The organism is Ktedonobacteraceae bacterium (assembly GCA_035653615.1).
GTDB lineage: Bacteria > Chloroflexota > Ktedonobacteria > Ktedonobacterales > Ktedonobacteraceae > DASRBN01.
In genome coordinates this window covers 57,672-115,342 of the sequence record DASRBN010000038.1, presented here as the reverse complement: position 1 = coordinate 115,342, position 57,671 = coordinate 57,672, and the positions used below count along the sequence as shown (strand labels likewise).

Sequence of the window (57,671 nt, the reverse complement as noted above, 5' to 3'; positions counted from 1 at the left end):
TGGCGATATCCCGGCTCCTTCGCAAATCCTGGCCGGTGGTTTCCACGTGAGAATCCTGGATGGTTGATAGAATGGGCGGATCGTCCTGGGAATCTGGAGCATCGCTTGCCTCAATATCTTTGACAAAAGATGGGGGGGACGTGGAAGGAGGCATTATTGTTGATTGAAAGGTTGCGGGATGCGCAATCCATTGGTAAAGCAGCGCGGCAGCGTGGGCACAGGGGGAAGCTTGCCGGCCACATGTGCAGGTGGCAATCCATGAATGATCATCGCGCACCTCGACCTCGACACTGTAGCGCCCTGGAGCGTTTTGCGCATCTGCTTCTTTCACCTGTGTGGCGCCATTTGTGTGTAATACTGCCTGCTCAGGAGACATATCCGGCACATCAACGATACCGAAGACCCTGGCGTCCTGGCGCTTCGTCGAATGGACGGCGCCAATACGGCAGTATTCCTGTCCCAACGAAGCGACCGTCAACCCGGCCATGCTAACGATATCTGTCTCCCGGAGGCGCAACAAAGCGCCCGGCACCCCACTATATGCGCCATACACATCATACATAACAAGCTGCTCCGGCACCTACTCGTCTTCACCTTCCTGGCGGATAGCATGAGACGAAAGAATCGCGATAGTTCGCATCTGGAATCGACCACGTTGCGTTATAATAGCACGTAGCAGACAGGGGGTCAATCGTAGCGCCGTCAACACGTCACTGCCTGTGCCATTATTAACCAATAGAACGGCAAACAGGGGCAAAAGTCACGTGAGCAATAGGGCTTATTCTCATACAGGCGCTGATGCCTTCATATAGGTGAGGCGTAAGCTGCTATACTTCAGGGTATTAGAAACAAACTAACTAGAAGCGGCGCTGCAAACCTGCAACATCCCGCACGACATAAAATTCTATCGAGGTGCCAAACATTCCTTCTTCAATGATCAGGGGCGCAGGTACGATCCAGCCGCCGCAGATGCCTGGCAGCGCGTTTTGACGTTCTTTAAGGAGCAGATCGCAGCGAGGGCCGGGGTGTGGGAACTTCGCTACTCACTATCAGATAGATGCTGTCTCTGCTCCATCATCCCGACCTGTTCGTATGAAACCGGGGAGGAAAGAATCTCTTTATGGCCGTTCCAGGAGACAGGCGAGTGGGCATTTTCGGCAGGACGAATATCCTTTGGCTCGTAAGAGGCTACCAATCGCTCGCGCATCTGCGCGAACGTCTCAGCGTCGATCTCGCCGGCCGCGTAGCGCTCGCGTAGTTTATCTAAGGAAGAGAGGCCGCCTGGTGGCGAATCCAGCAGGTCTGCCAGAAGAGGCCTCATATAAGGCAGGATCAATCGCAGCAAGACCCAGGCCATGATGATAAGCATGGCTATCCAGAATACAGTGCCCAATGCCGATAAAAACATTGAGGGTTCCGGGCCTGGGCCGGGTGTGGGTCCCCAGCCGTAGCCGCCATCCCAGGGATGTGGATGCCAGTGCATCCACGGGTGTTCATGTGGCCCCATTCCCCATATCCTCCTTCCTTCATTTCATACAGGCGATTTCTGAACCTCTCCAATTGGCACGATTTTACTTGACCATTTCGGATTGGAGAGGTAACCTTTCCTTATTGGCAGCGGCGCGAACGCTCATGGCTGCTCGCCCCCGTCTGAGATTGCCCGCCGGGTCCAACAGCCGCCGGCAGAACAGTACCCCTACCAGTACGACGCTGGCGATATAGATACCGAGCGCCCAGGGTGTCTGCGTGTCGCTGCCCGTGCCCAGACCGTGAATGGTCGCCAGGACATAAATGCCCAGCGTCAAAACGTGCAGCCGCCGCCACCAGCTATAACCGATATGCGGGCGCAGCCAGGTGCTGATGCTGATAGCGATGCCAAGGTACAACGCGACGATGCCGAGCGCCATCCAGAATGTACGATAATTACTGGCAAAAGGAATGAATACTTCGTACCAGCCAAAACGCGTGAACGGGTCTATCCAGACCGCCAGCACATGCACGACGATAAAGATCGTGCCGAGCAACGTCAAAAAGTTATGTAATTCGCTGTTGATCAGTCGCGGCCAGCGGCTGGGTGACTGCAACTGCGTCGAGAGCGCCAATCCTACTGCGACTGCTAACGTCAGTAATATATATGCGGTAAAGCCGCCTGCCCGCGCCACATTCCAGGTAATTGCTTCCCATATTGCCATGATTGCACCTCCATAATTGCGCAGGCCGCACTTCCACCGTCTCTAGTATATCATAGTGTATCGTGTCTGCGGCCTGCAAGCATCAAAATTTCCTCAAGAAACACTGCTTCCGCTTACGGATGACGATGAACTACTTGAACCAAAATTATTGCTGCTATGTTGATTAAAGTAGCCGCCTGAGCTGCTTGTAGAGCTATTTGAATTACTCGAGCTACTCGTATTGTTATTCGAACTGCTTGAGTTGGTAGAAGACGAACTTGACGATGATGTCGATTGAGAAGTCGTCGATGATGTATTGCTAGTTGCGGCGGTAGTAGCGACCTGGTGGTAGGCTACAAGCCCGCTGATCGAACCGAAGCTGACGATAGATGCCACGACAAGCCATTGCTTGAACCTGCGAACCAGCTCCAATGCGCGCGCCTTTGTCATGCGCTGCTCTTTGGGTGCCTGCCTTGTACTCCTGGTGCCTTTTACGGGCGCCTGGCCTTCCCTCCTGGCGCTTGCAAGAGTGGACTGCCCTTCCCTCCTGGCATCCGCAAGAGGCGCCACAACATTTTGGAGCCGTTGAGCGCTAACTCTTTGCTGTTGCCCCCGGTATTGCGCAGGTGAAAGCGGCCAGGCAGTCTGCTCCTTCATGGCTGTAGTATCTTTCTTTGCGAACATTTGATTCTGCTGCGGTATCCAGGGAATAGATTGTTCATATTCGTATGGATTTGTTTCCATTGTCTGCTCTCCTTCTGACTTTCAAATGCATAGGTGAGGTCTCTTTTCCTCACAGTATGAGCATAGCCTGTGTTGATTTAATCTTCATTGGAGAAAAATGTGAGGTTTCCAATATTGGAAGGAAGCTGGACGGCATGCAAAGCCGTCCAGCTAAAGCGTTCATTTCGTAGTCGAGCAATAGTACAGCGTTCCTCCACCTGAGCCAGACCCACTGCTGGTCGAAGAGGATTGCCAGGCGCTTGACGGTACTGCCGTGCAGTTCTGTGTCACCCAGGAAGTGAGAGAACTTTGCTGGCCGGGACCAGAACCGCCCGACCCGCCGAATCCTCCTGGCACATCTGCTCCGGGTCCTGGAAAATCTCCGTTCTGGCCGGGCAACTGGTCGAGTGTTTGCTGGGATGAACCAGAGCCTCCCCCGAAGGAGCCAAGCAGGAAGTAGCGCACCGTTCCACTCTTTACAAGCGCGGCTAGCTGCGAGGTCGTCAGGATGGGGTCGCTGCCGCTGAAGCCTCCCAGGGCCATGACCGGCCTGTTGGTTGCCAGGATGATGCTATCGGCCGTGTTTGAGCTGGGTACCGCTACCAGGTACTTCGCGCTCCCCTGGTGTGCTTCCAGGTATTTAATGAGCGCGGCATTTACGCCTCCTATGTTCGCGGTGCCATTGCCGCCAAAGCCCCCTTGCTGGGTTGGGCCTGCCACCGGCAACTGAACGGAAACGTCTTCCAGCACCGGTATGGCAGCCCACACGGTAGGCGTAATCACCAGCCCCAGGATAGCAAGAGCCAGTATGGGCAGCATATAACGCGCCTTGTTGATAGCGAGGTCGAAGCGCGGGAGCAGGCGGAGAACGAACAGTACGATGGCTCCCCCTACGCAAAGGATGGCGATGATAGGTATGAGCGCCTGGCCCCAGGTGGGATAGCTATTCAGGATGTTGATCTGGACGACAGCCGTGGCGATCAATGCCAGGGGCAGCAGCCAGCCTCTCCATCCAGAGCGGCGGTAATCCTTCCACATAGTGACGATGCCTATGCCAGAGAGCGCGGCAATGGCTGGCGCCATCTCGGTCAGGTAGTACTGGTGGAAGAAGCCCGCGACGCTGAAGAAAACGCCCATGGTCAGCAGCCACATACCCCACAATATCAGTGATTGCTGTTTGCGGTCGCTTTGCGGGCGTGGTCGTCGCTGCCAGGCAACCGCGAGCGCGCCGAGTATCGCCAGGGGTAACAGCCAGGCGATCTGTCCTCCTAATGGTTCAGTAAAGAGACGCAGCGGGCCAGGCGTACCGGTATCAAAAACGCCGTTGCTGCCTCCGGCGCCCTGCGGTCCGCCATTTCCATTCGCGTTGCTGGATTGATTGGAAGCGCCCGCGTTCGCATTTGTGCGTCCGCCGATGCCGAATTGTCCCAGCAGGCGGCTGATACCATTGTAGCCAAGCGCGAGGCTAATTTCTGAGTTATTCTGGCTGGAGCCGACATAGGGACGTTGCGAGGCCGGGGTGAGATCAACGGCCAGCGCCCATGAGAGCGAAATGGAGAGCAGCAGCAGTCCGGCCAGTGCCAGGTGCAGCACGCGCTTCCATATGCTCCTGGGCGCGGCGAGCAGGTAGAGCAGGCCATAGGCGGGCACGACCAGGTAAGCTTCCAGCATCTTGATATTGAAGCCTACTCCTACCGCTACGGCGCACAGCAGCAGCCAGCGCAGCTTCCCGGTTTCGGCGGCCCGTAGCACTGCCCAGGCCCCTAACAGCAGAACCAGCGCCAGCGTGCTATCAATCGTATTATTGCGATTGGTCACGATGCTGATCGGACTGAGCGCCAGTGCCAGCGCAGCCAGCAGACCGGCCACCACGCCAAAGTGACGCCGCACCAGGTGATACAGCAGGGCTACCGAGAGCACGCCTGCCAGCGCCTGGGGCAGAAATACGCTGAAAGGCGTAAAACCGAAGATTTTGGCACTCAGCACTTGCAGCCAGAAGCCCAGTGGAGGTTTGTCAATGGTGACAAAGCCGCCGGGGTCGTATGAGACAAAGAAGAAATTGTGCAGGTTATCGAGCATACTGCGCACCCCGGCGGCATAATACAGGTTGCCGAAGCCATTCTGCCCCAACTGGTAAAAATTCATGAAGATCGAGATGAGCATTACCCCCACCAGCGCCAGCCGCTGCCAGAGAGATGAGGGAGTAGCGGCCTTCTTCCCAGCCGTATGCTCACCCGCTTGTACTTGAGCCGTCGTATCTACTATTGCCATGTAGTTCTTCTCCTCGTGTTAGTAAATGTTCTGGCAATTGCGCCAGGTATATCGTTTTATGAGCTCAAGCATAGAGCCTGCTTATTGATTTTCTATTGGAGAGTCATGAGAGAATTCCAATCTGGCTCCTACGCCCCATTTCCAGGCATACGTGAAGAGGTCGCGCAGCGCGCGCAGGATGACGACTGGGTTTGCTCCTGTGGCGCGCCCGGCCAGGCGCGGGCGATGATGAACGCCGATCTCGCGATAGCTGGCTCCCGCGCGCGTCAACTTGTATAGTAACTCGGCGTTGATCATGGCGCCGCGTGTCTCCAATGGATGCTGGCGCAGGAATGCGGTGTGCAGGAGTTTGAAAGCGCAATCTACGTCGCGAACGCGCACGCCCAGGACTGTATGAATCAGGAGTTTCCATCCCCAGGCATTGAGCTTGCGCATCCACGAGTCCTGGCGGTCGATGCGATAGCCAATCACAGCCTCGTATTCATCGATGTAGGGGAAAAATTGTTGCAGGTCGCGTATGTCAAATTGCCCGTCGGAGTCCATGAAAAAGGTCAAATCCTTCGACGCTGCCGCGAAGCCGCTCGCGAGGGCTGCTCCATAGCCCTGGTTGATGGGATGGGTGATGAGACGAACCTGCGGATATGTACCGGCAATCGCGGCGACAATCGCTCCCGTGCGGTCCGTACTCCCATCGTTGACAACCAGCACCTCAAAGTCCATATGCCAGCCGGTCAAGACGGCGAGAACATCGAAAATGGTGCTGGCGATGACCTGCTCTTCGTTATATGCGGGCAGAATGACGGAGAGGCTATGACCAACGAGAGGCTTATCGTGCCGTCTACCTACAAGATGCTGCTGGTATTCGCCGGAAGCAGCTCTTTCTTGCATAACCGGCAGTATTCGATCTTCAAGTGGGATTGTAGCGAGTCGCCGGGATGTTGTTTGCTCCGCGTGTCCCTTACTCACGAAGACCCACAGTCGCATCCCCAGGTAGGAGATCAGCGCGGTGCCGCCGATAGCAAATACCTTCGAGGCATTCGCCCACACGATGGCATTGACCAGCACGGGATGCAGCAGATTGCTGGCAAGCCAGAGGATGATACTGCTCCATACGATGCCGCACAAGGTTGTCGCGACGAAGCGCAACAGTTCCTTGCGGGTCGTCTTCTGTCTTTGCTCGAAGGTCCAATATTTGTTGAAGAGAAAGCTGTTGATGGCTCCTATACTAAAAGCGAAAGCGCTGTAAGCCAGCAGCATGACGGTGCTGCTCGTAGGAAACAGCCACAACAGGCCATTCAAGATCAATAAATCTACCACTGTATTCAGCCCGCCAACCAGGGCAAATCGCAGAACCTGCCCGAACAAAGCGAAGCGGCCATTTATAAGAGGAACGCGGCGGCTTTGTGCCGGTTCTCGATGATATTGAGGCTGAACGGTAACGACGTTTTCCTGTGGCTCTCCCTTGCGGAGTTGCAATGTTTCTAACATAGTTATTTCCTCTCAAAAAGCGTAAACTGAAGCTCAAAGAAAGCAAGATCCCCTGAACCATCATGCCGTTCAGGGTAGCAGGGGTCGATGAGACGTACATTGGAAGAACATGAGGGATTTCTCATGCAGCTACTTGCGCTTCATGAGAATTCTCTCATACACTTCTCATAAAAAATCAATAAAGCGATGCTAAGCTAGCACGTAAAGATGGGTCTAGATGCTGGCCCCTTATAGCAGCAGAAATTGCTATGCGGTATAGTAGGGAAAGGGCGATTTCCCGCATGAGGGTATGAAACGAGGGACGGAGCAATGCATATACTTGTTGTTGAAGACGAGAAGCGCCTGGCATATTTGTTGCGCCGCGTACTGTTGGAGGAACGCCATACCGTCGACCTGGCGCACGATGGTGAGACCGGACTTGACCTCGCGCTAAGCGATACCTATGACGTGGTTATTCTTGATCTGATGCTGCCAGAAATCGATGGCATCGAGATTTGCCGCCAGATGCGCGCCGAAAACATTATGACGCCGGTGCTGATGCTTACAGCGAGAGGGGCGGTTGAGGATCGCGTGATGGGCCTCAATGTGGGCGCCGACGACTATCTGACCAAGCCGTTCGCGATGGAGGAATTGCTGGCTCGTGTCAACGCGCTGCTTCGCCGCCGGGACCGCCGTTTTGACGAGACAGTTCAACTGACGGTGGCAGACCTGACGCTCGACCTGGTCAGGCATGAGGCGCGGCGCGGCGGGCGCGTCATCGAGTTAACCGCCAAAGAGTTCGCCCTGCTGGAATACCTGATGCGCCATCCTGGGCAGGTACTTTCGCGCACGCAAATTACCGATGCCGTCTGGCGTTATGATCTCGAGGCGCTTTCCAACGTCGTAGACATCTACATTCACTACCTGCGCGACAAGATCGACCAGGGCTTCTCACGCCCATTGATCAAGACGGTGCGGGGCGTGGGCTACAAGATCGATGCCTGAAACGGCGCGAAGGAGCAATGGCATGCAAAGGAGCAGGTTTGCCCAGGGGTCGCCAAAGTCGCAACGGTCGTTGTGGCCCTTGCGCCGGAGCGGGAGTCCTTTCTCAAGAGAACCGGGAGCGATCTTGTTTCGCGGGCTTAGAATTAACCTGACGCTCTGGTATTGTGGCGTGCTGGCCGCGGCCCTGATTCTGTTTAGCGTGGCCGTTTATATCAGCGCGCAGCAGTTCCTTTTAAACCCCATCGAGAGCGATACCCAGATGCATGCTCAAGATCACTTGCATGAATTGCTTTCAGGCCCGCCCTCACTTGTTGCCTGTCCATTAGATGACAATACAGGTCAATTCGGCGGACCAGGCCGGGGAATTTTTATGCCCGAAATAATCGCCTGCTACGATCAGCATGGCAATCTGATCTCGAATGGTACAGGACTTCCGGCTGCGTTCCTCTCCAATAATCTTGCGAAGGAAGCGCTGCAAACAGGTCATTCGACCGCCGATATCGTGGATACAGGAAGTCCATATGGGCAAATCTATCGCTACGCGCTGCTTGTGCCGGAGAACGACGTCTCATCGCTGAGTTCAGGCAGCGGGAATGTGCGCGTAATCGTGGCTGCCGAGGTTGTCCAGCCAGAGGAGCAGGCGCTCTCCGTGCTGCTGAAGCTTATGCTCGCTTTTGGCGGCGTCGCGCTGGTCGGCGCGGGAGTGGGCGGCCTGTTCTTATCCAATCGCGCGCTGGCCCCGGCCCGCCTGGCCTGGACGAACCAGCAGCGTTTCATCGCCGATGCCGCGCACGAATTGCGCACGCCGCTGACGCTGCTGCGCGCCGATGCCGAAGTCCTGTTACGCAGCCACGGGCAGATGGACGAGGAAGATACACTGCTGTTAGAGGACATCGTCGCCGAAACAAATCACATGTCGAACCTGGCAACCAACCTGCTGACGCTGGCGCGCCTGGATAACAGCGCATCTCACCGCGAGCACGAGGTGGTGAATCTCTCCGACATTGCCCGGGCCGGGGTAAGGCGCATACAGGCTCTCGCCGATCAGTCGGAGATCAGCATTATCACAGAACTCGATGATGCGGCGGTGGTGATAGGCGACCCCATGCAGCTCGAACAGGCCGTGCTGGCGGTACTAGATAACGCTATCAAATACAATCGTCCCAGGGGTCAAATAACGGTTCGCACGGCGATAAAGCAGGGACAGGCGCTGCTCGAGGTACGCGATACGGGTATCGGCATCTCAGCCGAACATCTTCCACACCTGGGAGAACGCTTCTACCGGGTGGACAAAGCGCGCTCGCGGCAGGCAGGTGGCACCGGCCTCGGCCTCTCTATCGCTCGTGGCATCACCATAGCCCACGGTGGCACGCTGACTCTGACCAGCATCCCCGATTCGGGCACGACCGTCACCATGCTTTTGCCCCTCGCGCAAGGGACGCGGCTTGAACATCCACGTGAAGAGGCGCGCGACCAGTAGGGGAGCTTGCTCCCTCACCCCATATCCGCCCCTACTGGATACGCCTTTCATTTTCCCTGCATCATCTTCCCTGCATCATCCTTGAAAAATGGTGTAGGGTTTTGGGAAGTGTTTGCGACAAAGAGATAGGAAGACAAAATAGAAGAGCGAGATGATAACTGGATAGGAACGGGTATGGCTGCTACAATATCCATCATGAGACCTGGAGATAAAAACCTGTTTGATGAGCCTGGCGCCTTTGAGCGCGAACAGCCAGGAACGCTGCTTTCAGCTAGCCTGAACAGGGCGCTGGCGATGAGCCAGCCCCATTTGCTGCAACTTGCGCGCTCGCAAGGTATCCCACCTGCTGATGCTGATGATATCGTGCAGGAAACGCTGATCGAGGCCTGGAAGCACCTCGATCAACTGCGCTCGCCGGAACGCTTCGAGGCCTGGCTGAGTGGCATCTGCCACAATATATGCCTGCGCTGGCAGCGAACACGCAGCATGACGAACGCGCGCCTGGTAGATCTTTCCACTTTCTCTTCCACCGCTAACGACGAGCGCACATCCGCCTGGGAAGAAGAGATCGCCGACCCATACGCGCTTGACCCCGTCGAGGAATTGAGTCGCCAGGACATGGAAATATTGCTCGATTGCGCGCTGAGTCATCTTTCAAAAGAGGATCGGGCGGCAGTCGAACTGCATTACCTGGAAGAGTTGTCGCAGCGCGAAGTAGCCTCGCGCCTGGAATTGAGCATTAAGGCGCTAGAGGTACGATTGGTGCGCGCCAGGCGGAAATTGCGTCAAATTCTCAACACTGAACTACGAACCGAGGCTGAAACGTTTGGACTGCTACTTGATCCCATAACGGATACAGGATGGCATGAAACCCGTATCTGGTGCATGTTCTGCGCGCGTCACTACCTGCAAGGGCGATTCGATACGCTTCCTGATGGGCGAGTTGACCTGCTCATGCGCTGTCCGAATTGCTTTGATGGTGAGCCGCGGGCGTGGATCAAAACCGGCGGCTTCCCCGAATTGAGCGGATTGACATCGTTCCGTCCGGCATGGAAACGCATACAGCGCCTCGCCATTGATTACTGGTTCAGGCAGCACTGTTTCTGGTGCCGGTCGTCTGTGCCCATAAGATTAGTTAGCCTCGCAGAGATGCCTGCCTGGCTTCAACCCTGGCATGGGCTGCGCTTTGTACGCGAATGCCCGGTATGTGGTTCTAATAGCAGCTTTTTTGTTGGTGCTTTTGTCTGGCTGCATCCGCTCGCACAGGATTTCGTCACGCAGCACCCACGCTGGATTAATGAGCCGGAAATAGTGACCGAATTCGCCGGTCAGCCGGTATTTCGCGCCCGTCTCACGGATATTACCAGCGCCGCCCGGCTCACCCTGATGCTGCACAGGGACACGCTGGAAGTGCTTGCCTGCTTCCAGGAATAGCATCTTTCCCCTATCCATCTTCTTCACAACCATCTTCATTTCCAGAAAGAGGGTTTCATCATGCTTGCCGTCATACGTCAACGTAACTTCGCGCTGCTCTGGTGTGGGCAACTGGTCTCTATGCTGGGCGATTGGGTGCTGCTGGTCGCGCTGCCGTTTTATGTGTACCAGCGTACCGGCTCGGCGCTGGCTACCGGCGCGATGTTCATCGTGGAGACGCTGCCGCGCCTTTTTCTTGGCTCCGTGGCAGGCGTTTTCGTGGATCGCTGGAATCGACGTTGGACGATGATTGCCGCCGATTTTTCACGCGTCTGCATCCTGCTGCCCTTGCTCCTGCTGCACGGTAGTAATACCATCTGGCTCGTCTATGTCGTGGCGTTTATGGAAACGACGCTCTCGCAATTTTTTACTCCGGCGTTTGGCGCTTTGCTGCCCATCCTGGTCGAAGAACGCCATTTGACGGCGGCTAACTCGCTTAATGCGCTCGGCGAGGAAATGACGCGCCTGGTAGGCCCATCTTTAGGCGGCGCTATGTTCGCGCTGTTTGGGCTGAATAGCGTTGTACTGGCGGACAGCTTCTCCTACATGTTTTCCGGAATCATGATTTTGCTCATCGTTCTGCCTGCTTCCGTCAGCAACCGGATTGCTGTAGATGTCTCACCGGAGCGATCTCCTGCGCTTCGCGTGTGGCACGAGTGGCGAGCAGGCCTGCGTGTGATGCGAAAAGAACGCCTCATCGCCGTGCTGTTCATCATCACGGGAACGGCGATGATTGGTGAGGGGGCGGGAAGAGCACTCTTTGTGCCGTTCTTAAGCCAGGTGGCAGGTAATAATGCGCTCATCTTTAGCTGGATACTGACGGCCCAGGGAGTGGGCGGCGTCGTTGGCTCGCTTGTGCTGAACCGTGTAGACAGGCTCATAGGCTCATTTCGTCTCGTAGCCCTTGGCGCGCTTGCAGCAGGTCTATGCTGTTTGATAGAAGTGACATTCCCCAGACTGCCGGTCGTCGTTATTTGTACCATGCTTGCAGGTATGCCGGTCGTGTTCTTCTTTGTGGCCGTCTATACGTTGCTGCAACGCAGGTCCCAGGACCGTTATCGCGGGCGCGTTTTCGGCGCGTATTTGAACAATAACACCATCTTGCTGCTAATCGGCCTTTTCGTATCCAGCTTCCTTGGAGACCGTATAGGCATTCGACCAACCATGTACCTGATGGGTTTCTTCTATTTCCTGGCCGGTATTGTGGCCTTGATCCTGCTGCGCCCTTTCTGGATCGCTGCACAGCAAGAGCAAGAAGTTACCCAGCCAGTTCATACATAACATTCGCTACTGCTGCCAGCGCCGCGGTTTCGGCGCGCAAAATACGCGAACCGAGCGACACAACCTGCACGCCGGAGCGTTGCGCCAGGACAACCTCTTCGGCCATCAAGCCACCTTCGGGGCCGATGAAGAGAACGACCGTTGTATGTGTTTGGGAATCCGATCGGGATTCGGCAGATTGCTGCGCCTTATAGGATGTCAACGCCTGCCGCAGGGTACAATTCCGTTCCTCTTCCCAGGGCATCAGCGCGATGGCTTCCGCGGGAATATCGTTGAGGGCGTGCATCAGTGGCCGGATGGGTAGGAGTTCCGGCAGGCGCGGGCGGCCGCATTGTTCCGCCGCCTCCTGGATGATGCGTTTCCAGCGTGCAATTTTGGATGGCCCGGCATCCTCAAGACCCGCCGTCGAGCGCCGGCAGAGGATGGGCGAGAACGTCGAGACGCCCAGTTCCGTCCCTTTTTCCAGAATCCATTCAAAACGCGCCGATTTGAGCAGTCCCTGGCAGAGGATGATGCGAACGGGCGATTCGCTTTTACCAGGACGCCGCTCAAGCAGGTGGACATCCACAGCTGTTTTGCTGATTGCCGCGACAGATGCCAGGACTTCCTCGCCGCTATTATCGAGCAGGAGCAGTTCCTCGCCTGGATTGAGGCGCAAAACGTCGCGCACCTGGTGAGCAAGCTCCTTCGGCAAGGAGATGCTGATGTTCGTTTCTTTCAGTAGTTCAGGGGAGACAAAAAAACGATGCATGTTATTTCGTCATGACCAGCGTGACCCAATCATCGATCATCACTGCCTCAACCAGGCGCAAACCGGCGTCCAGGAGCGGCTGCTCCGCTTCATGGCGGCGTTCTTCGATAATGCCACTGGCGATAAGTATCCCGCCCGGGGCCAGCACTCCGGCAAGCTGGGGAGCAATGGCGCCGATGACCCGCGCAATGATATTTGCCAGCACCATGTTGTACCGGTTCTGCACGCGCCCGGCCTCTGCCTCGTCGAGCGTTCCCAGCGCCACGGTAATGCGATCTTCCAGTCTATTGGCCGCGGCGTTGGCCGCGGCGCTTTCAACAGCCACGCTGCTATTATCGATGCAATAGACCTCGGAAGCGCCCAATTTCGCGGCGGCCAGCGCCAGAATGCCCGAGCCGGTGCCGACATCCAGCACGCGCATACCAGGCCGGACGCGCTGTTCCACCTGCTCGAGACACATGCGAGTGGTGGGATGCAGGCCGGTGCCGAAAGCCATGCCCGGATCGAGTTCCAGCATGACCTCGTCATCTTTGGGAGTGTAGTCGCGCCAGGATGGGCGAATGACCAGGCGGCGACCAATATGTGTCACGTGGTAATAGTCTTTCCAGGCGTTGGCCCAATCCTCCTCGTTCACGACGCGGGTTTGCAGGTCTCCCACAAATTGCGAACCCAGGCTGGATAAATGCCAGAGTCCCTCGGCGACATGTTGGCGAGTCTCCTCCTCTTTTCCATCCATAGGCAGGTAGGCGCACACGTTCACAGGCTCGCCCGCCAGTACCCTGTACTCCTGCCCCTCGTCTACCAGTTCAATTGGTTCCTCAATTGCCACACCGCCCGGCGTATAGCGGCTCAACAGCTCGCTCACCGATTCGATCGCTTCTGGATGCGTCCGCACCTTCAACTCTAACCAACGCATGAAAATGATGCTCTCCTCAAAAAGTTTATACAGGGGCCGATTGATCGGCCCCCGCGTCCATTGCTGGAATAATTTGTGAACAACCAAAATCGGCCCCGAATGGATGGCACTATAATTCCTGGTGCGCGATGAATCTGGCCCTTACGCAATACTCAGGTCATAGTAGCCGTAAGTCGTTCGTATCTCAAATCCACATGAAAGATACAGCCCGACGGCATTCGTATTATTGGTCTCAACGTCGAGCATAATGCCCCTGGTGCTTCCGGCGCGCAGCATGCGGATGATGTCTTGCAGCAATTGCCTGCCGTAGCCGCGACCCTGGTACTCCGGTCTCACGCCGAAACCGTAAATGCCAAATTCCTCCTCCAGGTCGTCCAGGCGCAGGCAGGCAACGGGTTCCTCACCCAGCAGGCCGAGATAGAAGGTACACCAGGGACGGCGCAAGCATATCTCCGTATATGATCTTGATCGTTGTAGATCATCGCCAAAGCTCGTAGCATGAATTAATGCTATGGCTTCCAGGTCTTCGGCTCCTGCCTTGCGCACGTGCAGTTGCGGGCTGACGACCGGTTTCTCGTGAAAGGTTCCCAGCACCATTTCGTGTTCGGAAAAGTCATGGTGAGCTCCCACAGCCTGCGCAAATGCCTTGCCGGAAAGGGAGCCATCCTCGCAAACGAGGATCAGTTTCTTCACTCCGCGCCGGTCGCATTCCTCTCGCGCTGCCGCAAGCAGAGCGCTAAAGATACCCCTGCGCCGGTAATCCGGGTGGACCATACCGGTCAGTTCTTTTTCCAGGACGCCATGGCTATCGATGTTCAGATAGCCGGCAAGCCTGGCATCCTCGTAATAGAGAAAATCGTTGGTTTGATCGCCGGTACGCTTTTTGAGCCATTCTGTACTCAGGCGCATACGCAGGCCCTCGTATGCATTGCAGGTGGCTATGAGCTGCTCAATGGCCGCAAGCTCTACATCCGAGAGCGTTTGCCTTTTGACCAGGCCTGATTTATGTATTTCAAGCATGCATTTCCCTTAAAACACGGCCGGTTCCATGTATTCGCCGAAGACCGCGCGGAAGACATCCATGATCTCGCCCAGCGTGGCATAGACCTTGACGGCTTCGATGATGGCCGGCATCGTATTCTCGGTGCCTTCGGCAACGCGACGCAGGTTATCCAGCGCGCGTTTGACGGCTGCATTATCGCGCTCGCGGCGCACGCGATTGAGACGCTCGAGGTGCGCGCGCTCTCCGACACGGTCGATATACAGCGTTGGAACCTTGATATCTTCTTCTATAATATAATCGTTGACGCCGACGATGGTGCGCCTGTGCTGGTCGATCTCCTGCTGGTAGCGATAGGCCGATTCGGCAATTTCGCGCTGGAAGAAGCCGTTCTGGATGCAGGCCAGCACGCCGCCAAGCGCATCGATGCGATCCAGGTAGTCCTTAGTCGCCTGCTCCGTCTCGTCCGTCAGCTTCTCTATAAAGTAGGAGCCACCAACAGGATCGACGGTATTGACGACACCGCTTTCGCTGGCGATGATCTGCTGCGTGCGCAAGGCAATCAGTACGGCCCTTTCAGTGGGTAGCGCCAGCGCCTCGTCCAGCGAGTTGGTGTGCAGCGAGTTGGTGCCGCCGAGTACGGCAGCCAGCGCCTGAATCGTCGTGCGTATGATGTTGTTATCGGGCTGTTGAGCCGTTAACGACACGCCAGCCGTCTGAGCATGGCAGCGCATGAGCCATGAGCGCGGGTCTTTCGCTCCATAGCGCTCGCGCATCAGCTTCGCCCACAGCCTGCGACCGGCGCGGAATTTGGCGATCTCTTCAAAAAAGTCATTATGCACGTCAAAGAAGAATGACAGCCGGGGCGCGAATTCGTCGATCTTCAGGCCGCGTTTGAGCGCGGCATCGACATAGGCCAGGCCATCAGCGATGGTGAATGCCAGCTCCTGAACGGCGGTTGCTCCGGCCTCGCGAATATGGTAGCCGCTGATGCTGATGGTGTTCCAGCGCGGCATGTAGCGCGTGCCAAATTCGATGGTATCCGTTACCAGGCGCATCGACGGCTCCGGCGGGAACAGGAACTCCTTCTGTGCGCTATACTCTTTCAAAATGTCGTTTTGCAGCGTGCCGCCCAGTTTCTCCCTGGGGAAGCCCTGCTTCTCGGCGTTGACGATATACATGGCCCAGATCACGGATGCCGGACTATTGATGGTCATGGACGTGGTGATCTTGTCGAGGGGTAGGCCCTCAAACAGGATTTCCATGTCCGCCAGTGAAGAGACAGCGACACCGCACTTACCGAATTCGCCCGCCGCCAGCGGATGATCGGTGTCATAGCCATACAGCGTGGGCATGTCAAACGCCGTCGAGAGGCCCGTTTGACCTTGCGAGAGCAGGTACTTGAAGCGCTTATTGGTGTCCTCTGCCGTGCCAAAACCGGCAAACATGCGCATCGTCCAGGGCTTCGCGCGGTACATGGTGGGCTGCACGCCGCGAGTATAGGGATATTCGCCGGGGAAGCCGAGGTCGCGCTCGTAATCCAGGTTCGCGTTATCCAGCGGCGTATAGACGCGCTCGATAGGGACGCCGGACGTGGTCATGCGGTCCGCGCGTTCGGGCATGCGCTCCAACGACTTGCGCACGGTGGTATCCTCCCACCGCTGCTTCTCAACCTGAAGACGCGCCAGTTCGTCTTTATCAAAAAGGGTGCCCTGTTCGTATACGGGCTGATCTTTCGTCTCCGGTGCTTTCTGCTCAAGCATGATCGATGATTCCTCCTCGTTGAGGTGCTGGGAAATGACGTTTTCGCGAATCGTGTACCGCTAAGGGGCACACTTAGATACATATTACTCTTCTTAGAGTATTGTACCATATTCAAGGTTGGGGAATGGTGAGGGAGGTAGATGAGACAGCCAAATCATCCAATGGCCTGTTCCCACCCCAAAATTGGCTCATGACTCCTCGCCTTGCCTTATGGTATACTTCTACATAAGGGAGCCAGGCCACATGGAGCAAACAAGACGCAACGTTTCTGACCTATCTCAAGCCGAATATGACATCCGCGAAGAGCAAGTGATCTCCATTCCCGCAGCCGGGCGCGACCTCACGCTGGTCAGCGCGGCCCACGCCGTCATTCACGCCATGTCGGTGCTGATGCCGCTGATCTATCCCATCATCCAGGTTGAATATCACCTGAGCTATACCCAGATTGGCCTCATCGTTGCCATACCCAACGCTGTCGGCGGCCTGTTACAGATTATTTTCGGCCTGCTCAGTCGCTATATCCTGCGCAAGGTGATGCTGGGCGTGGGCAATATTCTGGTCGGCGCCAGCACATTCTTTACCGGCACCATCACCGGCTTCTGGACACTGATGCTGTGGACTATGCTCTCGCGCATCGCCGGGGCGCCGCAACACCCGGTAGGCAGTTCGTATCTCTCCGACCGCTACGGTCGCAAAAGGCACGGGTACGCGCTGGCATGGCACGTGGCAGGTGGCAATATCGGCACGCTGGCAGTGCCACTCATCGCGGGCCCGCTGCTCGGCATGTGGGGATGGCGACCGGTTCTCTACGTCGCGGCCCTGCCGGGCATCCTGATAGGCATCGCGATACTGATCCTGGTCGATGAAAAAGATTTGCTAGACCGGCGTGTCCCACGCCAGAAGTCAGAGCCAGGCGCCGGACAGTCCCGGCAATGGTCAATGCGCAATGTGACGACAGGTATAAAAATGCTCTTCGAGCCGCTGCGCAATCGCACGCTGGCAGTTATCATGCTTGTCTCGATCATCGCCGCCGGTGGGCGCGGCCTGGGCAACGTCACCACCTACGTCCCGCTTTACTTGCAGAATATTCGGCATCTGAACAGCACGACCATCAGCATTTTCTTCACCATCCTGCTGCTCGGCAGCGTATTGGGGCCGCTGCTGGGCGGTCGCCTCTCCGACTGGATTGGGCGCCGCCGCATGCTGTTCTTCTTCTACGGAGCCTCGGCTGTCACCACCATCCTCTTCATTGTGGTGGCAGGCCCAGATATGCCGCTCTGGCTCATCCCACTCTCGCTGGTGCTGATGGGTTTTGCCGTGTATGCCGAAAGTCCGCTCCTGCAGGCATATCTTGCCGACACCTCACCTTCCGCTATTCGCGACACCTCTTTCGGCCTCTACTTCGCCCTGGCATTCGGGATTGGCTCCATCTGGAGCGGCATCCTGGGCTGGATCATCGATCATTACGGCTTCGGCGCGGCATTCTGGACGATGGCGGGGTCGTATGTTGCCGCCGGGTTGCTGCTTTTGCTGATCCGGCGGGAAGCTCCTGCTGGCGATCCGGGCAAAGAATAGTCAGCGTACAGTCGTTTCCCCGCTACCCGATCTGGTTAAATTGGAGGGCACCTGCATCTTCATAAGGATTATTCGGGTTGGGAAAATACCAGAATCCATCTATATCTCCATTTTGCGCGACAACAGCATAGTATTCAGAGCCTGCTGGCGCTCCCTCAAATTCATTGCTATTGGTGAATATCAGGAAGACACCTGTCTGGTAGCCCCAATTTTGAATCACGTAATTGAGGTATTGCTGATCGTCGGCGCTGAAAAGGCTCAGTGGTCCATCCTGTCCCGAAACAGGGGTACTGTTCCCTTGTTGAAACCCTGTATATGTCCCTGAGAATGCGCTGCCCTGGACCGTCAATTGCATAGTTACACCATCTCCAGTATAACTGGCTCCGCCATATGGGTCTTGCCAGGTCCCACTGCCGAAAACACCAGGCTGTGTGGGTGTGGGCGTTGGTGATGGCAGAGGAGCTGGTGTCGGCGAAGGAGTGGGAGTAGGTGTGGGAGTAGAACCCGGAGCTGTCGGAGAAGGAGTAGGGCCTGGCGGTACCTGAGTAGCTGTAGGCGTTGGGGCAGGGGTAGGATTTGTTCTAGAGGTAGAGGCCGGTGTTGGATTTTGTGCAGGTGTTGGCGCAGGTACGGATGCAGAAGGGGTAAGATGTACTGTAGGAGTGGAAGTAGGAGGGTTATCCTGAGCCAGATTCATAGGCAGTGTGGCTGTGGGGGAAGTTTGCCTATAAACAGGAGAGTCTGGAGAGGAAGTACAGGCAGAGAGTATGATCGAGAGTATGAGGAAGCTGAGGCAAAATACCGGGGTAAAGGGGATACGGAAAGGTCGGCTGTCCATCTTCGTGTCCTTTCCCTTCAAACAAAGGGCTTACCTTATTCAGCCGGGCGCCGTTCAAAATATAGTATGTATCTATTGCGAGAGCTAAAAAATAGAACGGGCATCAAAAAACTCGCTGAGTGCCAGTATGCTTGAAGGCAAAATTTCAGTAATTCCGAACATTATTTTGAGCAATAAAACCGGAAATACTGTTACTCATCTATTATGAGTTTTGTGCAGTATAAACGAGGCATTTATTTTTGTCAATCAATTAAATGCGAAAGCCCCTTTTTGCCCATCCCATGTGCTACAAATGACAAACCACAAAACACTACAACAAAACAGAACATCTATTGTGAGGACTTAGGAAGGGTATTTGCAGACCTGATCTGGCTATATAGGCCGATAAATCGGCGGTGGGCGCGATAAATCGGCCCCTACGGCCCGTAGGGGCCGATTTATCGGCCCGTGTCGGTTGCCGGAATAGGTTGGTAGAATCCAAGATCGGCCTCGCGTTCAATGCCGGAGTAGTTTGTCAAAAACGATTACCGGCCCACTAAGGCCATGCAGATGAAATTCCCAAAGAGCATAGATCAGGCGCGTCTACACCTCGACCGCCATCGCTACGGCCTCGCCGCCGCCCAGGCAGAGCGTAGCCAGGCCGCGCCCACCACCACGACGGCGCAATTCATAGATTAGCGTCGTCAGGACGCGCGAGCCGCTGGAGCCGATGGGGTGGCCAAGAGCGATAGCGCCGCCGTTGACGTTGACACGCGACCAGTCCCAGTCGAGCTCTTTGCCGTTTGCCAGCGCCTGGGCCGCGAATGCCTCGTTGACCTCGATGAGGTCGAAATCGCTCAATTTGAGGCCGGTGCGCTCTAAGAGGCGACGCACGGCGCGTGGGGGCGCGGCGAAGATGTAGCGCGGCGTAATCGCGGCTGTAGCATAGCCGGTGATGCGCGCGAGGGTGTTCATGCCATTTGCCCTGGCGAAGTCGCTATCCACTACAACGGTGGCCGAGGCACCATCGCTCAGGCCGGGAGCGTTGCCAGCTGTCACGGTGCCGCCCTCCTGGAAAACAGGCATCAGTTTTGCCAGCGCATCCATCGAGGTATCGCCGCGAATGGGTTCATCGGTATCTACCACCAGCACGCCCTTTTTCTGCTTCACCTCGATAGGCACAATCTCGTCCCGAAAACGACCGGCACTGGTGGCAGCAAGCGCCTTCTGGTGACTCTCAAACGAGAAACGATCCTGCTCCTGGCGAGTCACGCCATATTTCTCGGCGATGATCTCGGCCTCCTTGCCCATGTGAATATTTTCGAAGGCGCACCAGAGGCCATCATGCACGACGGCATCGATGAGCTTGCCATCGCCCATGCGATAGCCTGTACGGGCCTTCTCCAGGAGATAGGGCGCGTTGCTCATGCTTTCCATGCCGCCCGCGACAAACGCTTTTGCATCTCCAGCACGAATGGCCTGCGCCGCCAGCATAACGGCTTTGAGACCGGAGCCGCATACCTTGTTGATGGTGAGCGCGGGAGTATCGTCGGGGAGTCCGGCATGCAGCGCGGCCTGGCGCGCGGGCGCCTGCCCAATTCCAGCCGAGACGACATTGCCCATAATTACTTCATCGAGCGCGTCCGGCGCGATACCGGAGCGGCGTACAACTTCTTTAATCACGATTGCACCGAGCTGGGGTGCGCTAAAACCGGCAAGATTGCCAAGAAATTTGCCCGTTGGCGTGCGAACCGCGCCAACGATCACTGCATCACGTTCTGCCATGTTTTGATTCTCCTGAGCAATCCCGGAAATGCCTTGCTATTCCACAACGCTGTGAGTTTTGCAGTACGAACCACCAGAAAGGGACTGCTCGATAGGTGGACCTGCATTCACTCAATTGTACCTTCCATCAACGAGGTGGGTCAAACAGATAATATTCCTCTGGTGATTCTTCAGAAGTGGGGCAGAGATTCTTCGCTTTGCTCAGAATCTGGTGCGCTTCTGAGGCTCCTTGGACTGGGAACAGCTGCGGAATCACCAGAAACTCTCGCCTTGTATTTTCCCCTTTTCTATTGTAACGTTATAAGGCATAACAGTAAGTGATGGCCTGAGACAAGATAAGGCAGGTTGCATACTATAGAGAGGAGTTCGTAATTTGGCTACAGGACAACCCACACAGCAGAGCATTCTGGACGACTTGCAGGAAGATGACGCGCGTTTTAAGAGGCTCATTAATCATTTGAGCGATGGGCAACAACAGGAAGCGTTCACACCAGAGGGGTGGTCGGTCAAGGATTTCCTGGCGCATATGGCCCATTGGAAAGCGGCGACACTCAAGCTTATTGCGGCGTATACGCATGACCAGCCGCTTCCACCTGTGATGCCATCGGGAGACGAGGCCAACGCGGAAGCGCGAGAAATCGATCAGGCGCTTTCGCTGCCCCAGGTGCGCAACTACTGGGAGGAAACGCACCAGAGCTTTACCCATCTCGTCGCCGACGAACTGGATGACGAGAAACTGCAAGAGAAGGTACGCCCGCCCTGGGATGAAGGCCCGGAGATGCCAATTTGTACCATCATTACGGATATCTGCGGGCATGACGCGGAACATTTCGAGTTAATCGAACAATACTTCGAGATACCAGATAATCTTGAGGTTCCTGATTGAGAATTCTGTCCCTGATGAGTTTTCACGATTATGGTGAGCCTGTCACGGCTTAGGCGGCAGCGTCCCCATATGGAAATTCGCGGGCACACTCATATTCCACATATCACCTGGCACCTGGGATGATGGCATCAGCTTGAGGCTCTGGTACATGGGTTTGCCTGTGCCGGGGCCGGTCACTCCTTGCAGCACATTTACCGGCTGGTACTGCATGTTGAGCAGCAGCACGAGGCCGTTTTTCAGGCGGATACAGTAGACTGGCTGCCCTTGAAAGGTGTCCTTATTCAGGTAGATAGCGCTGTTTGTCGCCAGATCGTGCCTGAGCTGTTCCAGGTCGAAAGCCGAGTCATCCACCATCCATTGATCGGCCCCCCATTGAGCAACATGATTCTTCATATCCATGCCCAGTACTTCGCCGCTCTTTTCATCCGCTACTGCGACCACGTCCAGCGAGCCGCCAACGGTCTCGACGTGCATCATATGCATGCCAAGGTTATCGTAAGTATAGACATTGTAACGCGTCCCATTTTTCCCGGTGCCGGTCTCGCTATGGTAAAGAACATAGCTGCTCCAGGAAAGGCTTTGCGGCAGGCTAAATGTATGCCGCCCGGTACTCACAGGCGACAGGCCATTCATGAACAATGCGGTGAATAAAGCTACGACAAGTACGGCAGCTGTTGCCAGGGAACCTACCAGCCAGGCAGGACGCCTGGACCGGTGAATCGGCGCCGGGCGCGAAGGATTGATACGCGCTCCACTGCGTTGCGCTGAGGCCCCTACAGGCATGTTAGAGGAGGCCAGGGCGGCCATTATTGCGCGATCAACACGCGGTGATGGGGTGGTCTGCGCGAGGCCCGATGCAACAAGATGCGTTGTTTGCTGTAATTGCTGCAATGTGGCGGCGCAATCTGGACAGGTATTGACATGTTCGGATAAGAGCGCAGTTTGTTGTGGCGCCAGGTCGTCCATAATCGCCAGGTAGAGGCGCACGATTTCACAAACCTGGGGGCCTGTCTCGCCCGGCTGCGGTATGGGTGGCAGGTTGTACTCACTCATCGTACCGGCCCCCGTTCTTTATCCGCTGCATCCTGCTTGCTGAGGCGCTCGTAGTACTCGGCGAACATACGTTTCGCACGCGAGATACGAGTTGCAGCCGCGTTGGGCGATATGCCTACGATTTCCGCAATTTCCTGGTAAGGCACACCCTGGGCGGCATTCAGGATCAGCGCGATGGCGTAATCCTGGGGCATACTTGCAAGGGTCTGTCGAATATGGTCTCGTTCCGCTATCTCCGGTATGCCGCCGCTACCGGCAGGCAAATAGGAATTTTCTTCCTCAAGATGGGTTTCGCCCCACTCGCTGTTCGCCTTGCGTCGTGAAAGCGGCCACCAGGAGATGCGCTTGCGCCGCCGCATCTGATCAACACATAAATTGGTCGCGATCTTGTAGAGCCAGGCGGAAAGCTTGTCCCGCTCATAGAGATCATTCCAGGCGGTAAATGCGCGTATGAATACTTCCTGTGTGATATCGTCCGAGTCCTCCTGGTTGCCAAGCAGGCGGAAAATATACGAATGGATCGGTCGGCGGAAACGCTCATAAATTTCTTCGACCGTTAGCGACTCACCTGTTGTAGAAGCAGTATTGCGAGCCAACGAGGATGCCTGTATATCCTGCACATTGCGCTCTTTATCCGTCTTCATGCTGGCATGCGTTCTTTCATGCGGCTGGGAAGCCCCAGGCCTGGCTTCAGTAAGGGCATTTCCTGGATGCAATAGAAGCCCTTCGGCTGCGGTTCTGGAATACCCTACAAGTTCTGTAAGTAGTATACCAGCTATCGTGACGGAAAAGAAACGGAACATATTGCTTTGCTCTTTCAAGATATCTATCTGTCCTATCAGCTTTCCTATGGAGAAACAGGAAAACAATAGAGTATAACTGGTGATTCCCCAGAAGTGGGCCGGGCGACTGAAACCGGGGCGGCTGGACGACTTCGGCGAGAGATTCTTCCCCTTCGTTCCTCAGGGCTTCGGCTTCCTACGCTCAGAATGACATGGCCCTGGATACACCTGGCTATGTCCGGGGCCATGTCATTCTGAGCGTAGCGAAGAATCTCTCGCGCACTTTTGGGCAATCACCAGGGCATAACTCTCGTTTTCACTTTCTAACACGTTACTTACCGCGTCCTTTTACAAGTTTTGTTGGAATCTCAGGCCTTGACCATGTCATTCTTCGCTGCGCTCAGAATCCCGGCAGGCTGCACAAATAACAGGATTCCTTCTTCAAGCCTGACAGACATGTCATTCTGAGCGCAGCGAAGAATGACATGGCCGGCTCAGTTTTTTTATGGCTTGCTATGCGCCTGGAAATCTGGAATGCTGAGAATAGCAGAGAAACAACTTGCACGCACCCGTTCTTTTTGAAGAGGGCAGAGATAGAGAATAGGAACATCGTCCTACCAATGAGGCAGGCCGTTTGTGAAAAGCAGAGATTTACTTATCATGGATGTAGGGGCGCTACCCTGTGAACTTTTATGAACGTCCAATCGCCCTCGTATATTGCCAATAATTAGAAGAGGTTTTTATGCCAATTGATGAATCGGGGCCTTCCTCGTATAGGAAGTCCCTACAATCTGGAAATCGATATGGACTCAGGGGCATACCCACGTCGTCGCCCGCTCCCCGTCCTCCCGCGGAATCCCCACGGTGGAAGATACGTCCCAGGGTTATTTTCCCATTGCTCGCCATTCTATTGATCACCGGGGCGTTAAGCTGGCGCTTCAGCGGCAATTTTACCCATGCTGCTCCTGCCGGCGGCAGCGTCACATTTCCAGGCACCGTTTCTCCCATCATCAAGCGTAGCCACCTGCAGGGGCAGGCAGACCCGAATCAGCAAATTTCGCTCTCCATTGGGCTGCGCCTGAGCAATGCCGATGGCCTGAAACACTATGTAGAGGATATTACCAATCCCAAATCATTGAACTATCATCGCTATCTGACACCCGCGCAGGTATCAGACGTTTTTGGGCCGGATAAAGCGACCTATAACGCGCTGCTGCAGTTTCTACAACAATCCGGTTTTACGATTAAAGCCACCTATAGACATCGTCTTCTGATTACGTTTAGTGGTACGGTTGGGCAGGTGGAGAGTGTATTTCATGTGCAGATCAACAATTATACCGCGCCTGGTGGTCACCAATTTTATGCGAATCCTGGCGACCCGCAGCTTCCAGCGACACTGGCAGGAGCAGTATTGAGCATCAGCGGACTCAACAACGCGCTGCACTGGCAACACGCGTCATTAGACGAAAAGAATCTCCCATCAAACCCGCAAGGAGCTTCAGTGACTTGCTTAGGGCATGGAAACAACTATTTGACACCCGACCAGACGGCCTCGGCCTACAACCTGAATGGCCTGTACAGCGCGGGCTACTCGGGCGAGGGGCAGACGGTCGCGCTTTTCGAACTCGATACCTACCAGATGAGCGACCTCACCAACTACGCCTCCTGCTTCGGTCACGCGCACCCGGCCATTCAGACGGTTGTGACAGGTTCCAATCCGGTCCCTACTGATGACGGCGTTGCGGAGGTCGAACTGGATGCCGAACTTGTGCTGAGCGCCGCACCTCAGCTTGGCATATTGCGCATTTACGAGGCCGCCAACGATGAATCGGACTACAATGCCGAGTGGGCGCAAATCGTCCAGGATGCCGTTCCGGTGGTAAGCACGAGCTGGGGTGCGTGCGAAAATGATATCGGGCAGCAGGAAGCCCAGCAAGAAAATGCCTTCTTCATGGAAGCCGTCGCGCAAGGACAGAATATCTTCGCTGCCTCCGGCGACAGCGGCAGCGCGGGCTGCTATTTCGATGGGTCGTCTTCGAGTATATTGAATGCCGGAGACCCTGGCGCGCAGCCCTTCGTAACGGGAGTCGGCGGCACCAGCCTGACCTTGAACGGCCCCTCGTATGGCAGCGAAACCACGTGGAATAACTCCTATGGCGCTTCCGGCGGCGGCATCAGTCAATTCTGGCAATCGCCAACCTGGCAGATTGCTCCCGGCGTCATTAACAGCTACACTTCGGGAGCGCCCTGCAATGCCCCACAGGGAAGCTTCTGCCGCGAAACGCCGGATGTTTCTTTAAACGCGGACCCGACTACCGGCTACTTGATCTACTGCACGTCGCCCGCCGTTTCTTACTGCAAGAACAACGGCCCCTGGGTCGTCATCGGCGGTACGTCGGCAGCCGCGCCAATGTGGGCAGCGATGATGACGCTTACCAACGAGATGTCGCTGAAAACGGGCGGCTTCAACCTGGGCTTCGTTGCACCACTGCTCTACCAGGTTGGTAACAACCAGTCCAGCTACAGCGCCAGCTTCCATGATATTACAAGCGGCAACAACGACTACAACAACTTGAACGGCGGCGTTTATCCAGCCACCGCCAATTACGACATGGCGACGGGCCTGGGCAGCTACAACGCCTTCACGCTGGCGAGCAACCTGGTGTCGCTGGCGCTAAACCAGTCCGGTTCGCGTTCTGCCCCCGCCAGCAGGACGTGGTACTTCGCCGAAGGCAGTGTAGGCGGCAGCTTCCAGGAATTTTTGACCCTGGAGAACCCCAACACCAGCCAGGCGGCTACCGTCAGCGTCACTTACCTGTTCCAGTCGCGTTCGTCGGTGACGATTACGCATACCGTTCCCGCCAGTTCGCGCTTCACCGTCAACGTGAACTCGGATTTGAATATCCCGCCATCCGCCTCGCATCAGTCCATTTCGGCGGTTGTCCAGGTGACCAGCGGTCCAGCGATCATTGCCGAACGGCCGATGTACTTTAACTTCCAGGGGATTCAGAGCGGAACCGATGTGCTCGGAGCGACCGCGCCGGGGCAATCTTTCTTCTTCTCCTATGCTGATACGCGCCAGTCCGGTCGCAGCTACTATTCGTACATTACCATGCTCAATCCGAGCAGCACGCAGACGGCTACGGCCACTATCACCTACTACACCGGTTCTTGCGGGCGAAATGGCCAGCCGTCGTGTCCTCAGCAGGTGATCTCCATTCCCCCGCTGCATCGCGGCACAGGCGCGCCCCCGGCGAACAGCCAGGTTTCGGTCTATGTCACTTCCAACCTGCCCATCGTCGTTGAGCGGCCGATGTACTTCCGCGATACCGTTCCCAATGCGGGCGGGCTTACAACCGGCGCGGCCAGCGTTGTTGGCGTCCCGGTTCCCGGTAATGACTGGCTCTTTGCCGAGGGCTATACCGCCAAAGATTTCCAGGAATACTTCGAACTGGCCAACTTCGACTCGTCGACGCCTGCTACCGCCACTATTAAGCTCGAATACAGCAATGGGCATACGCAGGCCATTCAGGTAACGGTTCCACCCCTGGGTCGCTACGTGTTAGATGTCAACCAGGCCAACGCTCATCCTTACGGCACCTGCGATGTCAATCCATGCCAGACCACGAATGATTCTTCGGCTGAAATCACCTCTACCGGGCCAATTGTAGCCGACCGCCTGATGTACTTCCACTTTGGCCCGCATTACTATTCGGGCGGCACGGAGGCCATAGGGGAGGCCGGACTATCATCCCACAACGCCTATGCATTCGCCGAAGGTTACACGGCCAACAACTTTACGGAATTTCTGACATTGCAAAACCCGACCAATGCCGATGAAACGGTCGCCGTTACGATGTTCGCCGATACCTACGTCATCCAGCAGCAGCTCGTAGTGAAGGCGCACAGCCGCCATACGCTCGACATCAACAACTATATCGTCCCGATTGCGCAATCGCATGACAATGGAGGCGCGAATGCCTACGCCGTTTCCATCATCGTGCAGTCCTTAGGCAATGGGACAACGATAGTAGTTGAGCGCCCCATGTACTTCGATTTCTATGGAGATCAAGGAGGCACGGACGTGATCGGCTTTACGGGATAATCAATGGAAGGGTCAGGCTGAAAAAAACAGGGACATTCGCGCGGATGTCCCTGTTTTTTTCAGCCTGACCCTTCCATTATTTACACCACATACCGGTACAAATCCACCTCGTACTTGTTCGTTCCCATATACCATAGAAGCATGCCAGCGCTTGTATTGCCGGGCGTCACCTCAGCGACAAAGCCATAGGCAGGGGGAGTTACCACGTGGCTCCACTTGTTAGCAACAGGGTCGTAACGCTGGATGTATGGCGAGGGCGCTGCCATGAATGCTTGGGAGGACAGGGGCTGCTCCTGGGTGTAAGGATGGGCACTTGTGGTCGCCTGCCCCGGAATACTTACAGATGCTTGCGGTGTGCTGGTGACCGGCGTCACAGGAACGGCCGTGCCCGGAGCCGTCGGGCTGCCCACCGCAGCATACAGGCCGCCGAGTATAAGCTGTCCATCAGCCGTGACAAACCAGTTGCTCAAACCGAAGAGGCCGGCGGGAGGCGCGATATCGCGCCACGTGGCCCCGGCATCGGTACTCACATGTAGCTGGAAAGCGCCAGTGATGGCCGGATAGGCCGGTGATTGCGGCAGGATATTGGGCTGGCCTGCAAGAGGTAATGGACCATTGCTCATACCGCCCGCATAGACGATATCCGGGCGGCTGGCGGCAATCTGAACCTGCGAACGGAACGGCAGGTTATCCAGCAACATGTGCCAGGTGGCTCCGCCATCAGCTGTCTTATAGAGTTGCTCGTTCGAGCCGGTGGCAGGCGCGCGAACATCCGCCGCGCCGGCAGTCTTTGCGACCGGTGGCAGCCAGGGTATGCCCAATAGCTCATAGACGGTGTTGGGATTGGATGGGTCAACGACATAATCGAACGTTCCCAGGTGCGTGGAACTTAATTGGGCATCGAATACTGTCCAGTTATGCCCGCCATCGGTGCTGGTGATGACACGCGATAGAATGCCATAGGGCGGCTGGTGTATATAGGGCTGATTTTCTAACAGCGACCATTGCAGCGCAAAAAGGTGATTTCCTGCTATGTGCAATTCCTGCACATACCATGGCATCGTCTCATTTCCAGTTATGGAGTGCAGCACCGGTGAGATGGTTTCCCAGGTCTGGCCGCCATTGGTACTATGCTTCAAAACTTCAGAAGTCTGCCCATTTCCCGCGGCTGTTACTACATAGACCTCATCGCCGTTGGCGGGATGAACGGCAACCTGGCAGCTCCCGCTCAATGCCGCCGTCTTGCCCACGTCTCGCCAGTGTGTTCCGAAGTCGGTGCTATGCAGCAACGCCAGGGGACCCGTTCCTGGCTGGCCGCTTCCTGCTGGTGCAACTGTAGCGCATGCGTAGAGGTCGGCAGGGTCGCTGCTCGCAGCCACCAGTGACGTGATGCTGTAACCTTTCAACACAAGTTGCCAGCGGCCACCGGCAGGTGTGGAACTTGCCTGGGTGCTGCCATGCTGCCTTGCCTGCGCAAAAACGAACGCGCTCAGTCCAACCACCAGCACAATCACAACGATGGCGGCGGAACCGGCCAGCCATCCTTTGCCTCGCGGACGAGTATCTCGTTGCTGGAAGGTAGGTCTGGTATCTATCCTGTCGTTATCACGCGTCTTCATCTGCTTACTCCTGCCCATTTCCTGGTAGAACTATCAGCCGTCGATTCATAGGTATAACGAAGATGAGCATAGAGAAGTTCCTGAATCAACATTGACAGAGCGCCCCGGCAGGAATAAGATATGCTCGGTGTATCAAAAGCGTAGCAGCATCTTTTACAGGTGGCGCGTAGAGCCTGGCACTAAGGAACGCAAGATGTCACAAACATATGATGGCAAGGGTGATCACCCGGTATCCGGCAATAATGATCAGGATGAACTGGAACGCCTGCTGCTGGAAGGTGTGAGTTTACCCGAAGATATTGTAGAAAGCCAACCGGCGCAAGATATCCGGACGTCGTCCCACTATAGCGAAGACGAAGAGGATGAAGAGGACGTTGTCGAGGGTGGCGATATCCAGGGCGCGATTGGATTATTCGCGGAGGCCGCGCAGGATATGGCGACTGCCGGTGTAGAACTGGGACTGGGACGCCACTTCGCCTGCGTCGATTTCTGTAACCAGGCGGCAGAAAAGTCGGCTCAAGCCGTCAGTCTGCGTCGTTTTGGGCGCCGCTCCATGTATGATCACGATTTGCGAGCGCTGGGCGCGCTGGTAGGCGCTCCCGCGGACATTCAAGAAGAGATGGCAAAGCTGACGCCATTTCATCCCGAAGCATTCTACGCTGATACTCCACCGGAGGAAGCAGACGAAGTAATGAGCGCGGAAGAGGCAAATTCCTCTGTACAAAGCGCTCGCCGCATCGTGCGTTGGGCCAGAAATATTGTTTTAGGCCCGTAGGGGCCGATTGATCGCGCCCATCGCCGATTGATCGGCCCCGTACCAGGCGAGCAATCAGAGCGATTATAAGGGCCGCCCTGGCGACAACGGGGCAACACAAAAAGATAGGGAGGTTCATTTGACAACACAAATCACACGATCAGGATTGGATGAAGCCGTAAAGCAGTCTCCACGTAAATGGGTCTATGTATTTAGTGAGGGCAATGCGAAGATGCGCGACCTGCTGGGCGGGAAAGGCGCGGGCGTGGCGGAGATGACGAACGCCGGATTGCCTGTCCCCCCCGGCTTCACGATTACCACCGAGGCATGTAACGCCTATTATGAATCCGGCAAAAAGTTCCCGCCGGGCATGTGGGAACAGGCGCTTGAGGCGCTCAAGATCGTGGAACAGCAGACGGGCAAGGGCTTTGGCCGGCAAGATAATCCCCTGCTGGTCTCCGTGCGCTCCGGGGCCAGATTCTCCATGCCGGGCATGATGGATACCGTCCTCAACCTGGGCATCAACGACGACACGGTCAAGGGGCTGGTGCAATTGACGGGCGATGAGCGCTTCGCCTACGATGCCTACCGCCGCTTCATTCAGATGTTCAGCAAAATCGTGCTGGATGTTGATCCGCAGGCATTTGAGGAAGTGCTGGACAACTATAAAGAGCGCGCGGGAGTAAAGACGGATGCCGAGATACCGGCCAATGATCTGAAACAGATGGTCGGCGAGTTCAAGCAGATCGCCGAGCGGCAGTCCGGTGAGCCTTTCCCCACCGACGTCTACCAGCAATTAAGCAAGGCCATCGAGGCCGTCTTCTCGTCCTGGAACAACAAACGCGCCATCGATTACCGCAATTTCAACAAGATTCCGCATGATCTGGGCACCGCAGTCAATGTGCAGAGCATGGTCTTCGGCAATATGGGCAACGATAGCGGTACGGGCGTTGCTTTCACGCGCAATCCCAGCACCGGCGAGAAGAAGCTCTATGGCGAGTACTTGCTGAACGCGCAGGGCGAAGATGTGGTGGCCGGCATTCGCACCCCATCGCCGATCAGCCGCCTGGAACAGGATTTACCGGATGTCTACCGGCAGTTCCAGGGAATAGCGCAGCGCCTCGAGCAGCATTATCACGATATGCAGGACCTGGAGTTCACGGTCGAAAAGGGTCGCCTCTACATGCTCCAGACGCGCTCGGCCAAGCGCACCGCGCAGGCCGCCGTGAAGGTCGCGGTGGATATGGTCGAGGAAGGACTGATTTCCGAGCAGGAGGCCGTGCAGCGCGTCGATCCTTTCCAGGTGTACCAGTTGCTGCTGCCGCGCTTCGATGAAAATCAGAAGAAGCAGGCCGAGAAAGAGGGCCGGTTACTGGCGAAAGGATTGAACGCCTCGCCCGGCGCTGCCAGGGGGAAGGCCGTATTCGACGCTGACCGTGCCGAAGAAATGGGCAAGGCCGGTACGCCGGTTGTACTGGTGCGCCCTGAGACCAGCCCCGATGACGTGCATGGCATGCTGGCCGCAAAAGGCGTGCTGACATCGCGTGGCGGCGCTACCAGTCACGCGGCGGTCGTGGCACGCGGCCTGGGTCTGCCGTGCGTGGCAGGCTGCGAGGGCATTCGAGTGAGCGAAGCCGAACGCCTCTTCCGCGTCGTTGATGGCACGCAGGTCATTCACGAGGGAGACGACATCTCGATTGACGGCACCACCGGCGAGGTATTCGCCGGCATTATCGCCACCGTCGACCCCGATTTTGAGAAGGAGACCGACCTGCGCAAACTGCTGGGTTGGGCCGATAAATTCCGCAGGCTGGGCGTATGGGCGAACGCGGATTATCCTCGCGACGCCAGGCGTGCCGTGACCTTCGGCGCCGAGGGCATCGGACTGTGCCGCACGGAGCATATGTTCATGGAGCAGGAACGCCTGCCAATCGTGCAGAAGATGATCCTGGCCAAGAACAAAGAAGAGCGCCAGGCGGCCCTCGACCAATTGCTGCCATTCCAGCGCGGCGACTTCAAGGGCATTTTCGAGGCCATGATCAATCCTGAGACCGGCGATGGCTATCCCGTCGTCATTCGCCTGATTGACCCGCCGCTGCACGAATTCCTGCCCTCATACGAGGATCTGCTGGTCGAGGTGACGCGCCTGGAGACCGAGGGCGGCCACGAGCAGGAGCTGAAGGAAAAGCGCGAAATGCTGGAAGCTGTTGGAGCTATGCGCGAGATGAACCCCATGCTCGGCCTGCGCGGCTGTCGCCTGGGACTGATTTTCCCGGAGATCAATGTCATGCAGACACGTGCCATCCTGGAGGCCGCTCTGGAGGTTGCGCGCGGAGGCAAGAAATTGCAGCCGAAGATCATGATCCCGCTCGTCGGGCATGTGAATGAACTGAAAGAGGTACGCCGCCAGCTTGAGGCTGTGGCGCAGGAGATTACGAAAGAGGCCGGTTCTGCCGTCGAATACAAGTTCGGCACGATGATCGAACTGCCACGCGCCGCGCTCACCGCCGACCAGATCGCGAAGGTGGCGCAATTCTTCAGCTTCGGCACCAACGATCTGACGCAGACCACTTTCGGTTTCAGCCGCGACGATGCCGAGGGCAAGTTCCTGCTGAAATACGTCGATGGCCTGGAGGAGCCTGGCTTGAAGGAGAAGGTCAAGATTCTGCCGGTCAACCCGTTCCAGACGCTAGACCGCGATGGTGTTGGCCAGCTGGTGCGCATGGCCGTAGAGAAAGGCCGCGCTGCCAATCCTCACCTGGAGCTTGGTATCTGCGGCGAGCATGGCGGCGACCCCGACAGCATCGAGTTCTTCAACGAGGTCGGCCTGGACTACGTCAGCTGCTCACCATTCCGCGTGCCGGTGGCGAGGCTGGCAGCGGCGCAGGCGGCGCTGAGCCACAAAGAAAAAGACAAGTAAACAGGCCAGAAGAAGAAGCGCCTGGTCTGCACAACCGTGCAAACCAGGCGCTTCTTCTTCGTGCAGGTAGGAATTCTCCCTGCCTGTCTACTGGAGTCACGGCCCTTACATTGAGACTTACGAGGAGCTACCCAACACTTCCGGGTTAAGAATATTGGGCGGGCGCTGACCGAGATGATAGGCGATAATATTATCGCTGGCCATGGTTGCCATCAACGTGCGCGTGCGCAGCGAGGCGCTGGCAATGTGGGGCAAAAGCACCACGTTTTCCATCGCCAGCAGTTCTGGTTCGACTGCCGGCTCGTTCTCGAATACGTCCAGGCCGGCGCCGGCAATGGTTCCTTCCTGCAGCGCTTTCACCAGCGCTTTCTCATCCACAATTGGCCCGCGAGCCGTGTTGATCAGTATGGCAGTTGGTTTCATTAACTTCAATTCGCGCTCGCCGATCAGGTGATGGGTGGCTGGCATGTAGGGCGTGTGGATACTGACGAAGTCGGCCAGTTTCAGCACCTCTTCAAAAGGCATGTAGGTAAGATGGTACTCCAGTTCCTCCTCCTCCGACATGCGATAGACATCATAATAGATCACTTTCATGTCGAAGCCGGTGGAGCGCTTCGCCACCAACTTGCCGATGCGCCCGGCTCCAATCAGTCCAAGTGTCGAACCATGCACCTCGGCCCCACAGAAGAGTAAAGGTCCCCAACCGTGGTATTTGCCCGCGCGCAGGAAACGCTCCGCTTCAGGAATGCGGCGCGCCACGGCCATCAACAGGGCAAAAGCCAGGTCGGCAGTCGTATCGGAGAGGACACCCGGTGTGTTGCTGACGGCTATTCCCAGGCGTGTGGCCGCTTCAACATCGATATTGTTGAAGCCTACCGCCATGTTCGCCACCATCTTTAAGCGCGGCGTGGCCGACGCGCATGCCTCTAAAAAGCGTGCATCAATGTTATCGGTGAGCAAGCAATAAATATAGTCGTGACCGGGACCGCGTCGCAGCAGTTCTTCGTAAGGCCAGATTACCCCCTCGTCCATATTGGCTTCCACATCGCCGATTTCCTCGAGTGGTGGATAGGCAGGGCCTGGCACTTTCTGTGTTACCAGAATCTTTGGACGATCCGGCATAATAGAATAACCTCCCTGTTATATAGAGACGACCACCTCGCGGTCGTCCTTCCCTATTGTCGCACACTCGTACTTTGCTTTTCCACTACGCTGCTCTCCGGGGCCTCGCTTGTGGGAGGGGGAGGCGTGAACTGGAAGCGTTTCTGAAACCGCCGTCGCAGCAACATCGCCAGGGCGGGCCATCCATCTTTCCAGGGTGAGAGCTTTTTAGCCTTACGGGGTGCGTAACCGATGGGAACTTCAAGAATGCTGTAGCCCGCCTGCAGGATACAGGCCGTAATCTCCGGCTCGATCTCGAAACGGCGGCCCTCCATAGGCAGCGCCCGCGCCAGTACACCCGGCATTAACTTGTAGCATGTCTCCATATCATGAATGTGCGACCCGTATAAGATATTCGTGACTCCGGTCAGGAAGCGATTACCCCAGCGCGTCGTAAACTTCTGCGGCGAAAGGTCGCGGCGCCCGTAGATCGCAACATTGTTCTTGCCTGCCTCTTCCCATTTACGCACCAGGGCCGGAATATCCTGTGGGTTATACTCCATATCGGCATCCTGTACCGTGACCAGGTCTCCTGTAGCCAGGGCGAAACCTGTGCGCAAGCCTGCTCCCTTGCCTTGATTATGGTCGTGACGAATGAAATGATAGCTGTTAAATGGAGCCTTCTGGCGTAATGCTTGCAAAATCTCCCAGGTACGGTCGGTTGATGCATCATCTACTACAATTACCTCAAGGTCGAGCGGCACTTGAGAGAGCGATTCGAGTACCTGGGCCACTGTCTCCTCTTCATTATATACGGGTACAACTACTGAAATCCGCATGGGCTAATACCTCGCTTCTCTGGGAGATATGAAATTACTCTCAGACACTGAAAAAATTGTACTGCTATTAGCAACGAACGGGCATAAAAATAGCAACGCTCTCACTCCTTCCATACCTGAATGGTTCCATCCATCAGGGCAACGACCAGTCCGTGATCCGCGAAATGCATCGTGCTGACCTGCCAGGGATGATAGAGTCTCTGCATGATCTCACTTCTGGCAGTAGACCACAGATCGATGACCCCTTCGTTCATCTCACTATCTTCACGCGCTACCGCGACCCACTGCGCATCAGGCGAAATGGCCAATCGTGAGCTTGCTCCCATCGTCCCACTGTTCAATTCGCGAAATGTTCCTTTCAGGGTATCGTAAATTCGCACCGCATCACTCGTAGGGACAGCGGCCTGTCCCTGTCCTCGCTGGGCCGCACGCCCTCCATTGCTCGTAGGAACAGCGGCCTGTCCCTTTCCTTTAGAAACAAACGCCAGCACTGTAGCATCTGGGGTAACCGCATACGGCGGCGCGCAATCGGCACAGACTCCTGCCATGAGAGACACAGTAATTTGAGGTCGTGGTTTCCCACCAAAACGCGACTTTGCTGTCAGGTCCCAGCGCCGTATGACGATCATTTGCTCCTGCTCGCCAGGCACATTGGCGCAGGAGAGCGTGAGCAGAGTGCTCGCATCCCTGGATAATTTGCGTAACCGTATCGCCCAGAATTGTCGTTTTTCGATCTCATCTTCGGCGCAGATAAGCGGCGCGCTCAATGACTCGGCTGCGGTTCCAATGCGATGTTGTACCACATCTGTTGCGCGCACTCCCTGGGAACGCGGCGCCAGCGGATCATCGCGCAATAGGGGCAGCGCCATCCATACATCCTGGGCGCCGTCCACCTGTTCCTCTAATACCACGTCAAGCGAGTAATGCGCGGATACGGCACGTACATGAAGCGGGTGACTCCACAGCAGCGACCCATCACGCGCGTCCCAGACATGCAGTCCCAATCTTCCCCAGCCCGCCACCAGCCCACCGGATGCCGAGAAGCGCAATTCGCGCAGCGATTCGAGCGTAAGTGTTGGATCGGCGGTAAAACGTATGTGCGCCCGGTCCGTGCCCTGGTGCCAGAGTATGCCCTGACCATCGAGCGTTCCCATTGCAATGCACGGCCCATCGGGAGTCTGTACGCTGCTCAATGCTGAAATCACGCCAATGTGCGTTTGTAGCCTGGCGTCGCGGTGAAATGGCCCCCTGGTACTGAAAATACTGAGGCCTTCGTATTCGATGTCTTCTGAGGCATCGAATTTGCGCTGTACGGGACGTGGGCGCGTCAATCCGCCTTTGCGCAGGTCGATAACGCCACCAATGATGGTATCATATTGCTGGCGTTTTTCGGGATCGCTCAGTACATCATAGGCGCGGTTGATACGCTTCATTTGCGTCGCGCCCTCCGGCCCTGCAAGGTCGGGATGATAGCGCCGCGCCAGCCGGCGATAGGCGCGCTTCAACGTATCACTATCAGCATCAATAGGTACGCCTAAAATAGCATAGTAGTTATCGAGTGTGTCCATAGCGGAAACGTTTTAAATTGGTTGCCTTTCTACTAATATAGATGCAAGGTCTCGGAGATGCTTTCAATAAGATTCTGCCTCATGAGTTCAACTATGTCCATGCTGAATGATGTACAAAGCCCTACAACGACACAATTCTCGTGCGGTCTTTCATCACCCCCATCGCGATGCGCCGCACGCCCCACATATAGTATGTACCGAAGGTGCGATAAGGACGCCAGATTTCGCCGCGCTCCCGCATCTCTTTGGGGGTTGGTCGCTTCTCTAAACCATATGCCTCACGTACTCCCTCTAACAGGCCCAGATCATCGACGGGCAAGACATCGGCGCGTCCCAGCGAGAAAATCAGAATCATCTCAGCCGTCCAGCGACCAATGCCCTTCACGACGATCAATTCTGCGATGACTGCCTCATCATCAAGTTCCGCCAGGCGCTCCAGGTTCAACTGGCCGCTGCTGACACGTTCAGTCAGGTCGCGCACATAGCGTGCTTTTGGCGTCGAAAGCCCTGCTGCTCGCAGCGCGTCGTGGTCTAAGGGCAGCAGCGCTTCAGGCGTGAGCGAACCGGTGAATTCCGTAGCATACGCGTGTGCCTGGCATGTCGCGGCGCGCAGGCGGGCCATGATTGCATCCGCCGCCCTGACGGAGATTTGCTGCGAAATGATCGCATCAATCAGCGCCTCGAACACATTAGGATTGGGTTCCAGCGTGCATGGTCCGACGCGCTCAATCGCTTGAGCCATGATAGGATCGATATCGCTCAGGTAGGCAGTGGCAGTGCTAACTACCTGGCTCCAGTTAGTAGAAATTGTCATGTTAACTTACTGTTGGGGTATCTCTGGATATGATACCATCGGTTGCTCATATTGAGGCTGCTGGTGATCTTGCTCCATCTCCGCTTCCTGCCCTGCCGGCTGCGTATCAAGCTGTGGATTATGAACGCTACCTACCAGAACTATAGCAGATGGCAATCGGGTGGTCAAGGAATATTGGCGTCAGGGCAGGGCGATTGAAAAGTCGCGTCAAGTGAGGTCAACTGTACAAGACGCTCCGACAAAATCAAGCTCGTTCTCGCGACTTTTCAATCGCTCTGTATTGGCGTAGGGATCATGCACTTTAATGGGATACTTTGGTAGATGATGGATTTTCCTGTATCTATATTGTTCAGACCGTGGGTAAATCGCGCCTGTTGAACACCACCAGGCCAATAATCCCTAGAACCAACCCTATGATGACCAGTATCCACGGATACCACCAGGTGATCGAATGCAGTGCCAGCGCCTGCACAGCCTGCGTATAGTAAAATGGTTGAATCTTTTGCATCCAGGAGAGCTTATCGGAAAGCCCGCCGAGTGTGTTCATCAGGTAAAAGAGGCCGACAAAGCCAAGTGCGGTGCCTCCCGCAGCGCGGCTGGAATTGAGAAATGAGCCGAACAACATGCCCAGCCCGGTTGCCATGAAGAGAAAGGCGAACCCGATGGCCTGCGCGGTGAAGAGCCATTGCCAGCTCACACCGGCATTGGCGACGAAGAGCGTGCTTAGCCAGACGGCGAAGACCGTCAATATGCTCAGAATGAGACCGCTGATGACCGCGCTGAGCCATAATTCCAGGTAATAGCGCGTGCGACTGACGGGCCGAGAAAGCGCGAGGTCGAGTGTCCCGTTCTCAAACGTTGTAGGCAGTGCCGCGCCCGCGATGTAGGCTACCAGGCCACCGAAAATCAAACCATAAAACGAACTATACAGCTCGAGCGCGATCAGCGCCGAAAAACTCGAGGCGCTGGGCAATTTTGCTCCGACCAGCCCTGCCACGACATTTGATGTCAGGTAAGCGTTGAAATTGAAACCTGATAGCGTTGGGTAGATTAAACCACACACGAGCGCTACAAAAAATGCATAGAACGCGCCTGAGCCAATCGGTATTTGCGCGCTGCGCAGCGCCTGTAGAGTGATCGCCAGTCCATGCGCGCGCTTCCTGGGGGCCGGTATGCTTTTTGCGGAAATGGATGTTGTCGCCATGATGCACGCTCCTTTATCGCGAATTCACCGGTGATGTTCCGGCGCCTGTATCTTCATAAAATTTCAGGAACACTTCCTCTAACGGGGCTTCCTCTGCCTGTAAACGTAAGACCTCGTGGCAGCTGAATGCCTTGATCAATGGGTCCATACTGCCACTGACTGTCAGACTATAGGAGTGGTCATGCTGGGAGACATTGCCTACACCTGGAATGTGCTCCAATTCTTCCGCCGTGACCGCGTCTCCAAATTCGACCGTCACCCGCTGCCCGGCCTTTTCGCGCAGCGCCTCGACGGCCTCGACCGTTACCAGCTCTCCCCGGCGGATCACAGCCACGCGCTGGCACACTTTCTCCACGTCGCTCATAATATGCGAACTCATGAAGATGGTCTTTCCACGCGCCTGCTCCTGTAGCAAGAACTCGTTGAATGTCTTCTGCAACAGTGGGTCGAGGCCGGATGTCGGCTCATCCAGGATCAGCACTTCAGGGTCGCACATGAACGCCAGCACGATGCCAATCTTCTGGCGCATACCCTTGGAATAGCCCTTGAGAGGACGCTTCATCTCCACATCAAAGCGCGCTACCAGGTCCTTTAATAACACCGGTTCGCGGCCCTGTAAGCGCGAGAAGTAGTCAATCACCTGTTTGCCGGTCATCTGACCCGGCAAACGCACATCTCCGGGCAGGTAACCAATATATTGATGAAGTTCATGCACGTCACGCTGTGCGTCCAGCCCGAGTACGCGAATCGCGCCTGAAGTCGGGCGAATAACATCCAGCATGCAGCGAATCGTCGTCGTCTTTCCCGCCCCATTCGGTCCCAGGAAGCCGAAGATTTCACCGCGCTCCACATTCATCGAAATGCCTTTTACCGCCTGCACAGTTCCATATGATTTATGAAGGTTATCAATCACGATAACCGGTTCTGGAGTACTCATCACTCTATCTCCTTTTGAACCTGCTCTTTTGTAATTTCTACGACCCGGTCGATATACTGATTAAAGACCGTAGTAACCTCCTGTAATTCGCTTTGCGTGGTGGCCTGGCGTGGCTCGAAGGTGCGTCGAATCGTTTCCGCCATTAACTCCGCCGCTACTTCGTCGGGCACCTTGATGTCATCCGGCAACCAGGGGTCGATGAGTAGAATGCCCGTCGAAAGGGCGCTCAACAGGTACAGCTCCTCACGTATGCCGATATCGGCGCGTACCAGGCCATGATTGCGCAAAAACTCAAGAAACGTCTTGTAGCGAGCTATCCTTTCTTCGTAAGCCTCGGTTGCATATTCTTTATGCACCAGTTCGCCTATCATATTGGTATCGCGCAAAATCACCGCTTTCATCAGCGGGCTTTTCATGGTCGCAAGTGTGGCATGTTTCATCACGCCGTGCAGTGTCGCGCCCTCCGGATCAGCGGCGATACGCCGCCGGATATCTTCGGTCAGCGCCAGCTCCTCGCGCCGCATCAGCGCATCGAAAAGGTCTTCGCGCGTTTTCCAGTGCAGGTAAATGGTGCCTTTTGCCACTCCCGCTCGCCTGGCGATATCGTCAATCGTTGTTTTATTGTAACCCCAGCGCTGTATCAACTCTGCCGCGGCATCGAGAATACGCTGGGCGCGTTCCTGCTGCTTCGAGCGCTCCTCCTGCTTTCTGTCTTCTCCGTTCCTGCTACGTCGATTCGACACCTTTCCCACCTCTTCCTTAGATGCGTGACTGGTTGACCAATTAAGCTAAATTGGTCAAAATCGTTTTCCGGTCATAAATATACCCGAAACGAGAGCGAAAGTCAAGCATTAACAATCCGATGATTACCCATAAGTTGGGCGAGAGATTCTTCGTTGCACTCAGAATGACATGTCCCGGACACAGGCGCCTGTGTCCGGGACATGTCATTCTGAGTGCAACGAAGAATCTGAGTGAATCGAATGTAACACTTTCTCCTTCAGAATTGAATAGTATACTGTAGGGACACAAATCGGACACGCCTCTATCAATCAACAGGTACGGAAGGACGTGTAAATGGAACCAGATATGCCACGCGGCGTGGCCTATGTTATACCTTCGACCGCCTCTAATAAGGAGCGCATTGTCGAATTTCTTGCTGACAATGCGGCGGCGCTCCTTGGCACCCTGCGTTCTTATGTCCAACGTATGGGCGTTGCCAGGGGTGAAGAGGTGACAGCTACGGCGATTGAGGTGTTACAGGAAGTGGTCATCGAAGCGCTTGACCATGCCGACCGCTTCAATCCTTCGGGCCAGCCGATGGCGTGGCTTTTAGGCATAGCGATCAACATCATCAAACGCAAAAAGGTAGAGTACGCGAAGCGCTCGCGGCGCGAATTATTTATTCACGAGCTGTCAACAGACCGGCAAGAGTCCCTGAGCGACGATGAACTGTTAGACCAGATTCCGGCATGCGCAACCGCCGGGCCGGAACAGGATGTCGCCGCCAACGAACAGGCAGCCCTGCTGCTCTCTCTTGTCTCGCCTGAGGATCAACAACTCTTACAACTGGCGTTCCTCTATGGCTTTGAGAGAGAAGCCCTGGCGGAGAAGCTCGGTATTACACCTGCCGCGGCGCGTGTAAGATTGCACCGCGCCTTGAAACGCCTGCGTTTAGCCTGGCGCGAACAACATATGAACAATCAGGAAGGAGAAAGCCATGAATGAGCAACTGACCCCTGCTATGCAGCATAATGCTCAGATTCTACAGCGCTACATCTGCGCTATGGAGAACGGCGACGTCGATACTATTGCCACCGTGTTGAGCGAGGCCGAGCAGAATCAGGCCCTGGAGCGTATGATCCTGGAAATCAATGCGGTATATCAGGATGAAGACCATACCCTTGCACGGCCCGCCGATGTCGCTATGATCCAGCAAATCATCCTCGCTGCAACTCCTGGAATGGGAGCAAATGGAATCGGGGAAACAGGCCTGCAATTGGATAGCCGGCAAGAGATCCCCGTATATGGGCTCTCTCAGGTTGCTCTTGATGAAACACCTGAACCGGCCAGGCGAGCAACAGTCCAGGTCTTGCCCGCCAGGAAGACCGAAGCGCGCAAATGGTATCGCGTTCCTCGCAGCTGGATGGTCGCGGCTGTAGCGGCCGTATTGATTGTGCTGATATTGGTACCCAATGGCGGCGCGTTAGCAAGCCAGTTTCTCTCGCTCTTCCGCGTGCAGCATTTCCAGACCGTGCAGGTCACGAAGCAAGACATACAGACGCTGGCCTCGCGTCCAATTCCATCGTTTGAGGACCTGGGAACCTTGCAGGTTCAGCCCGGCAGCTTACAAACCCAGGATGGTCTGACGGAAGCGCAGGCCGCTCGCATGGTCAACTTCCCCATCTTGCTGCCCCACTACCTGCCGCGCGGCATTCCCACCACCCCTGATTTCAGTGTGATGAGCGCCGGGCAGGCTACCTTTACCTTCAATGCCAGCAAAGCGCGCGCCTTCTTCTCAAAGAATGGCTATGGCAACGTCAACATTCCGGCCAATCTGGATGGCGCGACCTTTGAGCTAACAATTAGCGCGGGTGTGGCGATTTCATACGGAAACGGGGCCGATACCCAATTCATGATCATGGAAATTCCCAGCCCCTTGATACGCGCCACCGGTAGCGCAACGCTTGAGGAATTGCGCAATGTCGCGCTCTCGCTTCCTGGCCTGCCTTCCCAGCTTGTAGCGCAGCTCAAGCAAATCGACCTGAGCAGCGGCGTCGTACCGTTGCCGGTTCCGTCGGGCATCAATTCCCAGACCATCACCGTACATGGCACCAGCGGACTGTTGCTCACCCGGAACATCTCGACCACTATTAAGCAGTTCAAGCAATTTCCTGCTGGCAGCGCGGTTGTGTGGCAAACAGGAAATATCATCTACGCCGTCGGTGGCACCGTTTCCGATACCAATCAGTTATTGAGATCGGCCAATTCGTTAGTTTAGAGGGCGAGTGATACATGCAATTGAATAGCAAATCTGCCACAAATCAGGAGCCGGTAGGCCCACCGGTGTATAGTAAGGGCGACCCTTCGCGGTCGCCCTCGCCTGCTATGAATGGTAATGGCCGCCTGCCCGCGGTAGAAATACAGGGACTGCGCAAGGTCTACCAGCAGATCATCGCGGTCGATGATATCAGCCTTGTCACCTACAGGGGCGAGGCTTTCGGCTTTCTTGGGCCAAACGGCGCGGGAAAATCCACTGTAGTGAAGATACTCACCGGGCTGGTCGCGCCCACAAAAGGCACGGTGCGCGTGCTGGGCCAGCCGATCAATCACGTAGAATCGCGCCGGCGCATTGGTTATTTACCCGAATTCCCCTCTTTCCATCGCTGGTTCAAGGCGCATGACTTTCTCGAATTTCACGGTCGGCTCTATGGTCTGCGAGGAGCAACGCTGGAAAAACGCATTACAGAAGTGCTGGAGATGGTGGGTTTGTCCGGGCGCGATCATCAGAAGCTGGGCACATTTTCCAAGGGTATGTTGCAGCGCATCGGATTGGCCCAGGCCCTCATCAACAAGCCGGACCTGGTTATTCTCGATGAACTCGTGTCCGGCCTTGATCCTGTCGGCCAGCGTGATATGCGCGAACTGCTGCGCGAACTGCGGGAAGAGGGCACCAGCATCTTCCTCAATTCGCACCTGCTGGCCGATGTCGAAGCCATCTGCGACCGCGTCGCCATCATCAACCAGGGACGTATCTTGAAAGTTGGCGCGCCTGCCGAATTGTTCGACAAGAGAAAGGTCTTTGAGGTGCGCGTCAGCCAGGTTACAGAGGAATTGCTCCTGCGTCTCAAATCTGTCGCGCTCTCTATAGAAATGCAAGAGGATGACCCGAACAGCCTCCAGGTCGAGGTTCAGCGTGAGGGGCAATCAGCCGATATCGCGGACATCGTCTATGCCTGCGGGGCGCGTCTCTACACACTGGCGCCGCGCCGCCTCTCGCTCGAACAAATCTTCTTCGATACGATCGATGCTTTGAAAGCAGGCAATTAATTTCATGCTGTAGGGACAGGGCCTTGTGCCTGTCCTTCATAGAGGGAAATATATCATGGGATTGCTCTTGATTACACGCTTCACCATTCAGGAAGCCTTTCATCGCTGGCTCCTGCTGGCGATGCTGGTATTGAATATCTTGCTGCTGGCGGTGTTCGCCCTCATGCTCAATGCCGCCTATTCGATCCAGCTCGCGAATGCTCCAAATCACTCCGACCCACAGCTCTTCTTGCTGGAATTTGACGTCGTTATTTCTATTCTATCGGTATGGGCCGCCTATCTGCTCAGCGGGGCCTTGACCATCGTGCTGAGCATCAACATGACTTCCGGCGAGATAGAGGCGAATACCTTTTCCGTCGTTGTCTCGAAGCCTTTGCATCGCGCCGAGATCATCTTCGGCAAGTGGCTGGGCTACGCGCTGATCCTGACCATCTACACGGCGATGCTCTTTTTCACCTTCCTGGGCATCATCTTCTGGCGCACGGGCTACTTCCCTGAAAATGCCCTGCCCGCGCTGGGCATGATCGAAATGAGTACGCTCGTCTTGCTGGCTCTCACCACGCTGGGCAGCACAATCTTCCCTACCCTTGTCAACGGGGCCATTGCGATCATGATGTTTATCGGCGCGCCCCTGGCCAGCTTCGTGCAGCTGATTACCACGTCGCAGGGTCAAACGACGCAGAATATCATCACCTTCGTCAATCTGGTAATTCCAACCGATGCCCTCTGGCACGGCGCCTCATACTACCTTGTCCCCTCCTTCGTATTCAGCCTGGTACAGGAACGCGGCCTGCTCTTCAGCCTGAATACGCCCTTTACCTCGATCCAGCCGATAGCCCCTGCGCTCTTCGCCTGGGCCATACTGTACTGCATTGCGCTCCCGATTGGAGGGGCGATACGCTTTCAGAAGCGGGATTTGTAAGTGAGTCTTCCCATTAAAGAATTGCTCTACGATATGTTATACTTGAGCAGGAAAGTCTGAATATTGCTCAACTATTGAGACAGAAAAGGAGTGAACCATGACCATATCACTTCGAAGAACACTGCTTATCGTTGGTCTTGCCCTGGTCCTGCTAGTAGCTCTGTTGAGCTGGTCCATTAGCATGGCGCGTTCAGGTGACCCTTTCCAGCATGCAGGCTTCAGCGCCAGTCATGCGGTAGCTTATACTTGCCCGCCGCCACCAAGGATGTGTTAGGGAATAGTCAAGACACGTGGCGATTTTGGTGCTGATGGAGGTATTCAAGTATCCACATACGTATAAGCATTGCATTACGCTGCCTATGACAGGGGCAATACGGTTTTCAGCGGCGGGATTTGTGAAGCAACGTGCGGAAATAAGCTGCGATGCTTCTTTTCGAGTGGGGAAGTTGTTTTAAGATGTGTTAATATTTTGAGAAAAATTTTAAGAGCTTGTTCGGAAATCTCCACCTGGGATACAAGTCAGTTTTCCGAACAAGCTCCGCTAGTATTATGTTTACTTATTCAAAGATAAGTTGGATACATTACTTTGTAATCAGAAACCATCTATAGTCGTGGAGCCACTACCGACGCCAACATCTTGGGTGCCTGAAATATTACCATCTGCACTTCCATTAGTAGTTGCACTCCAAGAAACAGGAATCCCATCATGAAGGCAAGTAACAGTTCCTTCTTCCTGAAAAACTGTTACGCTTTGTCCCTTGGTTAAAATAATAGGACCCCCTTTACCACCAGGACCTGGAATTTGACCAGGACCACAGGTAATTACTGTGTAAACACTCCAATAGGTGTTTGTAAGGCCGCCGGAGCAGTTGTTTGTGAGATCCATGGTCGCTTTAATCTCATGGGGAGCGTAATTCTGATCCCATATAGATACTCCAATGCACGGGATGGTACCAGGTATACCATTTGGGATATTGAGTTTCTGGTGCGATCGTACAGAGAAATACTTCCCGTCATATAAAATAGTTCAGCCAGAATGCCTTCCTACATCAGTTAATGAGCCAGCGTGAGCAACTGGAGCAAATATACTGATAATAGTTCCTAGTACAAACATAAAAATGACAAGTGCTAGAGGAAAACTGATCAGTAAACTATGCGCTTTTCTTTCTCCCGGCAAAGGGGTACTGGTGTTTTTGGTCATGTAACCTCCTCTTATTCAATTGCTGGCGTAAAATAGCATAGCGAGCATAAATGATATTGATGAGGAAGTAAATTAAAAACACATAAAGAAATTAGAATACAGAACCGAATGAAATCCAGAAGGCGGAAATCATGAAATTATGCGCACTTTGCTCAATTACCCTCAGTTAATAAAACCGCGCTATTCACCTGGGTTGTGACTTAAAATGGTATAATGATGAAATAAAATGCAGGGTTTGAGATGAAGAACAACGAGATAGCAATTATCTTCTGCATGGTTGTTTTTTAATGAACGAGAGTTTATTATCATGGGAGGTTGAATATGGAAAATTATTCTATACAAGACGAAGATGGGTCCTTATGGAGTCTAGCTTACCGAGATAATAAAGCCCGAGCTCATTTAGCTCGATCCATAAAGATATGGGGCAGGAGGAGTGGTGGAAAACTTATAACCTACCCTGGTCATCAGAGCGGTGTAAGGGCCTTAGCATGGTCACCTGATAGTAGCAAAATCGCTTTCGGTGGATATGATGGTACAGTACAGATATGGAATCCTACTAATGGTTCACATATTTTGACTCTCTCTACCAAATCTGACTCTGTAGTGACAATGGCCTGGTCACCTGATGGTGAGTATATTGCTGCTGGCACTGAAAATAACTGTGGAAAAATATGGAATGCCAATACCGGCCACGAAATATTGACATATTTCGGTCATACTGGTATCGTCTGGTCAGTAGGATGGGCGCCAGATAGCACTCAAATCGTGTCAGGAAGTGAGGACAAGACAGTACGAATATGGAATGCTTTCACTGGAGATACCTCTGTTGTGTATAAACGACATGCTGGTCCGGTAGAAGCAGTATCATGGTCACCTGATAGTAAATATATCGCTTCTGGTAGTGATGATAAGACCGTAAGAGTTTGGAGCGCAATTACGGGAAACGACGTACTCATGTATCGTGGCCATTCCAATACAGTCATCACACTATGCTGGTCATTTGATAGCAAAAGAATTGCTTCCGGGAGTGATAGGGTTAATGCTGCTGAAGAGGATGGATTGCTCAGAAAAAATTCAACAGTACAGATTTGGGATGCGAATACGGGAGGCAATGTCGTACTTTGCGATAACAGTCCATTCAGAACGTATGCAATAAGCTGGTCGCCTGATGCCTCTTATATCGTTATTGGAAGTATGTCAGCAGAGGCCTTGAAGGTGTATGATTCTACGACAGGAGAGGATGTTGCTATTCTTGATCTAGGCAATTCGTTTGTAGAATCAGGTCAGGTTTTATCCGTGGCCTGGTCACCGGATGGTACTCGCATCGCCGCTGGTTTTAGCAGTGGAATTGTACAAGTATGGTCAACCGATTAGTTACTTTTAAAACTTAGGCGTAAGGATTCCAAATGCCCATATACGTATGAGAGTGAAGTTTTTAACTTCATACGTATATGGGTTCCAACTACAATCAGGCATTCCCTACGAATGAAAACTCGCCCACATCTACAGGTAAACCGCCCGCATAAAATCTCACAGGCGTTATCTGATTGTACTTAGGACTTTAGAGACAAAACAGAACTCTCAAATTCCTGCCCGCGCTCTCACCCCTGAGGCGGTTGCTGGTAAGGATTATATCCCGGCTGGTTGCCCGGCTGCTGTGATGGATATTGCGTGGCCTGTGGGTATTGTTGTGGATACTGCTGCGGCCCCTGGTAGGCCTGTCCGTATGGATCAGGCGCCGCCTGCGGTCCCTGATAAGGCTGCCCATAAACAGTTGGTGCTTGATACGGCGAGTAGGGTTGAGCGGGCTGTGCGCCAACAGCTCCGGTAAAGACCGGGCTTGCTACCTGCGGTCGCTTCCTGAACATGGGCAAGACCAGTCCAAGAACACCCAGAATCGCGCCGGCGATGATCAACCAGATCGATTTCAACCATTCGTTGTCATAAAACCCATTCGGGTTGGCAAGGTACTCGCTCGTGGTATAGGTTCCCAGCACGTTGCCGCTGCTATCGTAAAAGACCAGCTTTTCAATCTGATGGGCCTCATTGACGGTTGTGCCGTTTACATTCAGATCGACACTGGTTGTGTCTGTGCGAGCAACAAAGCTGATCGCGGTGGAGTTATCGATGTCGCTCTGGGCGACCGACCGGCCAAAACTTCCGTTGAGCGCAACGAAGTAGTCCGAGGACCCATCGGCATTGATGTAAATGTTGCCCGTCTCCGAGCCACTGCCGATATGATAGTTAGTGTTTGGCTGGCTGGTTTCGTAAGTAACCTGGTGCGACCCCACTGCTCCCCAGATCAGTCCGGCGATAACTAGAATGACGCCGCACACGATCAGGCCCCAACGCCTGGTCAGTAAGAGAATGAGTAATCGAATCATGAGAATACGACCTTTCTTGTGATTTGTTCCTGCCTGGAACCGCCCGGCTCTAGTGGCAAGCGGGCCATTCGTTCTTGATCGATATGATACCTGACAATCGAGTTCACTTCTATGGTCTTTTCCACATTTGTCCTGGGTAAAAACCTACATTTTACCGGCACCCGCCAAGGGATTAACGCTTGAGCGCCGGGCCGCTTCACATAGTGGATCGGAAGCACAAGCATCTATGCAAGTATCTGATGAAGTCTGACTCTTCTTTCACAAAACCCATCCTTAGCAAATGCGAAAAGCCCTGCTGTAAAATGGAGCAAAAGACTGCTGTATTCTACTGAAAGATACCTGGTATGTGTTTGTGAATTGGCTCTACAGGCCGATTGATAGTGTCGGTGAAACCTAATTCCGGTACCAGAACTGATCCCAGGCCTGCCAGAAATTCTCCCCCGTCGAAGAAACCGTGCGTGGCCCCTCAACTACCACGCCGGTTCTCCCCACAAAATCATTGACTCTATCGGGTGTAGCCAGTTCGACCCGAAACGTCACCGGACCCTGGGGCTTATAAGGCGCGGGCCAGTGTTGCTTCATGCTGATGGCCTGGGCGGTGCGCATTTCGATTAAAGAACAGGCATCTCTGGGGGCCATGTTGCGCGACGAGAAACGGCCCAGACCTGTCTTGACGGGTGCCGTCACAACGCCTTCGCCGAGCAGCGCCGTTACCTCGCGACAGGTGGCCTCGTCCCCGGAAACGAAGATGGCGGGTACGTCCCAGCAACCGGCTACCGCTGCCAGTATGCCGCTTTCGCCGACCAGCGTGTCGTTGATCCAGGCGTTGTACCAGGACTCTGAGGAGACGGTGTGGCAGAGGACGCCATCGGGCGTACCGGCCATGGCGTGCGCGCCAACGAATAGAATAGCGTCGCAGCCCTGCTCGAAAGGCTGGATATAACGCGCCCAGGGATAGCCAAAGACGTATTGCGCGCCCGATTCCAGGCGGTCCGGTAGAAAGCTCTTGAAACTGTATGCGCCTCCCGCGCCATGACAATCGACTACCGTGATATCGCTGGCACCAGCAGCGCGAGCACCGCGCACGGCCGCATTCATCTCATCGGTATAGAGTTTGCGGCTCTCTTCGTAGAATGGTTTCCCGGCTGAAACTTGCTCCCAGGTCTCGATACAGGAGATTCCTTCCATATCGCAGAAAATAACGACACGCATGCATTTCCCCTCTTAGAAATTTTTGTACGGATCCAACTTGGGCTTTTTTGCGTTTGGTCTCGCCTTGCGTTTTTTGTTTCTCTCTTTTATAACGGGCGGCTCGTACTCGCGGTAAATACTTTTGCCGATTCTCCAACCAAAATAGCCACACAGCACCGCACCTATCACTGCGATTACACCTGTGGCGATGCGAATATCGGTAAGCGCGTTAAAGGGCAGCACAAAACTCAGGACATAGGCCAGGTCGCCGCCGAAGCCGACGACGCCAATGAAAACACTAAAAAACAGGCCAATGGTTACACCAAGGCAGCAGCCCAGCGGGCCGCCGTTGGCCTCACTCCGCGCCTCCGGTGGCAACTGTGTTTCAAGTGAGACAGGTAAAGGTGGCTCATCCTCTATAGGTACCGGTAGTTCGGGTTCTTCTGTTGTCAGGGGATCGAAAGCAGGTGCTTCTGGCTCCTGGTACGCTCTATATTCTTCCGGCTCCTGGTTGTCGCCGGTATTGGGATCGGGTATATATGGAATTGGCATTATCTATCTGTTCTTCTGGTTTGAATGATAAGGCGGCTCAAAATGTGCCGAACTGGCGATCTCCCGCGTCGCCCAGGCCTGGCATGATGTAGCCGCGATCATTAAGGCTCTCGTCCAGCGCTGCTATATAAATATCGATGTCAGGATGCGTCTGGGACAGCTTGAGCAGACCGTAGGGCGCCGCTATGATACCGACATAAGAGAGGCGAGGGATGCCGCGCCGTTTGAGAATATTGATGGCATCGATGGCCGAGCCGCCGGTTGCCAGCATCGGATCGACGGCATAGCAAACCTGCAGGTCTACACGATGAGGAAGCTGGTTGTAGTATTCCATCGCCTGCAGTGTGTTCTCGTCGCGCCTCAGACCCAGGTGCCAGATCTGTACATCGGGAATGACTTCGCGGAAAGCCTCTGCCAGTCCCAGCCCCGCGCGCAGGATGGGAGTCACGCCGATGCCACCTGCCAGCCGCTGACCAACCATCGGCTCCAGAGGGGTCTCGATAGCCACAGGCTCCAGTGCCAGGTTCGCGGTTGCCTCATAAGCCAGCAATGCGCCGATCTCCTTCACCAGGCGGTAAAACTCAGGCGGCGGTGTATTCTTATCGCGCAGCGCGGTCATTTTGTGTGCCATCACAGGGTGGGTGGATATGTGAACGCGAGGCAGGCCCAATACCTCGTCTCTTGAGGGTTGCGGCACTCCCTGCATCGGCAGGGCCGGTTTCCCGCCGGTTGATGTATCTGTTTCAGCCATGAGAGCTTCTCCTTTGTACCATATCTTTTACACATTGTACCAGAGTCGTACAGATGCGTCGAGATTGCAAAGGAAAGATGATTACACAGGACTTTGGTAGGGATTCTTCGCTGCGCTCAGAATGACATGTCCCGGGACATGTCATTCTGAGCGCAGCGAAGAATCCCTACCAAAGAAGGCATCCCGTTTGCAACTTCATCCGTCCTTGCTCTATACTATCAACATGATAGTCGGCGTCAGTCAAATCACATTGCACCTGCCCATGTGCCATTCGTTGAAAGACAAACGGCAGATTGTCAAATCCGTGCTGGCGCGGGTGCGCAATCAATTTGAGGTGGCGATTGCCGAGGTCGATGAGCAGGATCGCTGGCAGATCGCTAAACTTGGCGTGAGCTGCATCAGCAATAGCAGCCAGCACGCGGACGAAATTTTGAGCCATGTGCGGCGTTATATAGAAGAGACACGACCTGATATCCTGGTAACGGATGCCGAGTCTGAAATCATTCATTGGTAGCTTCCATTTATGTCTGAACAAACTCCTCTCGCGTCTACCTATGTTCTCGGTGTGCGGGTAGACCGTCTTTCGCAGCAGCAAGCGCTCGATGTTATTGAGCGGCTCATTGCCCTGCGCCGCGCCAGCAATAATACATTGTCATGCCGGCAAGTCATTACCGTGAACACCGAATTTGTGATGGCGGCGCAGCGCAACAAACTCTTCCGCAAAGCTATTAATTCTGCCGCGCTAGTCATTGCCGATGGTATAGGTGTTGTTTGGGCTACGCACTATATAGGTTGTCCTACCCCTGAACGTATTACCGGTACCGATACGCTGGTAGCCCTGGCCAGGGGCTGCGCGAAGGCCGGGTATCGCCTCTATTTGCTAGGCGCCGCTCCAGGCGTTGCGGAGCTGGCGGCAGCGCGTTTGCAAGAGCTTGCGCCGGTCCTGGAGATAGCAGGCACCTACGCGGGTTCACCTGCTGTGTCCGAGGAAGATGCCATCATTGAACGTATACGCGCAGCAAGGGCCGATGTGCTATGTGTCGCCTATGGCGCTCCGGCGCAAGACCTCTGGATTTATCGTAACCTTGAACGCTTACCCGTGGCTGTAGCCATGGGAGTGGGTGGAGCATTTGATTTCCTTTCGGGTCGCCAGCGCCGCGCGCCGCTCATCATGCAGCGCATGGGGCTCGAGTGGCTCTATCGTCTCTATCGTGAGCCATGGCGCTGGCAGCGTATGCTGGCAATACCGCGTTTCATCGCGTTGATTTTACTGAAAGGTCGTAGGAAGCATGGATGCTGAATTTCATATAGCCAGAAAGCGATTGCGTTCGCTGGTTGAGGATTTCGCGGGCAAGCGTGTGCTGGTGATAGGAGATATGGTCGCCGATGAATATCTGATCGGCAGGCCCACACGCATAGCTCGTGAGGCCCCGGTTCTGATACTGGAACTCAACGAGGAACGCACTGTGCCTGGGGGAGCAACAAATGTGGCTGTGAATGCCTGCACTCTTGGCGCAGAGGTCTTCCTGGCCGGTGTTGTTGGAGATGATTTGCCCGGTCAGCGGTTGCGCCGGGCCATTCAGGAACTGGGCATGCACCAGGAATGCCTGCTGACCGATACACAGCGCCCGACTTCAACCAAGACGCGTATTATAGCCGGTAGTCCGCAGATTGTGCAGCAGCATATCGTGCGTATCGACCGCGTCGATACGTCAGAAGTGGGCGAACCGCACCGGAGCGCGATTATTGACTACATCCGTCAAGTATTGCCGCAGATGGATGCCGTGATGCTTTCCGATTATGAAAACGGCGTCATCAGCCCGCAGATCATTGAGTGCTGTATTCCCCTGGCGCGAGAACTGAATAAAGTGGTGGTGGTTGACTCGCATGGTTCTCTCTTCCGTTTCCAGGGCGCCACCGCTCTCACGCCCAATCAACCCGAAGCCGAACTCACGCTGGGCACGACGATTAATTCCGAAGCTGAGTTGAATGCAGCCGGGCAGCGACTGCTAGAGGGTAGCAATGCCCGGAGCGTTCTGGTCACTCGTGGAGCAGAGGGTATGAGCCTCTTTATGGTAGACCGGCCTCCCCTACATCTGCCTGTGCATCACCTGGATCACGGCAGCGAAATCGTCGATACCAACGGGGCGGGCGATACCGTGGCCGCAACCTTTACGCTTGCCCTGACTGCCGGCGCCAGCTTTGCCGAAGCTGCCTACCTTTCCAACGCCGCCGCCGCGCTGGTCGTGCGTCGCCTGGGATGCGCCAGCAATACGCCGGAAGAATTGATGAAGGCGATTATGTGAGAGCTACCAGGGCGTACCCTGGTGGTCGCCCTGGATTCTTGTATGGTCCTGGTTACTTATACGCTGCTGGAACTCGTCTGATAGCCGTTCTTGCTATCCCCGGTATACATGGATAGGGGCAGTACGATGGAAAAAGTGCTGCCTTCTTCGGGAGTACTTTGTACGTCGATGCGCCCGCCATGCTGTTCCACAATCTTGTTTGAAATGTAAAGGCCTAATCCTAATCCAACATTCGAGCCTGTTTGTACTTCATTGCCGGGGACGCGATAAAAGCGGTCAAAAATATGCGCTTGCTGCTCGGGCGGTATTCCTAGTCCCTTATCATGCACAGAGATCCTGCACACATCTCCGTTTTGTTCAACTATCACAGCAATTGGAGAGCCTGGGGGTGAATATTTGTACGCATTTGATAGCAAATTGAGGATCACCTGGCCGATGCGATCAGCGTCTAGCTCGACTTTGATGGGTTCTTCAGGAGCTTGCAGTGTGAGAAGTGGCGTTGGATGAGTTCCTGCCATAAATTCATCCAGTGTATCCTGGCAGAGCGCGGATATATCGCTGCGCTGGGTGCGCAGGACAAGCTTGTCCGTCTCAATGAGAGAAATATCCAGTAAATCCTTCACCAGCATTTCCATGCGATGGATAGAGCGCTCTATTAGCTCCACACTGCGCAGGTTATCCGAACCCTCGCGCACAAATTGACGGTGCAAGAGCTGGATCATGCCTTTCATGCTCGCTAGAGGAGTTTTGAGTTCATGCGAGACAACATTGAGAAATTCATCCTTTGCCGCGTTAGCTCGCATGAGTTCGGCAGTGCGCTCCTGCACCTTTTGCTCGAGAGACATGGCATACATTTCCAGGGCCAGTTGCTGTTCTTTAACCTGGCGTCGTAGCTGGCGCATTTCAATAGCGCGGCGTAAGGCGTTGGTACAGTATTCGCGGTCAATAGGTTTCTGAATGTAGTCGTAAGCTCCACCTCGCAGGGCCTGAATCGCAAGCTCGTGTTCGCCATGGCCGGTAATCAGTAAAGTGGGTGTCTCAGGCTGCAGTTCCTTGATCTTTGTCAGTAACGCCAGTCCATCCATGCCGGGCATCTTGATGTCGCTTATTATGGCGTCATAGTCGTGTTCTTGTATCTGCCGAATCGCCTCTAAAGCTGAATCGCTGGTATCCACCAGTACGCCTGGGATGCGCAGGTATAGCGTTTGAGGTAGCGCCTGCAGTAGTGCTGGATCATCATCTACGATAAGTATGTGTGGTCTGTCTGTCATACCCGATACCTCACGATTTATCCAGATTTAACGGCAGTTGTATTGAGAAAAGGGCGCCACCCTCCTCGTGGTTCTGGACGATGATCGTGCCCTGGTGTTCCTTAATGATGCCATAGGTGATGGAAAGCCCCAGGCCGGTACCTGTTCCAACTTCCTTTGTCGTGAAGAACGGATCGAAGATGCGCTGTTCCAGTCCTGGCGGTATACCCGGCCCGGTATCGCGAAAACGAATTTCCACACTATCTGTTTGCGCTCTGCAGGTGATGATGATGGCCTTGTATGGGACATCGACCATGGCGTCACGCGCATTGGTGAGCAGGTTGATGAAGACTTGCTCCAGCTGGATGGCGTTGCCGATCACGACGATCCCATCTTTGGGAAAATCCATCTCTACTTCGATCTGCCGCAGCCGCAGTTGTTCCTGCATAAGCGAGATCGAGCGCTGGATGACCTGCGTAATGTCTACCGGCTCATGGCTAAACGAAGCGGCGCGTCCAAAAGTACGCAGGTGCGAAATGATTTCTGTGGCCTTGCGCACTTGCTGCATTGCGCTGTGCAATTCTTGCAGGATTTGTTCAGGATTTGTATCCGCCATGCCAAGCTCAATCAGATCGATGGCGTTGCCTATGAACAGGCCAATGTTGTTCAGCGGGTTATTCAGCTCGTGGGCGACGCCGGTGGTCAGTTCTCCGAGTGTTGCCAGCTTTCCTGCCTGCACCAGCTGTTCCTGCTTTTCGCGCAATTCCTGTTCGCGCCGCTGCACCTCCTCCGTCGTTTCCTTGAGATCGCTCATGATGTGAATCATGGCTTTGCGGCTATTTTCCAGGCGCAGATTCGACTGGTACGAGTCCTGCAAGATGTGCATGAGGGCACGGCGTGAATTATCTAAACGCTCCGTTTGGCGGGCCAGCCGGCTGCGATCCTGCTCGTAGTCGGCCAGAATATGAATCATGGCTTTGCGCTGGTCGGCAAGTTTCCGGTTGAGGGTATTCAAATCGCTCAAGATATGCATGAGGGCGCGCCGTCGCTCCTCGCTTTTGCGCACGCGTAATTCCAGGGCATTCTTCTGCTCTACCAGGCGTGCATATTCGCGTTGGAGATCCTCCAGGCCCATCTCTGCGTATGAAATGGTGCCTGGTAGGCGCTCCTGAGCAATAGTCATATACATCATCCTCGCAGGACCTTGTCCAGTTCGCGTCTCAAGTTCTCGATCTCTTTTTCAAGCGCGATCATTTTCAACTCGCGTCCCACGACCACCTCTTCGAATTTCTCCAGGTCGAGAATTTTTTCCTGCAGTTCAGCCTTCGATTCCTGCAGGTCGCGCACCACCTTTTCATAAGCGCGCATATCACGCAGGATACCGATAGCGCCGATCACTTTACCATCCGTATCGCGCAAAGCGGAAGCGTTAAGCGTGGTGGGAATGATTTCGCCGGAAGCGCTGCGTGGATTGAGACGCGCATTACGCGTCACGCCTCGTTCGATGACCTCGCGTAGAGCGGCCAGGAATTCACGCGTTTCTTCAGGGCTGATGAAGCGCGAGAGGGATTGTTCCAACACTTCGTCGGGACGGAAGCCTAATAGTTCGTAAACCGCGTCGTTGGCCTGTAAGATTTTTCCTTCCAAGTCGGAGACGAAGACCGGGTCTGGCGCGTTCTTGATCAGGCTGTCCGAATATGCCAGCGCCTTATCCAGTTCGCGCATATCACGCAGGATACCGATGGCGCCAATCACATTTCCATAGGTGTCTCGCAAGGCGGAAGCGTTCAAGCTGGTAGGGATGACCTCGCCGGAAGCGCTGCGCGGGTTCAGGCGTGTATTACGGATAACGCCGCGCTCGATGACCTCGCGTAAGGCGGCGGTAAACTCTCTGGTTTCCTCGGGACTGATGAAGCGCGAGAGGGATTGTTCCAGCACTTCGTCGGTGCGGAAGCCCAACAACTCGTAGACGGCATCGTTGGCCGAGAGAATCTTTCCTTCCAGGTCAGAAACGAAAACGGGGTCAGGCGCGTTCTTGATCAGGCTGTCTGCATAGGCGCGTGCCTTGTCCAGTTCGCGCATGTCACGCAGGATACCGATGGCGCCGATCACCCGCCCGTCAGCATCGCGCAAGGCGGAAGCGTTCAAGCTGGTAGGGATGACCTCGCCGGAAGCGCTGCGTGGATTGAGGCGCGCATTGCGCGTTGCGCCGCGCTCGATGACCTCGCGTAAGGCGGCGGTAAACTCTCTGGTTTCTTCGGGACTGATGAAGCGCGAGAGGGATTGTTCCAGCACTTCGTCGGTGCGGAAGCCCAACAACTCGTAGACGGCATCGTTGGCCGAGAGAATCTTTCCTTCCAGGTCAGAAACGAAAACGGGGTCAGGCGCGTTTTTGATGATGATATCGGCATCCAGAGCACCATGCGAGCGGGTGCCGTGCATAGATATGTGCGGTGATGTCGTAGTAGTCTGTACAGCGCTATCACTCATAAGAAATACCTCCGTTACATAACTTAACTGGCGGCCTGCGCATCTTTTCGTATGCCGCGTGCAATGCATAAGAGGCCTGACCAAAGCTCTACACTATGTAAAATCTGCCGACTCACATTTATTGCAAGTATAACAAAAATTCTCAGCAAAACGCAATAGCGGGGAGAATAGTCATATATTCATCTGACATGTAGCAAGCTGCTAGTGTGGATGTCACCAGCACCCGATTTTAAATGCAACAAAGTGGCATCTGGTGAGCACCCAGGAGTGCGCGAGAGATTCTTCGCTTCGCTCAGAATGACACGCTTGCACGCAAGCGTGTCATTCTGAGCGAAGCGAAGAATCTCTTGTTTGAACTACAGCACAAGGGCAAGTCATTCTGAGTGAAGCGGAGAATCTCCGGTTTCAAATACAACAAAGTAGCATAGATATGCTATACTAGCCGAAAAGTCAGGCCTGAAAAGGCGAAAGGATTTCTTGTGTGAACCAGGCACATATTGCCCGTCAAAAAATACTCGCCCGGCCGGAAATTGCTGCTGAAGTGCGGCGCAGGCAGGAAGTGGGCGAACGAGGCGTCTTCACGAACGGCTGCTTCGATCTCCTGCACCTGGGGCACGTGCGCTATCTTGAAGAGGCGCGCGACCTGGGGGATTTTCTCATTGTGGGACTGAACAGTGATGCCAGCACCCGCGTGCTCAAGGGACCGGGTAGACCCCTGGTACCAGAAGAGGAACGTGCCGAAATACTGGCAGCTTTAACGTGTATAGACTATGTGACGATCTTTAGCGAACCGACGGCCAGCGAATTGCTCGCACTATTGCGACCCGCGATCTACGTCAAGGGCGGCGATTATGGCATGGAACAGAGCGGCGTGCCGGATACCGGCCGTTTGCCTGAGGCAAAAGTGGTGCAGCAATACGGGGGAGTTGTGCGTTTGATCGCCTATCTACCAGATCATTCCACGACAAAATTAATCGCAACCATCAAGCAACTTCCCTCGTCCAATCGTTATAAGGATTCTTCGCTGCGCTCAGAATGACAGGCCTATGGCATGCCGCAGGCCTGTCATTCTGAGCGCAGCGAAGAATCCCTACGAATGCATAATAAAAAATTTCTACCGTAGTGGAGAACAATACATAATGGCCAAAGAATCTGTGAATGAACAACCTGAAGCTATCCCATTAAACTCAACAGGAATATCTGAACAGAGCGTTCCGATTATAGAGGGTCCACCGGAAAAAGCCGCGCCAAGCGAGCGGCGTGAAATCGCGAAATCGGCCTCGCTGGTAATGCTTGGCAACCTGGGCAGCAGCATTATGGGTATGGTGCGCCAGATCGTTGTCGCCTCATTTGGTACCGGGGTAGCCGGCCCTTTCAACTCCGCGTTGTTACCGGCCCAGACCTTCAATGACTTCCTGGTGAATGGCTCCGTCTCCGGCGCCCTGATCCCCACCTTCAATGATTACGCTGCGCCCGAAAAGCGCAATGAACTGCGGCGCCTCGTCTTTACTAT

At 55.0% G+C, this 57,671-nt stretch carries 51 protein-coding genes (2 of these 51 cut by a window edge); 20 read left to right on the top strand and 31 right to left on the bottom strand.

Going from position 1 to position 57,671, the window contains the following annotated elements; all coding sequences use genetic code 11:
* The 6 genes from VFA09_23430 to VFA09_23405 all read right to left on the bottom strand — a co-directional run.
* Positions 1-580 carry the 5' end (the start) of a helicase-associated domain-containing protein gene (locus tag VFA09_23430; protein ID HZU70243.1) on the bottom strand. 2,075 nt of this gene lie to the left of the window's left edge, so 580 of the gene's 2,655 nt are visible here — the first part of the coding sequence; it begins with the start codon at positions 578-580; the stop codon falls past the left edge of the window.
* Positions 581-1,039: 459 nt separating this feature from the next.
* Entirely contained in the window at positions 1,040-1,507 is a 468-nt protein-coding gene (locus VFA09_23425) for an SHOCT domain-containing protein (GenBank protein ID HZU70242.1), read from the bottom strand.
* Positions 1,508-1,571: 64 nt separating this feature from the next.
* Positions 1,572-2,192, bottom strand: a complete 621-nt coding sequence (locus tag VFA09_23420) for a ferric reductase-like transmembrane domain-containing protein (GenBank protein ID HZU70241.1) — start codon at positions 2,190-2,192, stop codon at positions 1,572-1,574.
* 93 nt (positions 2,193-2,285) lie between these two features.
* Positions 2,286-2,915: a hypothetical protein gene (locus VFA09_23415; protein HZU70240.1), complete on the bottom strand. Its 630-nt coding sequence runs from the start codon at positions 2,913-2,915 to the stop codon at positions 2,286-2,288.
* A gap of 159 nt (positions 2,916-3,074) precedes the next feature.
* Complete coding sequence (locus VFA09_23410) at positions 3,075-5,165, bottom strand: glycosyltransferase family 39 protein (protein ID HZU70239.1); 2,091 nt, start codon at positions 5,163-5,165, stop codon at positions 3,075-3,077.
* A gap of 81 nt (positions 5,166-5,246) precedes the next feature.
* The gene (locus VFA09_23405) at positions 5,247-6,653 is read right to left on the bottom strand and encodes a glycosyltransferase (GenBank protein ID HZU70238.1); all 1,407 of its coding nucleotides are present in this window, start codon (positions 6,651-6,653) and stop codon (positions 5,247-5,249) included.
* Positions 6,654-6,962: 309 nt separating this feature from the next.
* Between VFA09_23405 and VFA09_23400 the strand changes: the two genes are divergently transcribed.
* From VFA09_23400 to VFA09_23385, 4 genes are all read left to right on the top strand, one after another.
* Positions 6,963-7,637 (top strand): response regulator transcription factor, encoded by a 675-nt coding sequence (locus VFA09_23400; protein ID HZU70237.1) that lies wholly within the window; start codon positions 6,963-6,965, stop codon positions 7,635-7,637.
* A gap of 22 nt (positions 7,638-7,659) precedes the next feature.
* A complete protein-coding gene (locus VFA09_23395) occupies positions 7,660-9,117 on the top strand; it encodes an ATP-binding protein (protein ID HZU70236.1) in 1,458 nt (485 codons plus the stop codon).
* A 174-nt stretch (positions 9,118-9,291) separates the two neighbouring features.
* Positions 9,292-10,551: an RNA polymerase sigma factor gene (locus VFA09_23390; protein HZU70235.1), complete on the top strand. Its 1,260-nt coding sequence runs from the start codon at positions 9,292-9,294 to the stop codon at positions 10,549-10,551.
* A 60-nt stretch (positions 10,552-10,611) separates the two neighbouring features.
* Positions 10,612-11,871: an MFS transporter gene (locus tag VFA09_23385; protein HZU70234.1), complete on the top strand. Its 1,260-nt coding sequence runs from the start codon at positions 10,612-10,614 to the stop codon at positions 11,869-11,871.
* On the opposite strand, the gene VFA09_23380 is transcribed toward VFA09_23385, so the two are convergent.
* From VFA09_23380 to VFA09_23365, 4 genes are all read right to left on the bottom strand, one after another.
* The gene (locus tag VFA09_23380) at positions 11,849-12,622 is read right to left on the bottom strand and encodes a 16S rRNA (uracil(1498)-N(3))-methyltransferase (GenBank protein ID HZU70233.1); all 774 of its coding nucleotides are present in this window, start codon (positions 12,620-12,622) and stop codon (positions 11,849-11,851) included. The two genes, VFA09_23385 and VFA09_23380, sit on opposite strands and share 23 nt — an antisense overlap.
* Before the next feature lies 1 nt (position 12,623).
* Complete coding sequence (prmA, locus tag VFA09_23375; protein HZU70232.1) at positions 12,624-13,538, bottom strand: 50S ribosomal protein L11 methyltransferase; 915 nt, start codon at positions 13,536-13,538, stop codon at positions 12,624-12,626.
* A 141-nt stretch (positions 13,539-13,679) separates the two neighbouring features.
* Positions 13,680-14,558, bottom strand: coding sequence for a GNAT family N-acetyltransferase (locus VFA09_23370; protein HZU70231.1), 879 nt, complete (start codon positions 14,556-14,558; stop codon positions 13,680-13,682).
* Between the two features lie 9 nt (positions 14,559-14,567).
* Positions 14,568-16,301, bottom strand: coding sequence for a methylmalonyl-CoA mutase family protein (locus VFA09_23365; GenBank protein HZU70230.1), 1,734 nt, complete (start codon positions 16,299-16,301; stop codon positions 14,568-14,570).
* 244 nt (positions 16,302-16,545) lie between these two features.
* Here VFA09_23365 and VFA09_23360 point away from each other — a divergent pair, with 244 nt between their 5' ends.
* A complete protein-coding gene (locus VFA09_23360) occupies positions 16,546-17,877 on the top strand; it encodes an MFS transporter (GenBank protein ID HZU70229.1) in 1,332 nt (443 codons plus the stop codon).
* 22 nt (positions 17,878-17,899) lie between these two features.
* On the opposite strand, the gene VFA09_23355 is transcribed toward VFA09_23360, so the two are convergent.
* On the bottom strand, positions 17,900-18,715 hold the full coding sequence (locus tag VFA09_23355) for a hypothetical protein (protein ID HZU70228.1): 816 nt from the start codon (positions 18,713-18,715) through the stop codon (positions 17,900-17,902).
* Between the two features lie 582 nt (positions 18,716-19,297).
* Positions 19,298-20,479, bottom strand: a complete 1,182-nt coding sequence (locus tag VFA09_23350) for an acetyl-CoA C-acetyltransferase (GenBank protein HZU70227.1) — start codon at positions 20,477-20,479, stop codon at positions 19,298-19,300.
* Positions 20,480-20,852: 373 nt separating this feature from the next.
* Here VFA09_23350 and VFA09_23345 point away from each other — a divergent pair, with 373 nt between their 5' ends.
* Positions 20,853-21,365, top strand: a complete 513-nt coding sequence (locus tag VFA09_23345) for a DinB family protein (GenBank protein HZU70226.1) — start codon at positions 20,853-20,855, stop codon at positions 21,363-21,365.
* A gap of 42 nt (positions 21,366-21,407) precedes the next feature.
* On the opposite strand, the gene VFA09_23340 is transcribed toward VFA09_23345, so the two are convergent.
* Positions 21,408-22,418, bottom strand: a complete 1,011-nt coding sequence (locus VFA09_23340; protein ID HZU70225.1) for a hypothetical protein — start codon at positions 22,416-22,418, stop codon at positions 21,408-21,410.
* Positions 22,415-23,062, bottom strand: coding sequence for an RNA polymerase sigma factor (locus tag VFA09_23335; GenBank protein HZU70224.1), 648 nt, complete (start codon positions 23,060-23,062; stop codon positions 22,415-22,417). The genes VFA09_23340 and VFA09_23335 overlap by 4 nt, the downstream gene beginning before the upstream one ends.
* A gap of 880 nt (positions 23,063-23,942) precedes the next feature.
* On the opposite strand from VFA09_23335, the gene VFA09_23330 reads away from it, so the two are divergent.
* Positions 23,943-27,305 carry a S53 family peptidase gene (locus VFA09_23330; GenBank protein ID HZU70223.1) on the top strand — a complete coding sequence of 1,121 codons (3,363 nt, stop codon included), beginning with the start codon at positions 23,943-23,945 and terminating at the stop codon, positions 27,303-27,305.
* An 80-nt stretch (positions 27,306-27,385) separates the two neighbouring features.
* On the opposite strand, the gene VFA09_23325 is transcribed toward VFA09_23330, so the two are convergent.
* Positions 27,386-28,924, bottom strand: a complete 1,539-nt coding sequence (locus tag VFA09_23325) for a sialidase family protein (protein ID HZU70222.1) — start codon at positions 28,922-28,924, stop codon at positions 27,386-27,388.
* Positions 28,925-29,117: 193 nt separating this feature from the next.
* Here VFA09_23325 and VFA09_23320 point away from each other — a divergent pair, with 193 nt between their 5' ends.
* Both VFA09_23320 and ppdK read left to right on the top strand, forming a co-directional pair.
* The gene (locus VFA09_23320) at positions 29,118-29,699 is read left to right on the top strand and encodes a HEPN domain-containing protein (GenBank protein HZU70221.1); all 582 of its coding nucleotides are present in this window, start codon (positions 29,118-29,120) and stop codon (positions 29,697-29,699) included.
* Positions 29,700-29,817: 118 nt separating this feature from the next.
* Positions 29,818-32,598: a pyruvate, phosphate dikinase gene (gene ppdK, locus VFA09_23315; GenBank protein HZU70220.1), complete on the top strand. Its 2,781-nt coding sequence runs from the start codon at positions 29,818-29,820 to the stop codon at positions 32,596-32,598.
* Between the two features lie 117 nt (positions 32,599-32,715).
* Here the strand turns inward: ppdK and VFA09_23310 are convergent, their stop codons facing one another.
* From VFA09_23310 to VFA09_23280, 7 genes are all read right to left on the bottom strand, one after another.
* Positions 32,716-33,720, bottom strand: a complete 1,005-nt coding sequence (locus VFA09_23310; GenBank protein HZU70219.1) for a D-glycerate dehydrogenase — start codon at positions 33,718-33,720, stop codon at positions 32,716-32,718.
* A gap of 53 nt (positions 33,721-33,773) precedes the next feature.
* On the bottom strand, positions 33,774-34,538 hold the full coding sequence (locus VFA09_23305) for a glycosyltransferase family 2 protein (GenBank protein ID HZU70218.1): 765 nt from the start codon (positions 34,536-34,538) through the stop codon (positions 33,774-33,776).
* Between the two features lie 101 nt (positions 34,539-34,639).
* Positions 34,640-36,106, bottom strand: a complete 1,467-nt coding sequence (locus VFA09_23300) for a DnaJ domain-containing protein (GenBank protein ID HZU70217.1) — start codon at positions 36,104-36,106, stop codon at positions 34,640-34,642.
* Between the two features lie 121 nt (positions 36,107-36,227).
* The gene (locus VFA09_23295; protein ID HZU70216.1) at positions 36,228-36,920 is read right to left on the bottom strand and encodes a DNA-3-methyladenine glycosylase; all 693 of its coding nucleotides are present in this window, start codon (positions 36,918-36,920) and stop codon (positions 36,228-36,230) included.
* A gap of 349 nt (positions 36,921-37,269) precedes the next feature.
* On the bottom strand, positions 37,270-38,124 hold the full coding sequence (locus VFA09_23290; GenBank protein ID HZU70215.1) for an ABC transporter permease subunit: 855 nt from the start codon (positions 38,122-38,124) through the stop codon (positions 37,270-37,272).
* Between the two features lie 13 nt (positions 38,125-38,137).
* On the bottom strand, positions 38,138-39,061 hold the full coding sequence (locus VFA09_23285; protein HZU70214.1) for an ABC transporter ATP-binding protein: 924 nt from the start codon (positions 39,059-39,061) through the stop codon (positions 38,138-38,140).
* A complete protein-coding gene (locus VFA09_23280; GenBank protein HZU70213.1) occupies positions 39,061-39,804 on the bottom strand; it encodes a helix-turn-helix domain-containing protein in 744 nt (247 codons plus the stop codon). Before VFA09_23280 ends, VFA09_23285 begins: the two co-directional genes overlap by 1 nt.
* Before the next feature lie 334 nt (positions 39,805-40,138).
* On the opposite strand from VFA09_23280, the gene VFA09_23275 reads away from it, so the two are divergent.
* From VFA09_23275 to VFA09_23255, 5 genes are all read left to right on the top strand, one after another.
* Positions 40,139-40,789, top strand: a complete 651-nt coding sequence (locus tag VFA09_23275; protein HZU70212.1) for a sigma-70 family RNA polymerase sigma factor — start codon at positions 40,139-40,141, stop codon at positions 40,787-40,789.
* Positions 40,782-42,062: a hypothetical protein gene (locus VFA09_23270; protein ID HZU70211.1), complete on the top strand. Its 1,281-nt coding sequence runs from the start codon at positions 40,782-40,784 to the stop codon at positions 42,060-42,062. Before VFA09_23275 ends, VFA09_23270 begins: the two co-directional genes overlap by 8 nt.
* A 14-nt stretch (positions 42,063-42,076) precedes the next feature.
* The gene (locus VFA09_23265; protein ID HZU70210.1) at positions 42,077-43,111 is read left to right on the top strand and encodes an ABC transporter ATP-binding protein; all 1,035 of its coding nucleotides are present in this window, start codon (positions 42,077-42,079) and stop codon (positions 43,109-43,111) included.
* A gap of 55 nt (positions 43,112-43,166) precedes the next feature.
* On the top strand, positions 43,167-44,033 hold the full coding sequence (locus VFA09_23260) for an ABC transporter permease subunit (GenBank protein HZU70209.1): 867 nt from the start codon (positions 43,167-43,169) through the stop codon (positions 44,031-44,033).
* Positions 44,034-44,130: 97 nt separating this feature from the next.
* Positions 44,131-44,307 carry a hypothetical protein gene (locus tag VFA09_23255; GenBank protein HZU70208.1) on the top strand — a complete coding sequence of 59 codons (177 nt, stop codon included), beginning with the start codon at positions 44,131-44,133 and terminating at the stop codon, positions 44,305-44,307.
* 318 nt (positions 44,308-44,625) lie between these two features.
* On the opposite strand, the gene VFA09_23250 is transcribed toward VFA09_23255, so the two are convergent.
* On the bottom strand, positions 44,626-44,919 hold the full coding sequence (locus VFA09_23250) for a hypothetical protein (GenBank protein ID HZU70207.1): 294 nt from the start codon (positions 44,917-44,919) through the stop codon (positions 44,626-44,628).
* A gap of 141 nt (positions 44,920-45,060) precedes the next feature.
* Positions 45,061-45,234 (bottom strand): hypothetical protein, encoded by a 174-nt coding sequence (locus VFA09_23245; protein HZU70206.1) that lies wholly within the window; start codon positions 45,232-45,234, stop codon positions 45,061-45,063.
* A 321-nt stretch (positions 45,235-45,555) separates the two neighbouring features.
* Between VFA09_23245 and VFA09_23240 the strand changes: the two genes are divergently transcribed.
* The gene (locus VFA09_23240; GenBank protein HZU70205.1) at positions 45,556-46,608 is read left to right on the top strand and encodes a WD40 repeat domain-containing protein; all 1,053 of its coding nucleotides are present in this window, start codon (positions 45,556-45,558) and stop codon (positions 46,606-46,608) included.
* Between the two features lie 227 nt (positions 46,609-46,835).
* Here VFA09_23240 and VFA09_23235 read toward each other — a convergent pair whose 3' ends face one another.
* The 4 genes from VFA09_23235 to upp form a co-directional block, all read right to left on the bottom strand.
* Positions 46,836-47,618, bottom strand: a complete 783-nt coding sequence (locus tag VFA09_23235; GenBank protein ID HZU70204.1) for a hypothetical protein — start codon at positions 47,616-47,618, stop codon at positions 46,836-46,838.
* 393 nt (positions 47,619-48,011) lie between these two features.
* The gene (locus VFA09_23230; GenBank protein ID HZU70203.1) at positions 48,012-48,830 is read right to left on the bottom strand and encodes a M55 family metallopeptidase; all 819 of its coding nucleotides are present in this window, start codon (positions 48,828-48,830) and stop codon (positions 48,012-48,014) included.
* 12 nt (positions 48,831-48,842) lie between these two features.
* Entirely contained in the window at positions 48,843-49,361 is a 519-nt protein-coding gene (locus VFA09_23225) for a hypothetical protein (protein ID HZU70202.1), read from the bottom strand.
* Between the two features lie 37 nt (positions 49,362-49,398).
* Positions 49,399-50,112, bottom strand: a complete 714-nt coding sequence (gene upp, locus VFA09_23220; GenBank protein HZU70201.1) for a uracil phosphoribosyltransferase — start codon at positions 50,110-50,112, stop codon at positions 49,399-49,401.
* Positions 50,113-50,299: 187 nt separating this feature from the next.
* Here upp and VFA09_23215 point away from each other — a divergent pair, with 187 nt between their 5' ends.
* The 3 genes from VFA09_23215 to VFA09_23205 are packed head-to-tail and all read left to right on the top strand — an operon-like array spanning position 50,300 to position 52,418.
* Complete coding sequence (locus VFA09_23215; GenBank protein HZU70200.1) at positions 50,300-50,626, top strand: DUF503 domain-containing protein; 327 nt, start codon at positions 50,300-50,302, stop codon at positions 50,624-50,626.
* Between the two features lie 9 nt (positions 50,627-50,635).
* Positions 50,636-51,412: a WecB/TagA/CpsF family glycosyltransferase gene (locus VFA09_23210; GenBank protein HZU70199.1), complete on the top strand. Its 777-nt coding sequence runs from the start codon at positions 50,636-50,638 to the stop codon at positions 51,410-51,412.
* Entirely contained in the window at positions 51,402-52,418 is a 1,017-nt protein-coding gene (locus VFA09_23205; GenBank protein ID HZU70198.1) for a bifunctional ADP-heptose synthase, read from the top strand. Before VFA09_23210 ends, VFA09_23205 begins: the two co-directional genes overlap by 11 nt.
* Before the next feature lie 56 nt (positions 52,419-52,474).
* Here VFA09_23205 and VFA09_23200 read toward each other — a convergent pair whose 3' ends face one another.
* The 3 genes from VFA09_23200 to VFA09_23190 are packed head-to-tail and all read right to left on the bottom strand — an operon-like array spanning position 52,475 to position 56,158.
* Complete coding sequence (locus tag VFA09_23200) at positions 52,475-53,689, bottom strand: hybrid sensor histidine kinase/response regulator (GenBank protein HZU70197.1); 1,215 nt, start codon at positions 53,687-53,689, stop codon at positions 52,475-52,477.
* A 10-nt stretch (positions 53,690-53,699) separates the two neighbouring features.
* Positions 53,700-54,851 carry an ATP-binding protein gene (locus VFA09_23195; protein HZU70196.1) on the bottom strand — a complete coding sequence of 384 codons (1,152 nt, stop codon included), beginning with the start codon at positions 54,849-54,851 and terminating at the stop codon, positions 53,700-53,702.
* Positions 54,852-54,856: 5 nt separating this feature from the next.
* Positions 54,857-56,158 (bottom strand): PAS domain-containing protein, encoded by a 1,302-nt coding sequence (locus VFA09_23190; GenBank protein ID HZU70195.1) that lies wholly within the window; start codon positions 56,156-56,158, stop codon positions 54,857-54,859.
* Positions 56,159-56,639: 481 nt separating this feature from the next.
* On the opposite strand from VFA09_23190, the gene VFA09_23185 reads away from it, so the two are divergent.
* Both VFA09_23185 and VFA09_23180 read left to right on the top strand, forming a co-directional pair.
* Complete coding sequence (locus VFA09_23185) at positions 56,640-57,197, top strand: adenylyltransferase/cytidyltransferase family protein (protein ID HZU70194.1); 558 nt, start codon at positions 56,640-56,642, stop codon at positions 57,195-57,197.
* A gap of 100 nt (positions 57,198-57,297) precedes the next feature.
* Positions 57,298-57,671: the 5' end (the start) of a lipid II flippase MurJ gene (locus VFA09_23180; protein HZU70193.1), read on the top strand. It continues 1,354 nt past the right edge of the window; 374 of the gene's 1,728 nt are visible here — the first part of the coding sequence; it begins with the start codon at positions 57,298-57,300; the stop codon falls past the right edge of the window.

What these genes read in the sequence shown, in the direction of transcription:
- VFA09_23385 (HZU70234.1), top strand. Translation starts at nt 10,612, where the DNA reads ATGCTTGCCGTCATACGTCAACGTAACTTCGCGCTGCTCTGGTGTGGG.
- VFA09_23225 (HZU70202.1), bottom strand. Translation starts at nt 49,361, where the DNA reads ATGCCAATTCCATATATACCCGATCCCAATACCGGCGACAACCAGGAG.
- VFA09_23235 (HZU70204.1), bottom strand. Translation starts at nt 47,618, where the DNA reads ATGATTCGATTACTCATTCTCTTACTGACCAGGCGTTGGGGCCTGATC.
- VFA09_23200 (HZU70197.1), bottom strand. Translation starts at nt 53,689, where the DNA reads ATGACAGACAGACCACACATACTTATCGTAGATGATGATCCAGCACTA.
- VFA09_23240 (HZU70205.1), top strand. Translation starts at nt 45,556, where the DNA reads ATGGAAAATTATTCTATACAAGACGAAGATGGGTCCTTATGGAGTCTA.
- VFA09_23340 (HZU70225.1), bottom strand. Translation starts at nt 22,418, where the DNA reads ATGAGTGAGTACAACCTGCCACCCATACCGCAGCCGGGCGAGACAGGC.
- VFA09_23210 (HZU70199.1), top strand. Translation starts at nt 50,636, where the DNA reads ATGTCTGAACAAACTCCTCTCGCGTCTACCTATGTTCTCGGTGTGCGG.
- VFA09_23380 (HZU70233.1), bottom strand. Translation starts at nt 12,622, where the DNA reads ATGCATCGTTTTTTTGTCTCCCCTGAACTACTGAAAGAAACGAACATC.
- VFA09_23245 (HZU70206.1), bottom strand. Translation starts at nt 45,234, where the DNA reads ATGACCAAAAACACCAGTACCCCTTTGCCGGGAGAAAGAAAAGCGCAT.
- VFA09_23255 (HZU70208.1), top strand. Translation starts at nt 44,131, where the DNA reads ATGACCATATCACTTCGAAGAACACTGCTTATCGTTGGTCTTGCCCTG.
- VFA09_23415 (HZU70240.1), bottom strand. Translation starts at nt 2,915, where the DNA reads ATGGAAACAAATCCATACGAATATGAACAATCTATTCCCTGGATACCG.
- VFA09_23295 (HZU70216.1), bottom strand. Translation starts at nt 36,920, where the DNA reads ATGACAATTTCTACTAACTGGAGCCAGGTAGTTAGCACTGCCACTGCC.
- VFA09_23425 (HZU70242.1), bottom strand. Translation starts at nt 1,507, where the DNA reads ATGGGGCCACATGAACACCCGTGGATGCACTGGCATCCACATCCCTGG.
- VFA09_23310 (HZU70219.1), bottom strand. Translation starts at nt 33,720, where the DNA reads ATGCCGGATCGTCCAAAGATTCTGGTAACACAGAAAGTGCCAGGCCCT.
- VFA09_23300 (HZU70217.1), bottom strand. Translation starts at nt 36,106, where the DNA reads ATGGACACACTCGATAACTACTATGCTATTTTAGGCGTACCTATTGAT.
- VFA09_23190 (HZU70195.1), bottom strand. Translation starts at nt 56,158, where the DNA reads ATGAGTGATAGCGCTGTACAGACTACTACGACATCACCGCACATATCT.
- VFA09_23260 (HZU70209.1), top strand. Translation starts at nt 43,167, where the DNA reads ATGGGATTGCTCTTGATTACACGCTTCACCATTCAGGAAGCCTTTCAT.
- VFA09_23390 (HZU70235.1), top strand. Translation starts at nt 9,292, where the DNA reads ATGGCTGCTACAATATCCATCATGAGACCTGGAGATAAAAACCTGTTT.
- VFA09_23250 (HZU70207.1), bottom strand. Translation starts at nt 44,919, where the DNA reads ATGGATCTCACAAACAACTGCTCCGGCGGCCTTACAAACACCTATTGG.
- VFA09_23405 (HZU70238.1), bottom strand. Translation starts at nt 6,653, where the DNA reads ATGTTAGAAACATTGCAACTCCGCAAGGGAGAGCCACAGGAAAACGTC.
- VFA09_23195 (HZU70196.1), bottom strand. Translation starts at nt 54,851, where the DNA reads ATGACTATTGCTCAGGAGCGCCTACCAGGCACCATTTCATACGCAGAG.
- VFA09_23350 (HZU70227.1), bottom strand. Translation starts at nt 20,479, where the DNA reads ATGGCAGAACGTGATGCAGTGATCGTTGGCGCGGTTCGCACGCCAACG.
- VFA09_23400 (HZU70237.1), top strand. Translation starts at nt 6,963, where the DNA reads ATGCATATACTTGTTGTTGAAGACGAGAAGCGCCTGGCATATTTGTTG.
- VFA09_23270 (HZU70211.1), top strand. Translation starts at nt 40,782, where the DNA reads ATGAATGAGCAACTGACCCCTGCTATGCAGCATAATGCTCAGATTCTA.
- upp (HZU70201.1), bottom strand. Translation starts at nt 50,112, where the DNA reads ATGGCTGAAACAGATACATCAACCGGCGGGAAACCGGCCCTGCCGATG.
- VFA09_23320 (HZU70221.1), top strand. Translation starts at nt 29,118, where the DNA reads ATGTCACAAACATATGATGGCAAGGGTGATCACCCGGTATCCGGCAAT.
- VFA09_23410 (HZU70239.1), bottom strand. Translation starts at nt 5,165, where the DNA reads ATGGCAATAGTAGATACGACGGCTCAAGTACAAGCGGGTGAGCATACG.
- VFA09_23290 (HZU70215.1), bottom strand. Translation starts at nt 38,124, where the DNA reads ATGGCGACAACATCCATTTCCGCAAAAAGCATACCGGCCCCCAGGAAG.
- VFA09_23360 (HZU70229.1), top strand. Translation starts at nt 16,546, where the DNA reads ATGGAGCAAACAAGACGCAACGTTTCTGACCTATCTCAAGCCGAATAT.
- VFA09_23305 (HZU70218.1), bottom strand. Translation starts at nt 34,538, where the DNA reads ATGCGGATTTCAGTAGTTGTACCCGTATATAATGAAGAGGAGACAGTG.
- VFA09_23365 (HZU70230.1), bottom strand. Translation starts at nt 16,301, where the DNA reads ATGCTTGAGCAGAAAGCACCGGAGACGAAAGATCAGCCCGTATACGAA.
- VFA09_23420 (HZU70241.1), bottom strand. Translation starts at nt 2,192, where the DNA reads ATGGCAATATGGGAAGCAATTACCTGGAATGTGGCGCGGGCAGGCGGC.
- VFA09_23335 (HZU70224.1), bottom strand. Translation starts at nt 23,062, where the DNA reads ATGAAGACGGATAAAGAGCGCAATGTGCAGGATATACAGGCATCCTCG.
- VFA09_23325 (HZU70222.1), bottom strand. Translation starts at nt 28,924, where the DNA reads ATGAAGACGCGTGATAACGACAGGATAGATACCAGACCTACCTTCCAG.
- VFA09_23285 (HZU70214.1), bottom strand. Translation starts at nt 39,061, where the DNA reads ATGAGTACTCCAGAACCGGTTATCGTGATTGATAACCTTCATAAATCA.
- VFA09_23355 (HZU70228.1), bottom strand. Translation starts at nt 18,715, where the DNA reads ATGGACAGCCGACCTTTCCGTATCCCCTTTACCCCGGTATTTTGCCTC.
- VFA09_23230 (HZU70203.1), bottom strand. Translation starts at nt 48,830, where the DNA reads ATGCGTGTCGTTATTTTCTGCGATATGGAAGGAATCTCCTGTATCGAG.
- VFA09_23370 (HZU70231.1), bottom strand. Translation starts at nt 14,558, where the DNA reads ATGCTTGAAATACATAAATCAGGCCTGGTCAAAAGGCAAACGCTCTCG.
- VFA09_23395 (HZU70236.1), top strand. Translation starts at nt 7,660, where the DNA reads ATGCAAAGGAGCAGGTTTGCCCAGGGGTCGCCAAAGTCGCAACGGTCG.
- VFA09_23330 (HZU70223.1), top strand. Translation starts at nt 23,943, where the DNA reads ATGCCAATTGATGAATCGGGGCCTTCCTCGTATAGGAAGTCCCTACAA.
- VFA09_23265 (HZU70210.1), top strand. Translation starts at nt 42,077, where the DNA reads ATGCAATTGAATAGCAAATCTGCCACAAATCAGGAGCCGGTAGGCCCA.
- VFA09_23205 (HZU70198.1), top strand. Translation starts at nt 51,402, where the DNA reads ATGGATGCTGAATTTCATATAGCCAGAAAGCGATTGCGTTCGCTGGTT.
- prmA (HZU70232.1), bottom strand. Translation starts at nt 13,538, where the DNA reads ATGCGTTGGTTAGAGTTGAAGGTGCGGACGCATCCAGAAGCGATCGAA.
- VFA09_23275 (HZU70212.1), top strand. Translation starts at nt 40,139, where the DNA reads ATGGAACCAGATATGCCACGCGGCGTGGCCTATGTTATACCTTCGACC.